49 protein-coding genes are annotated in these 47,501 nt (G+C 60.9%); 33 read left to right on the plus strand and 16 right to left on the minus strand.

All coding sequences use genetic code 11. The annotated features are described in order from the left end of the window. Window positions 1-212: 212 nt before the first annotated feature. Complete coding sequence (locus LIY45_RS27700) at window positions 213-515, minus strand: DUF2288 domain-containing protein (protein WP_017479356.1); 303 nt, start codon at window positions 513-515, stop codon at window positions 213-215. Between the two features lie 341 nt (window positions 516-856). Between LIY45_RS27700 and LIY45_RS27705 the strand changes: the two genes are divergently transcribed. The 10 genes from LIY45_RS27705 (at window position 857) to LIY45_RS27750 (ending at window position 8,575) form a co-directional block, all read left to right on the plus strand. Next, the gene (locus LIY45_RS27705) at window positions 857-1,984 is read left to right on the plus strand and encodes a branched-chain amino acid ABC transporter substrate-binding protein (RefSeq protein ID WP_226478274.1); all 1,128 of its coding nucleotides are present in this window, start codon (window positions 857-859) and stop codon (window positions 1,982-1,984) included. A 45-nt stretch (window positions 1,985-2,029) separates the two neighbouring features. Continuing rightward, window positions 2,030-2,212, plus strand: coding sequence for a hypothetical protein (locus tag LIY45_RS27710; protein ID WP_003211657.1), 183 nt, complete (start codon window positions 2,030-2,032; stop codon window positions 2,210-2,212). Further along, window positions 2,212-3,135, plus strand: a complete 924-nt coding sequence (livH, locus tag LIY45_RS27715) for a high-affinity branched-chain amino acid ABC transporter permease LivH (protein WP_017479358.1) — start codon at window positions 2,212-2,214, stop codon at window positions 3,133-3,135. Before LIY45_RS27710 ends, livH begins: the two co-directional genes overlap by 1 nt. After that, window positions 3,132-4,385 carry a high-affinity branched-chain amino acid ABC transporter permease LivM gene (locus LIY45_RS27720; RefSeq protein ID WP_003211661.1) on the plus strand — a complete coding sequence of 418 codons (1,254 nt, stop codon included), beginning with the start codon at window positions 3,132-3,134 and terminating at the stop codon, window positions 4,383-4,385. Before livH ends, LIY45_RS27720 begins: the two co-directional genes overlap by 4 nt. Further along, on the plus strand, window positions 4,382-5,149 hold the full coding sequence (gene livG, locus LIY45_RS27725; RefSeq protein WP_063032815.1) for a high-affinity branched-chain amino acid ABC transporter ATP-binding protein LivG: 768 nt from the start codon (window positions 4,382-4,384) through the stop codon (window positions 5,147-5,149). The genes LIY45_RS27720 and livG overlap by 4 nt, the downstream gene beginning before the upstream one ends. 1 nt (window position 5,150) lies before the next feature. Continuing rightward, complete coding sequence (locus LIY45_RS27730; RefSeq protein WP_017479361.1) at window positions 5,151-5,852, plus strand: ABC transporter ATP-binding protein; 702 nt, start codon at window positions 5,151-5,153, stop codon at window positions 5,850-5,852. 260 nt (window positions 5,853-6,112) lie between these two features. Next, on the plus strand, window positions 6,113-6,418 hold the full coding sequence (locus tag LIY45_RS27735; RefSeq protein WP_003211666.1) for a DUF2282 domain-containing protein: 306 nt from the start codon (window positions 6,113-6,115) through the stop codon (window positions 6,416-6,418). A 26-nt stretch (window positions 6,419-6,444) separates the two neighbouring features. After that, window positions 6,445-7,320, plus strand: a complete 876-nt coding sequence (locus LIY45_RS27740) for a DUF692 domain-containing protein (protein WP_214499283.1) — start codon at window positions 6,445-6,447, stop codon at window positions 7,318-7,320. Beyond that, a complete protein-coding gene (locus LIY45_RS27745; RefSeq protein WP_087693196.1) occupies window positions 7,317-8,093 on the plus strand; it encodes a DNA-binding domain-containing protein in 777 nt (258 codons plus the stop codon). The genes LIY45_RS27740 and LIY45_RS27745 overlap by 4 nt, the downstream gene beginning before the upstream one ends. After that, window positions 8,090-8,575: a DoxX family protein gene (locus LIY45_RS27750; protein ID WP_003211673.1), complete on the plus strand. Its 486-nt coding sequence runs from the start codon at window positions 8,090-8,092 to the stop codon at window positions 8,573-8,575. The genes LIY45_RS27745 and LIY45_RS27750 overlap by 4 nt, the downstream gene beginning before the upstream one ends. On the opposite strand, the gene LIY45_RS27755 is transcribed toward LIY45_RS27750, so the two are convergent. Beyond that, a complete protein-coding gene (locus LIY45_RS27755; protein ID WP_003211675.1) occupies window positions 8,572-9,480 on the minus strand; it encodes a LysR family transcriptional regulator in 909 nt (302 codons plus the stop codon). The genes LIY45_RS27750 and LIY45_RS27755 overlap by 4 nt on opposite strands. A gap of 104 nt (window positions 9,481-9,584) precedes the next feature. Between LIY45_RS27755 and LIY45_RS27760 the strand changes: the two genes are divergently transcribed. Beyond that, complete coding sequence (locus LIY45_RS27760) at window positions 9,585-10,184, plus strand: short chain dehydrogenase (RefSeq protein WP_226478275.1); 600 nt, start codon at window positions 9,585-9,587, stop codon at window positions 10,182-10,184. 16 nt (window positions 10,185-10,200) lie between these two features. Here the strand turns inward: LIY45_RS27760 and LIY45_RS27765 are convergent, their stop codons facing one another. Continuing rightward, on the minus strand, window positions 10,201-10,596 hold the full coding sequence (locus tag LIY45_RS27765) for a hypothetical protein (protein ID WP_008432073.1): 396 nt from the start codon (window positions 10,594-10,596) through the stop codon (window positions 10,201-10,203). Between the two features lie 136 nt (window positions 10,597-10,732). Between LIY45_RS27765 and LIY45_RS27770 the strand changes: the two genes are divergently transcribed. After that, on the plus strand, window positions 10,733-11,404 hold the full coding sequence (locus LIY45_RS27770; RefSeq protein WP_226478276.1) for a hypothetical protein: 672 nt from the start codon (window positions 10,733-10,735) through the stop codon (window positions 11,402-11,404). 107 nt (window positions 11,405-11,511) lie between these two features. Beyond that, window positions 11,512-13,125, plus strand: a complete 1,614-nt coding sequence (locus LIY45_RS27775) for an NAD(P)/FAD-dependent oxidoreductase (RefSeq protein WP_226478277.1) — start codon at window positions 11,512-11,514, stop codon at window positions 13,123-13,125. Between the two features lie 145 nt (window positions 13,126-13,270). Here the strand turns inward: LIY45_RS27775 and LIY45_RS27780 are convergent, their stop codons facing one another. Further along, window positions 13,271-14,368 carry a PLP-dependent cysteine synthase family protein gene (locus LIY45_RS27780; RefSeq protein ID WP_226478298.1) on the minus strand — a complete coding sequence of 366 codons (1,098 nt, stop codon included), beginning with the start codon at window positions 14,366-14,368 and terminating at the stop codon, window positions 13,271-13,273. Window positions 14,369-14,581: 213 nt separating this feature from the next. Between LIY45_RS27780 and nhaA the strand changes: the two genes are divergently transcribed. From nhaA to LIY45_RS27795, 3 genes are all read left to right on the plus strand, one after another. After that, window positions 14,582-15,769, plus strand: coding sequence for a Na+/H+ antiporter NhaA (nhaA, locus tag LIY45_RS27785; protein ID WP_226478278.1), 1,188 nt, complete (start codon window positions 14,582-14,584; stop codon window positions 15,767-15,769). Between the two features lie 156 nt (window positions 15,770-15,925). Continuing rightward, window positions 15,926-17,155 (plus strand): S-type pyocin domain-containing protein, encoded by a 1,230-nt coding sequence (locus tag LIY45_RS27790; RefSeq protein ID WP_226478279.1) that lies wholly within the window; start codon window positions 15,926-15,928, stop codon window positions 17,153-17,155. Continuing rightward, window positions 17,152-17,487 (plus strand): hypothetical protein, encoded by a 336-nt coding sequence (locus LIY45_RS27795; protein ID WP_226478280.1) that lies wholly within the window; start codon window positions 17,152-17,154, stop codon window positions 17,485-17,487. Before LIY45_RS27790 ends, LIY45_RS27795 begins: the two co-directional genes overlap by 4 nt. A gap of 77 nt (window positions 17,488-17,564) precedes the next feature. On the opposite strand, the gene LIY45_RS27800 is transcribed toward LIY45_RS27795, so the two are convergent. From LIY45_RS27800 to dinG, 6 genes are all read right to left on the minus strand, one after another. Next, window positions 17,565-18,029, minus strand: a complete 465-nt coding sequence (locus LIY45_RS27800) for a glycine zipper 2TM domain-containing protein (RefSeq protein ID WP_010176704.1) — start codon at window positions 18,027-18,029, stop codon at window positions 17,565-17,567. 279 nt (window positions 18,030-18,308) lie between these two features. Further along, window positions 18,309-18,956 carry a pyridoxamine 5'-phosphate oxidase gene (gene pdxH / locus LIY45_RS27805; protein WP_017479372.1) on the minus strand — a complete coding sequence of 216 codons (648 nt, stop codon included), beginning with the start codon at window positions 18,954-18,956 and terminating at the stop codon, window positions 18,309-18,311. 27 nt (window positions 18,957-18,983) lie between these two features. Continuing rightward, window positions 18,984-20,150, minus strand: a complete 1,167-nt coding sequence (locus tag LIY45_RS27810) for an OmpA family protein (RefSeq protein ID WP_226478281.1) — start codon at window positions 20,148-20,150, stop codon at window positions 18,984-18,986. Between the two features lie 142 nt (window positions 20,151-20,292). After that, a complete protein-coding gene (locus LIY45_RS27815) occupies window positions 20,293-21,438 on the minus strand; it encodes a serine hydrolase domain-containing protein (RefSeq protein WP_226478282.1) in 1,146 nt (381 codons plus the stop codon). Between the two features lie 92 nt (window positions 21,439-21,530). Then, window positions 21,531-23,858 carry a beta-galactosidase gene (locus LIY45_RS27820; protein ID WP_226478283.1) on the minus strand — a complete coding sequence of 776 codons (2,328 nt, stop codon included), beginning with the start codon at window positions 23,856-23,858 and terminating at the stop codon, window positions 21,531-21,533. Window positions 23,859-23,953: 95 nt separating this feature from the next. Beyond that, window positions 23,954-26,098, minus strand: coding sequence for an ATP-dependent DNA helicase DinG (gene dinG / locus LIY45_RS27825; protein ID WP_008432096.1), 2,145 nt, complete (start codon window positions 26,096-26,098; stop codon window positions 23,954-23,956). A gap of 99 nt (window positions 26,099-26,197) precedes the next feature. Between dinG and LIY45_RS27830 the strand changes: the two genes are divergently transcribed. Next, a complete protein-coding gene (locus tag LIY45_RS27830; protein ID WP_017479376.1) occupies window positions 26,198-26,662 on the plus strand; it encodes a CopD family protein in 465 nt (154 codons plus the stop codon). Between the two features lie 124 nt (window positions 26,663-26,786). Here the strand turns inward: LIY45_RS27830 and LIY45_RS27835 are convergent, their stop codons facing one another. The 3 genes from LIY45_RS27835 to LIY45_RS27845 form a co-directional block, all read right to left on the minus strand. Then, a complete protein-coding gene (locus LIY45_RS27835; RefSeq protein WP_226478284.1) occupies window positions 26,787-27,545 on the minus strand; it encodes a collagen-like protein in 759 nt (252 codons plus the stop codon). After that, window positions 27,538-27,831, minus strand: a complete 294-nt coding sequence (locus LIY45_RS27840; RefSeq protein WP_226478285.1) for a DUF1145 domain-containing protein — start codon at window positions 27,829-27,831, stop codon at window positions 27,538-27,540. The genes LIY45_RS27835 and LIY45_RS27840 overlap by 8 nt, the downstream gene beginning before the upstream one ends. A 128-nt stretch (window positions 27,832-27,959) precedes the next feature. After that, the gene (locus LIY45_RS27845; RefSeq protein ID WP_026078213.1) at window positions 27,960-28,655 is read right to left on the minus strand and encodes an OmpA family protein; all 696 of its coding nucleotides are present in this window, start codon (window positions 28,653-28,655) and stop codon (window positions 27,960-27,962) included. A gap of 180 nt (window positions 28,656-28,835) precedes the next feature. On the opposite strand from LIY45_RS27845, the gene LIY45_RS27850 reads away from it, so the two are divergent. The 4 genes from LIY45_RS27850 to LIY45_RS27865 all read left to right on the plus strand — a co-directional run bounded on the left by LIY45_RS27850 (window position 28,836) and on the right by LIY45_RS27865 (window position 30,567). Next, on the plus strand, window positions 28,836-29,333 hold the full coding sequence (locus tag LIY45_RS27850; protein WP_226478286.1) for a DUF6231 family protein: 498 nt from the start codon (window positions 28,836-28,838) through the stop codon (window positions 29,331-29,333). Window positions 29,334-29,337: 4 nt separating this feature from the next. Continuing rightward, a complete protein-coding gene (locus tag LIY45_RS27855) occupies window positions 29,338-29,808 on the plus strand; it encodes a YchJ family protein (RefSeq protein ID WP_226478287.1) in 471 nt (156 codons plus the stop codon). Between the two features lie 61 nt (window positions 29,809-29,869). Further along, window positions 29,870-30,370 (plus strand): LEA type 2 family protein, encoded by a 501-nt coding sequence (locus LIY45_RS27860; RefSeq protein ID WP_026078214.1) that lies wholly within the window; start codon window positions 29,870-29,872, stop codon window positions 30,368-30,370. After that, window positions 30,367-30,567 carry an SEC-C metal-binding domain-containing protein gene (locus tag LIY45_RS27865; RefSeq protein WP_003213695.1) on the plus strand — a complete coding sequence of 67 codons (201 nt, stop codon included), beginning with the start codon at window positions 30,367-30,369 and terminating at the stop codon, window positions 30,565-30,567. The genes LIY45_RS27860 and LIY45_RS27865 overlap by 4 nt, the downstream gene beginning before the upstream one ends. 140 nt (window positions 30,568-30,707) lie before the next feature. Here LIY45_RS27865 and LIY45_RS27870 read toward each other — a convergent pair whose 3' ends face one another. Both LIY45_RS27870 and LIY45_RS27875 read right to left on the minus strand, forming a co-directional pair. Continuing rightward, complete coding sequence (locus LIY45_RS27870) at window positions 30,708-32,099, minus strand: ATP-binding protein (RefSeq protein ID WP_226478288.1); 1,392 nt, start codon at window positions 32,097-32,099, stop codon at window positions 30,708-30,710. Continuing rightward, window positions 32,096-32,806, minus strand: coding sequence for a response regulator (locus tag LIY45_RS27875; RefSeq protein ID WP_017479384.1), 711 nt, complete (start codon window positions 32,804-32,806; stop codon window positions 32,096-32,098). Before LIY45_RS27875 ends, LIY45_RS27870 begins: the two co-directional genes overlap by 4 nt. Before the next feature lie 213 nt (window positions 32,807-33,019). Here LIY45_RS27875 and LIY45_RS27880 point away from each other — a divergent pair, with 213 nt between their 5' ends. The 3 genes from LIY45_RS27880 to LIY45_RS27890 all read left to right on the plus strand — a co-directional run bounded on the left by LIY45_RS27880 (window position 33,020) and on the right by LIY45_RS27890 (window position 36,141). Beyond that, window positions 33,020-34,135 (plus strand): ABC transporter substrate-binding protein, encoded by a 1,116-nt coding sequence (locus LIY45_RS27880; RefSeq protein ID WP_226478289.1) that lies wholly within the window; start codon window positions 33,020-33,022, stop codon window positions 34,133-34,135. A gap of 162 nt (window positions 34,136-34,297) precedes the next feature. Continuing rightward, entirely contained in the window at window positions 34,298-35,356 is a 1,059-nt protein-coding gene (locus LIY45_RS27885) for an iron ABC transporter permease (protein ID WP_226478290.1), read from the plus strand. After that, window positions 35,353-36,141, plus strand: coding sequence for an ABC transporter ATP-binding protein (locus tag LIY45_RS27890; protein ID WP_226478291.1), 789 nt, complete (start codon window positions 35,353-35,355; stop codon window positions 36,139-36,141). Before LIY45_RS27885 ends, LIY45_RS27890 begins: the two co-directional genes overlap by 4 nt. Here LIY45_RS27890 and LIY45_RS27895 read toward each other — a convergent pair. Continuing rightward, entirely contained in the window at window positions 36,138-36,689 is a 552-nt protein-coding gene (locus LIY45_RS27895) for a cysteine hydrolase family protein (protein ID WP_226478292.1), read from the minus strand. The two genes, LIY45_RS27890 and LIY45_RS27895, sit on opposite strands and share 4 nt — an antisense overlap. A gap of 96 nt (window positions 36,690-36,785) precedes the next feature. Here LIY45_RS27895 and LIY45_RS27900 point away from each other — a divergent pair, with 96 nt between their 5' ends. The 9 genes from LIY45_RS27900 (at window position 36,786) to LIY45_RS27940 (ending at window position 47,448) form a co-directional block, all read left to right on the plus strand. Next, on the plus strand, window positions 36,786-37,430 hold the full coding sequence (locus LIY45_RS27900; protein ID WP_226478293.1) for a glutathione binding-like protein: 645 nt from the start codon (window positions 36,786-36,788) through the stop codon (window positions 37,428-37,430). Between the two features lie 234 nt (window positions 37,431-37,664). Further along, window positions 37,665-40,106, plus strand: a complete 2,442-nt coding sequence (locus LIY45_RS27905) for a penicillin acylase family protein (RefSeq protein WP_226478294.1) — start codon at window positions 37,665-37,667, stop codon at window positions 40,104-40,106. A gap of 199 nt (window positions 40,107-40,305) precedes the next feature. Continuing rightward, on the plus strand, window positions 40,306-41,310 hold the full coding sequence (locus tag LIY45_RS27910) for a ligase-associated DNA damage response exonuclease (protein WP_226478295.1): 1,005 nt from the start codon (window positions 40,306-40,308) through the stop codon (window positions 41,308-41,310). Next, window positions 41,307-42,941: an ATP-dependent DNA ligase gene (locus LIY45_RS27915; protein ID WP_226478296.1), complete on the plus strand. Its 1,635-nt coding sequence runs from the start codon at window positions 41,307-41,309 to the stop codon at window positions 42,939-42,941. The genes LIY45_RS27910 and LIY45_RS27915 overlap by 4 nt, the downstream gene beginning before the upstream one ends. Window positions 42,942-43,269: 328 nt before the next feature. After that, window positions 43,270-44,049 carry a transporter substrate-binding domain-containing protein gene (locus LIY45_RS27920; protein WP_003213667.1) on the plus strand — a complete coding sequence of 260 codons (780 nt, stop codon included), beginning with the start codon at window positions 43,270-43,272 and terminating at the stop codon, window positions 44,047-44,049. A gap of 57 nt (window positions 44,050-44,106) precedes the next feature. Beyond that, a complete protein-coding gene (locus LIY45_RS27925) occupies window positions 44,107-44,835 on the plus strand; it encodes an ABC transporter permease (RefSeq protein ID WP_017479393.1) in 729 nt (242 codons plus the stop codon). After that, the gene (locus LIY45_RS27930; RefSeq protein ID WP_076016567.1) at window positions 44,832-45,542 is read left to right on the plus strand and encodes an ABC transporter permease; all 711 of its coding nucleotides are present in this window, start codon (window positions 44,832-44,834) and stop codon (window positions 45,540-45,542) included. The genes LIY45_RS27925 and LIY45_RS27930 overlap by 4 nt, the downstream gene beginning before the upstream one ends. 9 nt (window positions 45,543-45,551) lie before the next feature. Continuing rightward, window positions 45,552-46,670: a succinylglutamate desuccinylase/aspartoacylase family protein gene (locus LIY45_RS27935; protein WP_226478297.1), complete on the plus strand. Its 1,119-nt coding sequence runs from the start codon at window positions 45,552-45,554 to the stop codon at window positions 46,668-46,670. Window positions 46,671-46,683: 13 nt separating this feature from the next. After that, entirely contained in the window at window positions 46,684-47,448 is a 765-nt protein-coding gene (locus LIY45_RS27940; protein ID WP_063032874.1) for an ATP-binding cassette domain-containing protein, read from the plus strand. The last annotated feature ends 53 nt before the right edge of the window (window positions 47,449-47,501 follow it).

Below are 47,501 nucleotides of genomic sequence, written 5' to 3' on the forward strand. Positions count from 1 at the left end.
AGCCGTTACCGCAGCAACGGATATGTACACAAAACTCACACCAAGAAACAATTCCCCCAGCATTCCGCCGCTACCAAAACTGTTCCCATGACGCGCACGTAACCCCCGCCTGTGACCTTTCTCTACGGCAACATGCCATCACGGCGAATGCAGTTACCCGCCTACACACTTAAACTCAGAAAAATCACGCACCATTTTCGCGCAGTCATTTCCTACGCCGCCCTTTCCTGGATCAGAATCCACGGCGAAACCACCACCGCCCACAAACTCGGGTCCCGCTCAACCAGGTCCAACGCCCGCGTCGCAGACACCTCGCCAAGACTCCCCGCAGCCAGCCAGGCAGCGACTTTCTCACGGTTGTCCTCAGCCATGCCCTCGGCGGCCTCGATCAAATCCAGCCCGGCATCGACCCACAATAGGGCACCCTTGGCAAAGAACGGTTCAAGCTCCTTCCAGGAAATTTCCGCGGTTTCACCAAGCAGCTTGGCATAGAGGGTGCTAGGTTCTTGCGTCATGGGAGTTCACCTGAAGAAAAAATCGGCGCAATCATACCGTCGAGCTCCAGGCAGAAAAACCCAGTTGCAAATGAGGCACCGAACGAAAGTGTCAGGAAAGCCAAGGATTGCCCGAAACTCTGGCATCACCCCCGCCGCAATTCTGTCTTTTTCTTTCATTTAAGCGACATACCCGGGTTTTGCCCCCAGCAGCCAGCTTTTCAAGCGATCAACCGGCGCTCTACACTGTACCGGTACAGTTGCCAGGCCGCTGCCGGGGGATATCCGAGATATCTGATCCGGTTCTGCAGCTCACAAGGCCGCTAGAACTATAAAAAATACAACAGTAAGAGTGGAGCACTATGAATAAGGCTACTAAGCAGATTTCCAAACTGTTTGCCGCTATGGTCCTGGCCGGGGTTGCCAGCCATTCGTTCGCAGCTGACACCATCAAGATCGGTATTGCCGGCCCTAAAACCGGCCCTGTGACCCAATACGGCGACATGCAGTTCATGGGCGCCAAGCAGGCCATCGCCGACATCAACGCCAAGGGCGGCGTAGATGGCAAAATGCTCGAAGCCAAGGAATACGACGACGCTTGCGATCCAAAACAAGCCGTGGCCGTAGCCAACAAAGTGGTCAACGACGGCGTCAAGTTCGTGGTGGGTCACCTTTGCTCCAGCTCCACTCAGCCAGCATCCGACATCTACGAAGACGAAGGCGTGATCATGATCACCCCGGCTGCCACCAGCCCGGAAATCACGTCCCGTGGCTACAAGCTGGTCTTCCGCACCATCGGCCTGGACAGCGCCCAGGGCCCAGCCGCCGGCAACTACATCGCCGACCACGTGAAGCCGAAAGTCGTAGCCGTTATCCACGACAAGCAGCAGTACGGTGAAGGCATCGCCACCGCCGTCAAGCAGACCCTCGAGAAGAAAGGCGTGAAAGTTGCCCTCTTCGAAGGCATCAACGCTGGCGACAAAGACTTCGGTTCGCTGATTCAGAAGCTCAAGCAAGCCAACGTCGACTTCGTCTACTACGGCGGCTACCACCCTGAGCTGGGCCTGATCCTGCGCCAGGCCAAGGAAAAAGGCTTGAACGCCAAGTTCATGGGCCCTGAAGGCGTCGGCAACGACTCCATCTCGCAAATCGCCCAGGGCGCTTCCGAAGGCCTGCTGGTCACCCTGCCGAAGTCTTTCGACACCGATCCTGCCAACAAGGCAATCGTTGAAGAGTTCACCAAGAACAAGCAGGACCCAACCGGTCCGTTCGTGTTCCCGGCCTACTCGGCAGTTGAAGTGATCGCCGGCGGTATTACTGCCGCGAAGAGCGAAGACACCGCCAAGGTGGCAGCGGCCATCCACGCCGGTACCTTCAAGACCCCGACCGGCGACCTGAGCTTCGACGCCAAGGGCGACCTGAAGGACTTCAAGTTCGTGGTCTACGAATGGCACTTCGGCAAACCAAAAACCGAAGTTTCCCCTCAGTAAGCCAGGCGTTACTGGTCAACAAGCCCACTGTGCAAGCAGTGGGCTTTGTTTTACGAGGTTTATGGGCCTGTCACCCGCGATCCGGGCGCTGGCTCACCTGAAAATCTTAAAACCGTCACCAGCGGTTCGCTGGCAAACGCTTTGTGCAACCTGATCACAGAACAGGGCACCGAGCCGGAAATTGACTCCACCAGTGAAATGCGTATCGGGTTTTTAGGAGCGCTGTAATGCCTGAGATCTATCATTTTTTCCAAACGCTGGTTAACGGCATGACCGTTGGCAGCACCTATGCCTTGATAGCCATTGGCTACACAATGGTTTACGGCATCATTGGAATGATTAACTTCGCCCATGGCGAGGTGTACATGATTGGTTCCTACGTGGCCTTCATCGCCCTTGCCGGGCTGGCCATGCTGGGTATCCATTCCCTGCCGCTGTTGATGACCGCTGCGTTCCTGGCGTCCATCGTCGTAACCAGTGCCTACGGCTACAGTATCGAACGCGTTGCGTACCGCCCCTTGCGTGGCAGCAACCGCTTGATCCCGCTGATCTCTGCGATCGGCATGTCGATTTTCCTGCAGAACACCGTATTGCTGTCCCAGGATTCCAAGGACAAATCCATTCCCAACCTGATCCCGGGGAGCTTCTCCTTCGGCCCAGGTGGCGCACAGGAAGTGCTGATTTCCTACATGCAGGTCCTGGTCTTCGTCGTCACCCTGGTGGCGATGCTCGGCCTGACCCTGTTCATCTCCCGCTCCCGTCTGGGGCGCGCCTGCCGGGCCTGCGCCGAAGACATCAAGATGGCCAACCTGTTGGGCATCAACACCAACAACATCATCGCCCTGACCTTCGTCATCGGTGCCGCACTGGCGGCTGTCGCTGCCGTGTTGCTGAGCATGCAGTATGGCGTGATCAACCCCAACGCCGGTTTCCTGGTGGGCCTCAAGGCCTTCACTGCGGCGGTATTGGGCGGCATCGGCAGCATTCCGGGCGCGATGCTCGGCGGGCTGGTGCTGGGGGTGGCCGAAGCCTTTGGCGCCGATGTGTTCGGCGACCAGTACAAGGACGTGGTGGCATTCGGTCTATTGGTTCTGGTGCTGTTGTTCCGGCCGACCGGCATTCTGGGCCGTCCGGAGGTTGAGAAAGTATGAGCAGATATCTTAAATCGGCGTTTTTCAGCGCCTTGCTGGTATGGGCCGTGGCCTTTCCGGTGCTCGGGCTCAAGCTGAGCATTGTCGGGATCAACCTCGAAGTGCATGGCACCGGTCCCGTGACATTGACCATCATTGCCCTGTGCTCGGTGCTGATGTTCCTGCGGGTGCTGTTTACCCAGCAGGTCGGGGCACTCCTCAAGTCCAACCGTGGCCCGCTGGTATCGCCCAAGGTCAGCCAGTTCCTGACCCTGCCGCGCACGCAGCGCTACATCATCATCGGCCTGATCGTGGCCGCGTTGATCTGGCCGTTCTTCGGTTCCCGGGGTGCGGTGGATATCGCGACGCTGATCCTGATCTACGTGTTGCTGGGCCTGGGCCTGAACATCGTGGTGGGTCTGGCCGGCTTGCTCGACCTGGGTTATGTGGGCTTCTACGCCGTAGGTGCCTACACCTACGCGCTGCTCTCGCATTACCTGGGCTGGGGCTTCTGGATCTGCCTGCCACTGGCCGGCATGGCGGCGGCCACATTTGGCTTCCTGCTGGGCTTCCCGGTACTGCGCTTGCGCGGTGACTACCTGGCGATCGTGACCCTGGGCTTCGGTGAAATCATCCGTCTGTTCCTGCGTAACCTCACCGATATAACCGGCGGCCCCAACGGCATCAGCAGCATTCCCAAGCCGACGTTCTTCGGGCTGACGTTCGACCGCACCGCGGCCGAAGGCATGCAGACGTTCCACGAGTACTTCGGGATCGACTACAACCCGGTGAGCAAAGTGGTGTTCCTGTACCTGGTGGCCCTGCTGCTGGCACTGGCGGCGCTGTTCGTGATCAACCGCCTGCTGCGCATGCCGATCGGCCGTGCGTGGGAAGCGCTGCGCGAAGATGAAATCGCCTGCCGTGCACTAGGCATGAACCCGACCGTCATCAAGCTTTCGGCATTCACCCTCGGGGCGACCTTCGCCGGTTTTGCCGGCAGCTTCTTCGCCGCGCGCCAAGGCCTGGTGACCCCGGAGTCGTTCACCTTCATCGAGTCGGCAATCATCCTCGCCATCGTGGTACTGGGCGGCATGGGCTCGCAGCTCGGCGTGATCCTCGCGGCGATCGTGATGATCCTGCTGCCGGAAATGATGCGTGAATTCAGCGAATACCGCATGTTGATGTTCGGCGCCATGATGGTGCTGATGATGATCTGGCGACCTCAAGGCCTGCTGCCCATGCAACGTCCCCACATGGAGCTGCGCAAATGAGCCGCGAGATCCTGAAAGTCGAAAACTTGAGCATGCGCTTCGGCGGTTTGCTGGCGGTCAACGGCGTGGCCCTGACCGTGCAAGAGAAACAAGTCGTGGCTCTGATCGGACCCAACGGCGCCGGCAAGACCACGGTGTTCAACTGCCTGACCGGCTTCTACAAGCCGGCTGGCGGCACCATCCTGCTGGACGGCCAGCCGATCCAGGGCCTGGCCGGCCACGAGATCGCCCGCAAGGGCGTGGTGCGGACCTTCCAGAACGTGCGGTTGTTCAAGGACATGACGGCGGTCGAGAACCTCTTGATCGCCCAGCACCGTCACCTGAACACCAACTTCTTTGCCGGCCTGTTCAAGACCCCGTCGTTCCGCAAGAGCGAGCGCGAGGCCATGGAATATGCAGCGTACTGGCTGGACAAGGTCAACCTCACCGAGTTTGCCAACCGTCCCGCCGGCACCCTCGCCTACGGTCAGCAACGTCGCCTGGAAATCGCCCGCTGCATGATGACCCGTCCGCGGATCCTCATGCTCGACGAACCGGCCGCCGGCCTGAACCCCAAGGAAACCGAAGACCTCAAGGCGCTGATCAGCGTGCTGCGTGAGGAAAACAACGCCACGGTGCTGTTGATCGAACACGACATGAAACTGGTCATGAGCATCTCCGACCATATCGTGGTGATCAACCAGGGCACGCCACTGGCCGACGGTACGCCGGAGCAGATCCGTGACAACCCGGCCGTGATCAAAGCCTATTTGGGGGAAGCGTAAAATGCTGCAATTCGAAAACGTTTCCACTTTCTACGGCAAGATCCAGGCACTGCACAACGTCAACGTCGAAGTGCGCCAGGGCGAGATCGTCACCCTGATCGGGGCCAACGGTGCCGGTAAATCCACGCTGCTGATGACCTTGTGCGGTTCGCCCCAGGCCCACAGCGGCAGCATCCGCTACATGGGTGAGGAACTGGTGGGCCAGGCTTCCTCGGAGATCATGCGCAAGAGCATTGCCGTGGTTCCGGAAGGCCGCCGGGTATTTGCCCGCCTGACCGTGGAAGAGAACCTCGCCATGGGCGGGTTCTTTACCGACAAGGGCGATTACCAGGAGCAGATGGACAAGGTGCTGCACCTGTTCCCGCGACTCAAGGAACGCTTCAGCCAGCGCGGCGGCACCATGTCCGGCGGCGAACAGCAAATGCTCGCCATCGGCCGCGCGTTGATGAGCAAGCCCAAGTTGTTGCTCCTGGACGAACCGTCCCTGGGCCTGGCACCGATCATCATCCAGCAGATCTTCGACATCATCGAACAACTGCGCAAGGACGGTGTGACGGTGTTCCTGGTGGAGCAGAACGCCAACCAGGCACTGAAGATCGCCGACCGTGCCTATGTGCTGGAAAACGGCCGCGTGGTGATGCAGGGCAGCGGCGAACAACTGCTGACCGATCCGAAAGTGCGTGAGGCTTATTTGGGCGGTTGATGCCCATCTGGCTAATGTATGAGCGGGCTTTTGTGGGAGCGGGCTTGCTCGCGAAGGCGGTGGATCAGCCAACTTATTGGGCGGCTGAACCACTGCCTTCGCGAGCAAGCCCGCTCCCACATTTGTTTGGTGTGAACCACAGACGTTGGCGAAACCTGAAATTATTTTCCCCAGGTTTGTAACGAATCCCTTCCCCCTTTCTCTAGTGGTGTAAGCAGGCGAACATGCTTGCCAACTCAACCCACTGCTGGAGATACACCATGACTACCAAAACCCGCTCGCTGTCCGCCGCCACCCTCGTCCTGGCCCTGGGTTCGGCCCTGAGCCTGTCCGCCCTGACCACCACCGCCCACGCCGCCGATGACATGCAGAAATGCTTCGGTGTAGCCGAAGCCGGCAAGAACGATTGCGCCGCAGGCGCCGGCACTTCCTGCGCGGGCACCTCGAAGGTCAAGGATCAGGCCAACGCCTGGAAACTGGTCCCGGCCGGTACCTGCCTGAAAACCCCAAGCACCACCTCGCCAACCGGCTTCGGCCAGGAAGCTGCCTTCACCGCCAAGTCCTGAAACCCTGCACAGCCTGAGTACTGACGATGACGCTCTCATTCACCCACTCCATCTCCCAGGCTCAGGCGCCCGGCCTCCCCCGTCGGGCCGGGCTGGGGCTCAAGAACGAGCACTTCAGTGAAGTGCTCGAGACGTCCCCCGATATCGGTTTTTTTGAAGTCCACGCCGAAAACTACATGGTGGCTGGCGGGCCTTTCCATCACTACCTGGGCTTGATCCGCGAACAGTACCCGCTGTCGCTGCACGGTGTAGGCCTGTCCATTGGCGGCGAAGGTCCGCTGAACGACGAGCACCTGGCGCGCTTGGCCACGCTGATCGAACGCTATCAACCCCACTCCTTTTCCGAACACCTGGCCTGGTCCAGCCACGGCCCGGTATTTCTCAATGATTTGCTGCCGCTGGCGTATGACGATGAAACCCTGAAGCGGGTGTGCGAACACATCGACCAGGTACAAACCCGCCTGCAGCGGACCATGCTGCTGGAGAACCCGTCGACCTATCTGCAATTCCAGTGCTCCACCCTGGAAGAGACCGACTTCATCAGCGAAGCGATTCGCCGCACCGGCTGCGGGCTGCTGCTGGACGTGAACAATGTGTATGTGTCATGCATCAACCATCAGCAAGACCCGCTGAAGTACATCGAGGCCTTGCCGCTGCACGCCGTGGGCGAGATTCACCTGGCAGGGTTTGCCGAAGACACCGACAGCCTCGGCGACCGTTTGCTGATTGACGATCACGGCGCCCCCATCGACAACGCGGTATGGCAGCTCTACCAGCACGTGCTCACCCGCACCGGCCCGGTCGCCACGCTGATCGAGCGCGACAACCAGGTGCCGGCGTTCAGCGTTCTGCACGCTGAAGCACGCGAGGCCGACCGGTTTCTGCTGGAGGTGCGTGCATGAGCCGCCAGGACGTCTTTAGCCGCGCCCTGCTGTCCCCCGAGGAAAACTGCCCGCAAGGCTTGTTCAGCTGCAACGGCGCCGATCCGGCCAGTCGTTTTGCGGTGTACCGCAACAATGTCCATAGCTCGCTGATCAACGCGCTGGCCGCCGGCTACCCGGTCACCCTGCAACTGGTGGGCGATGAGTTTTTTCGGGCGATGGCCGGTGTGTATGTCCAGGGTTTCCCGCCGACAAGCCCTCTGATCAATGAATACGGCAGCGACCTGGCGGACTTTATCCAGGGCTTCGCCCCTGCCGCCAGCGTGCCTTACCTGGCTGACGTGGCGCGCCTGGAGCGATTGCGGGTGAGGGCCTACCACGCGGCAGACGCACAGCCGCTGGATCAACAAGAGGTCATCGCCACCCTGCAACAACAGTCGGACCTGGGCGAACTGCGCCTGCAACTGCATCCATCCCTGGCCACCCTGAACTCGGCCTACGCCGTGGTGGCTTTATGGGCGGCGCATCAGACCGGCGAATCCCTCGCCACCCTCGACCCCTTCCATGCCCAAAGCGCGCTGGTGCTACGCAATGGCCTGCACGTGCAGGTATTTCACATCGACAGCGGCTCAGCGACGTTTATCAACAGCCTGAACAACGGTTGGCCATTGGAAATGGCCGTGGCCTACGCCCTCGATGCGGCCGCCGAATTTGACCTGCACCAATGCCTGGCCCTGCTGATCGGTCACGGCGCCATCACCCACTTGCACACAGAACCCAAGGTATCGCCATGAACACCACCGCTCCCGGGCTGATCCAACGGATCATCCAGTGCTTCGAGAAAATCCCCTACAGCCTGATCGCCTTTGTCGCACGCTTCTCTATCGCGGCGGTGTTCTGGAAATCCGGCCAGACCAAAGTGGAAGGCCTCGCCGTGGACCTGATCGGCGGGACCTTCCAGCTGGGCTGGCCGCACTTGGCGCCGTCCACCCTGCCGCTGTTTCGCAGCGAATACCACGTGCCGCTGCTGTCTGCGGAAGTGGCGGCGCACATGGCTGCGTTCGCCGAGCATTTCTTCCCGGTGCTGATCCTCGTGGGGTTTGCCACGCGATTCTCGGCGCTGGCGCTGCTGGGCATGACCCTGACCATCCAGCTTTTCGTCTACCCGGACGCCTACCCGACCCACGGCACCTGGATCGCATTGCTGCTGCTGTTGATGGCCAAGGGGCCGGGCAGCTTCTCGATTGATCATCTGATCGCCCGGCGCTACCGCTAAAGGCGATCGAGGGCTTCGCCGCTGCGCTTGAACCAGCCCACCAGATAATCTGCGAGTACCTGGGTGCGGCGCGGCAGGCCGCCCTGATACGGATGGACCAGGTACATCGGCATGCTGCGGGTCTGATAATCCCGCAGGAGCCAGCGCAGGCGACCGTCAGCCAATTCCGCGTGCAGCACGTAGGACGGCAAGCGCGCGATGCCCGCCCCCACCAGTGCAGCCTTCTTCAACAAGTTGTAATGGTTGGAGGCAAAGGTCCCGGATACCCGAACCCGCAGCAGCTCATGCTGCTGGTGATACAGCCACTCTTCACGACCACTGTAGTGGCTGTTCAGCAAGCAGTTGTGGCCCACCAGTTCCGCCGGCGTCAGCGGCTCGCCGTGCTGTTCCAGGTAAGCCGGGCTGGCGCAGGTCATCTCGTGCCAGGCGAGCAACGGCTTGGCGACCAGACGCTCGTCGTTGGCGACCTCCGAACGTACCGCCAGGTCGAAGCCATCCCGCGCCAGGTCCCGGTACTGGTTGTTGAGTTCCAACTCGATCTGCACCTGTGGGTACTCCCGGGAAAACTCCAGCAACAGACCGTCGAAGAAGGTTTCGCCCAGGGACACCGGAACCGTCATACGCACCGGGCCGACGAGATCATCCTTGAGCCTGGCCAATGCCTGACGTGCCCGCTCCACCTGGACCACCAACGCCTGGGCTTGCGGCAACAGTGCCGCCCCCGCTGCCGTCAGGCTCAAACGGCGGGTGGTCCGATGCAACAACACCACCGAAAACTGCGCCTCCAGCTGGCTGATGCGCTTGGACAGTTGCCCCTTGCTGCAGCCCAACTGCTGGGCCGCCAGGGTAAAGCTGCCGGCTTCGATCAACACCGCAAACGCCGCCAGGTCATCCATTTCGCTCATGGATTGTTTCCATTTGAAAACCAAAGGTTGCCTATTAGTGCACTTATCCGCGCAAAAAATCACTCTAGACTGAAACCTCACCTACGCATCTGGAGGAAGGCACGATGAAAATCCTGTTGATTGGCGCAAGCGGCACCGTCGGTTCGGCGGTCAAGGCAGAACTGTCCCAACGGCATGAAGTGATCAGCATCGGTCGCAAGAGTGGCGAGTTCCAGGTCGACATCAGCGACAGCGCCTCGATCCGCAAACTGTTCGAACAAACCGGCAAGTTCGACGCACTGATCTGCGCCGCCGGCAGCGTCAACTTCGTGCCCCTGGGGGACATGAGCGCCAGCGATTTTGACCTGGGCCTGCAAGACAAGCTGATGGGCCAGGTGAACCTGCTGCTGATTGGCCGCGAGTTCGCCAATGACGGCGCGTCTTTCACCTTCACCAGCGGCATTCTCAACCGCGATCCGATTCGCACCGGTGCTTCGGCTGCCCTGGTCAACGGCGCGCTGGATGCATTCGTGAAAGCCGCTGCGATCGAACTGCCCCGCGGCCTGCGCATCAACTCGGTCAGCCCTACCGTCCTGCTGGAAGCCATGGGCAGCTACGCGCCTTACTTCCGTGGGTACAAACCGGCTCCGGGTGCAGAAGTGGCGTTGGCCTACGCGAAAAGCGTGGAAGGCTTGCAGACCGGGCAGACGTTTATCGTAGGCTGACCAGCCTGAAAAGCCGTCACCGTTGAACCCAGGGCATCCATTTACGGAGCATGTCCTGGGGGACGGAAAACTGTATTTCTCGTGTGTTCAGCACACCCATGACAGTGGCGCCATCACTCACGTTGTAGCCGTCTACGTATGTCGAAACCTGCTTGTTGTAAGCCAGTAAAGTAATTGCAGCCGTGCGGGCCCTGGCCTCCGGGCTCAGCGTGACATTGACCGAAATAAAGTCCGGGCTACTGTCAGGCGTCCTCTTCACGGTGATCGAGATCTCGGTAAAGTCAGTGGCAGAGGAGTACTCCAGCCGCGCCGGTTCACTGCCCAGTGCAGAACCCGTCACCAGTAACAGCCCCCACAGATTCCATCGAATAGTCATCGCGGCTTTCCGAATAAAAGAGAAAGACGTTCCCATGACCGTTCAGATCCCTCTATAGGAAAAGTCCCAGCAGGGATGATCGCCCCCGGCACACCTTATTCAACCTGTGTCCCGGGCTTGTGATGCACCGCCAGCCTGCGTAACGTGGCGGCACTTATCAGGAGACCCGATAATGCGTGCCGCCCGTACCCTAGCCTTGTTTGCCCTGTTGCCCCTGTTCGCCGCCTGCCAGATGTTCGATAACGAGCCGGCCAAGCCCTCTCTCGCCGGGATGACCCGCATGCAGGGCGAGTTGACGGCGCAGGGTGACAAACTGCTGTTCCAGCCCTGCAACGACAAACGCAACTACGTGGTCAACGACACCGGTGGCACCAGCATCCTGCAGGAGGCCGCCTCCCTGGCCGGCCAGCAAGGCGCACTGTTTGCCGACCTGCGTGGCAAATTCTCCGGCGTCGCCAGCGGTACCCAGGGCACGGTGGACCTGCAACAGGTGTATCGCGTCGAGCGCTCGACCTCGGCCTGCGATGACCCGGACTTCAAGCGCATGATCCTGCGGGCCAACGGCCACAAGCCGGCCTGGGCGATGAACGTCACCGCCAAGGGCATGGTGCTGGAACGCGAAGGCCAGCCACCATTGGCCGTGCCGTATGTGGAAGAGCAATCGGGCGACGGACGGTTCAACCTGATGACCGAAGCCAATAACCAGCACATCGAACTCTGGGTGGCCCCGCAACGCTGTGTCGACAGCGTCAGCGGCAGCCTGCAGCACATGTCCGCCGAGCTTCGGGTCAACGGCCAGGTGCAGCGCGGTTGCGCGTCGTTCGGCGGCTCGCGGGACGACTGATTGTCCGCTGCGCTGTTTTAACATGACGGGAAACCGCTGTTGGGGCTTATAATCGCCGGTTTGCAAAACAGCCGGCCTCTTTGCCCGCCGCCTACCGGATTCCTGTCATGTTACGAATCACCGAACTCAAGCTGCCCATCGACCATCCCGAAGAAGACCTGCGGCCTGCCATTGTGCGGCGCCTGGGCATCGCCAGTGATGATCTGCTCGATTTCACCCTGTTCAAACGCAGCTACGACGCCCGCAAGAAATCGTCGGAGCTGTGCTTCATCTACACCATCGACCTGGAAGTCAAAGGCGAGGCGGCCCTGCTGCTCAAGTTCGCCGACGACCGCAACGTCAACCCGGCACCGGACATCAGCTACAAGGTCGTCGGCCATGCGCCGGAAGGCCTGACCGAGCGGCCGATCGTCGTCGGTTTTGGCCCGTGCGGGATCTTCGCCGGGCTGCTGCTGGCGCAGATGGGCTTCAAGCCGATCATCCTCGAGCGTGGCCGCGAAGTGCGCCAGCGCACCAAGGACACCTGGGGCCTGTGGCGCAAAAACGTGCTGAACCCCGAATCCAACGTGCAGTTTGGTGAAGGCGGTGCCGGGACCTTCTCCGACGGCAAGCTCTACAGCCAGATCAAGGACCCGAAATTCCACGGCCGCAAGGTGCTGCACGAGTTCGTCAAGGCCGGCGCGCCGGACGAAATCCTCTACGTCAGCAAGCCGCACATCGGTACCTTCCGCCTGACCGGCGTGGTGGAAAACATGCGCCAGCAGATCATCGCCCTGGGTGGTGAAGTGCGCTTTGAGCAGCGGGTCACCGACGTGCTGATCGAAGACGGCCAGTTGAATGGCGTGGTGGTGGATGGCGGCGAGCAGATCCTGTCGAAACACGTGATCCTGGCCCTCGGCCACAGCGCCCGTGACACCTTCCGCATGCTGCATGGCCGTGGCGTGTACATGGAAGCCAAGCCGTTCTCGGTGGGTTTCCGGATCGAACACCCGCAGTCACTGATCGACGCCGCGCGCCTGGGCAAATACGCCGGGCACCCGAAACTCGGCGCTGCTGATTACAAGCTGGTGCACCATGCCAAGAACGGCCGTTCGGTGTACAGCTTCTGCATGTGCCCGGGCGGCACCGTGGTCGCGGCGACCTCAGAGCCGAACCGCGTAGTCACCAATGGCATGAGCCAATACTCGCGCAACGAGCGCAACGCCAACTCCGGGATCGTGGTGGGCATCACCCCGGAAGTGGATTACCCGGGCGGCCCGCTGGCCGGGATCGAGTTGCAGGAACGCCTGGAATCCCACGCGTTCATCCTCGGCGGCAGCAACTACGAAGCACCGGCGCAACTGGTGGGTGATTTCATTGCGGGCAAGCCGTCCACCGCCATCGGCACCGTGGAACCATCCTACAAACCCGGCGTGGCCTGGGGTGACCTGGCCCTGGCGTTGCCGGACTTTGCCATCGAAGCCATCCGCGAAGCACTGCCGGCGTTCGAGAAGCAGATCAAGGGTTATTCGCTGCACGACGCGGTGCTGACCGGGATCGAGACCCGCACTTCATCGCCGCTGCGCATTACCCGTAACGAGTCGATGCAGAGCCTGAACGTGAAAGGCCTGTTCCCGGCGGGCGAAGGTGCCGGCTATGCCGGTGGGATTTTGTCGGCGGGTGTCGACGGGATTCGGATTGCCGAGGCGTTGGCGCGAGATATGTTGGGCCTGGAGGCTTAACACCTCTTCCGCAAACGACGCGGATCAACTGTGGGAGCCGGGCTTGCCCGCGATGGCGGTGTGTCATTCAACAGTGATGTTGCCTGATGTAACGCCATCGCGGGCAAGCCCGGCTCCCACATTGTCTTGTGTGGTATGGAAGATTTTAGATATTGGCGCGCAGGATGCTTTCCGGCAACGGTTGCCCCCGCTCGACACTCGCCGCAACGGCCGCAATCAACCCCTCCAACTCATACCCCTGCCCTGCCAGCCAGGCCTGATCGTAATAGGTCGTGGCATAGCGCTCACCACCGTCACACAAGATCGCCACAATCGAGCCCGACTCCCCCGCCGCTTTCATCTGCTGCGCCGCGATCAACGCGCCGATCAGGTTGGTGCCGCTGGAGCCCCCCACTCGCCGTCCCAAGCGCTGCGCCAGGTAATGCATGGCCGCCAAGGACAGTGCATCCGGCACCTTGACCATCGCATCAATCACTTTCGGCAGGAACGACGCCTCAACCCGCGGCCGGCCAATACCTTCAATGCGTGAACCACAGTCCAGGCGCAGGCTGGCATCGCCGCTCAGGTAGTAATCGAAAAACACCGAACGCTCCGCGTCCGCGCACAACACCCGGGTGCAGTGCTGGCGATAACGCACATAACGCCCCAACGTCGCCGTTGTGCCACCTGTGCCGGGGCTGGAAATCAGCCAACTCGGCTCCGGATAACGCTCGAAGCGCAGTTGCTGGAAGATCGATTCGGCAATGTTGTTGTTCGCCCGCCAGTCGGTAGCGCGTTCGGCGTAGGTGAACTGGTCCATGAAGTGACCGCCGCTTTCCTGGGCCAGTCGCTCGGACTCAGCGTAGATCTGCGTCGGATCCTGTACCAGATGGCTCTTGCCACCATAGAACGCGATCTGCGCAATCTTTTCCTGAGAGGTGGTAGCCGGCATTACCGCAATGAACGGCAAGCCCAGCAGCCGGGCGAAGTACGCTTCGGAAATCGCCGTGGAACCGCTGGAGGCTTCGATCACCGGTGCACCGGGCTTGAGCCAGCCGTTACACAGCGCATAGAGGAACAACGAGCGCGCCAACCGATGCTTCAGGCTGCCGGTGGGATGGCTGGACTCATCCTTGAAATACAACTCGATACCCGGCAAACCCGGCAACGGCAAGGGGATCAGGTGGGTGTCGGCACTGCGCTGGAAGTCCGCTTCAATAATACGAATGGCTTCGCGGGCCCATTGGCGGTTGTCGCTCATGATCGGTTTCTCTAAGGATTTCAGACTAGATCTTAGGATGTTTCCTACACTCCACACAGATACAGTCATGACTCAATTGGACACACAATTTCAGGTGTTTGGAACCCAAGTGATGAGACCGTTCTCTTATAACAAATAAGAATATAACTTTTGTTTTAACAACTAACGGTACGGGTTAGGGTACCCACCTATTGAACTTTGATTGGAGAGCATCCCTTGCCTCTGCGTAGCACTTTCACCCGTTTCTTCCAGCTGGAAGCCGCCAGCGGTCTGCTCCTGATCGCTGCCGCCGCCCTGGCATTAATCATCAACAACTCACCGCTGTCTCACCTTTACGCGAGTTTTCTCGACGTCCCGGTGGTCGCACAAATCGGCGCGCTGAAAATCGCCAAGCCGGCGCTGCTGTGGATCAACGATGGCCTGATGGCCCTGTTCTTCCTGCTGATCGGCCTTGAAGTAAAACGCGAGTTGCTCGACGGCCAACTCTCCAAGCCTTCGCAAGTGGTGCTGCCCGGCGCAGCAGCCATCGGCGGCATGGTCGTGCCGGCGCTGATCTACTGGGCGCTGAACAAGGACAACCCGGCAGCCCTCGGCGGCTGGGCGATTCCCATGGCCACCGACATTGCCTTCGCCCTCGGCGTATTGGCCTTGCTGGGCAAGCGCGTGCCGGTGTCGCTGAAGTTGTTCCTGATGACCCTGGCCATCATCGACGACCTTGGCGCAATCATCGTCATCGCCATCTTCTACTCCACCGACCTGTCCGGGGCCTCATTGGCCGGCGCAGCAGCGTGCCTGATCGCGTTGATTGCGATGAACCGGCTCGGTGTCGTCAAGCTGGGGCCCTACATGATTGTCGGGCTGATCCTGTGGGTCTGCGTGCTCAAGAGTGGCGTGCACGCGACCCTGGCCGGCGTGACATTGGCGTTCTGTATCCCGTTGCGCACCAAAAACGCCGAACCTTCACCACTGCTGACCCTGGAACATGCACTGCATCCCTGGGTGGCCTATGCGATCCTGCCGCTGTTTGCCTTTGCCAACGCAGGGGTTTCACTGACCGGTGTCAACCTGGAAAGCTTCACCCACCACGTGCCGATGGGCATCGCGGCCGGCCTGCTGCTGGGCAAGACCGTTGGGGTACTGGGTTTCACCTGGGTCATGGTGAAAACCGGCCTCGCCGCACTGCCCGCCGGCGCCAATTGGGGCCAGGTGTTGGGCGTGGCGATCCTGTGCGGCATCGGCTTCACCATGAGCCTGTTCGTCGGCTCCCTGGCGTTTGTGCCGGGCAGCAGTGAATACGCAGGGATGGACCGGATGGGCATCCTGACCGGATCGATATTGGCGGCGCTGATCGGGTATGCAGTGACGGCGATGGCCAGTCGCAAGCAGGTACTCGTTCAGGCGTAACCGCTTTTGGAGCCGGCTTGCCGGCTCCAATCTCCTCCAGGCCCATTCGGTGCCATCTCACAGAACCGTCCTACATCCACCCTCCGCTGCTTGCCATAACGTCGTGCTCCCGGCTCCACCGTCGGAGGTCGCTATGCAACACGCCAGGAGGGCAAGATGGCAAACAACAAGGACATACCCCAGGTCTGGCGATGCTACGGGACCGGCACGGGGGGCTACCGAAAGCTCGAGAACATGAACGAGCGCGAGTTGGCTGATCGAGAGGCCAGGCAGCGAGCCTACGAAGCCATGCTTGCCCGACAGGAGGCCTACGAGGCCAGACGCAAAGTGGAGTCGCCGCCAACGCCACAGCCCAGGGTTGGATGCGTGTTCGCCAAGTCCTGCAACCTGCCCGACGCCCTCATCGACTACAACAATCCGTCCGGTTACATACCGCTTGATCGCATAGGGGACTATGGCGAGCACGTGCTGCTCGGTGGCCGTGAAACGGACAGTGAGGGGCTGCTGCCGCTCAAGAAGATCAGCGGCAGCGCACTCCCGGCAGGGCTCGGCACATTGGCATTGGGCGGTTCCGCGATAGGCGGGGCATCAAGCGTCGCAGCCGGTGCTGGAACAGTCGCCGCTGGCCTGATGCTTGGGGTTGCAGCACTTATCTGGCCCTCCAGCTTGGGCGACAGCGCGCTCTACAGCGACCGTCAACTGCGCTCAATACCACGAGCGCGTACACGGGTTCGCCTGCACGTCGAGCAATTAGCTAACGGCACCCTCAAGGGATACGCCTTCTACACCGGGAAAAATCGCGACTGGGAAATGATCGATGTCGTGAAGTTTGGGCTGCGAGGCACACATCAGGTCGCGGACTTGGGCGACGGGATTGAGCTGATCTGGACGCCTGCCATCGATCCCGCTGGCACCCTCGGTATTCCTGCGCTGGAAGCTGCGCCGCAGGCACCGCAAATATGGGTGTACCCACCGACCGAGAAGGCCGCTAGCATCATCGTTGACCCGATTTACCCGCCGGAATACAGGGATTTCATTCTGGTGTTTCCGGTGGATTCGGGCATTCGGCCTCTGTATATCGTTGTAAGCCTGAAGTATGAGGACGCCCCCTATCACGGAAAAAAAGATAGCTCTGTCAAAAGCAAAAAGCCGACTAACGGCTTAGATGCTCTTAACAACTCAGTGGAGCTGAATCCGCCCAATTCACGTAGACGAATAGGTATTGACCCACACACAAACGAGTTTGTGGTGATTGATCGCACCTCAGAAGGTCTTTACCACGGTCATGTGAGGCGGTGGAGTGAGTTAAGACAAGAGATGAAAAACGCTTTAATAAAAGCGAATAAAACAGATCGAAAAGGAAAAATTCTAGGAGCCGAAAAATGAGTATGCGTTATCACGACCCGTCTTTGAGCCACGATGAAGCTATAAGCCTTCTAGCTACCAACGACCTAAACAAGATCACAGAAGCCCTGATATCCATTGGCCTCAACGAGACAGACGCTACGTGGGCACAAGAAACCTGCCTCCGGTATGTGAGCAATGATGACGAGAACATCGCGTCAGCTGCCATCATTGCGATAGGCCACATCGCGCGGCGCTTCGGTGAGCTTGACATGGCGAAAATTTCGCCAGCACTGCAACAAGCAAAAATACAATCACCGTTTCTGAGTGGTGCCGTCCAAGACACGCTTGACGATATCCAGATGTTCACCTGATCCGGCAAGACATACGCCCAACAAAAAACCCCAACCGGTCACCCGGCTGGGGTTTTTCTTTGCCTGCAACCTTACCCTTAACGAGTAACGCGGCTGGTCCCGTTCACGGTCATGATGCGAACGCGGTCGCCGATGCGGAAGACTTCGTTCGGGTCAACGGCCTGGACGTAGGCGCGCATGCTGCCGTCGTCTTCACGAACAGTGACTTCGACGCCTTGAGTACGGGTCAGGCCTTCTTCAGCGGCCGAACCGAGCAAGCCACCGGCAACGGCACCGATAACGCCTGTAACGATACTGCCACGACCACCGCCGATAGCGCTGCCGCCAACGCCGCCAACCACTGCGCCAGCAACGCCGCCGATTGGGGTCTTGGTGCCTTCGATTTTCACCGGACGCAGGGATTCAATGGTGCCCATGCGAACAGTCTGTACACGACGAGCTTCGTCACGGGAGTACGAGTCGCCGGTCAGACTCGAGGCGCAGCCACCCAGCAGCAGCGACAGGGTGGTAAAGCAGGCAACTAGTAAAACGGACTTACGCATAGCATCAACTCCAAAGGACAGGTATCCATTAAACCGCTGTGGCTTGCTGCCTGTCACGGCATGCCCGGCAGAAAATTGTTTTCATTCAGCCTTAGTACAGAGAGCCTGTACCGAAGAACTCGACGAACGGTAGCAATCCCACCTCCTCAGGATCTTCATGGACGCTTTCACATTGTAGCCAACGGTTGCATGACGCGGCGCAGCGCTACCCATCCGAGGGCTCTGACTAGAGACTTCGGCGTGCAGCGCTGCATTCAGGCGAGGTGACGAAAGGTGGGCTCAGGGCGCCAGCCGCTCACGGGCCCAGTCGGCACCCTGCAAGCGGTAGTTCAGGCGGTCGTGCAAACGACTCGCGCGGCCTTGCCAGAACTCGATGCGCTCCGGCAGCAGGCGATAACCGCCCCAGTGTTCTGGGCAGTCTGGCTGGGTATCACTGAAGCGTTGTTCGGTGGCCTTGAGCAGGTCCTGCAACTCTTCGCGATCCCTGATTACCCGGCTTTGCGGTGAAGCCCAGGCACCCAGGCGGCTGCCCAGGGGCCGGACCTGGAAGTAAGCGTCCGACTCCTCGGGCGTGACCTTGACCACCCGACCTTCGATGCGCACCTGGCGCTCGAGGGTCGGCCAGAAGAAGGTCATGGCCGCAAACGGCCGCGCCGCGAGCTGTTCACCCTTGGCGCTCTGATAATTGGTGAAGAAGGTAAAACCCTGGCTGTCCAGGCCCTTGAGCAGCAGGATCCGGCAATGTGGGCGACCCTCCTGGTCGACCGTTGCCAGGGTCATGGCATTGGCCTCCACCGGGGGCTGCTCGGTTTTCACCGCATCCGCAAACCACTGGTGGAACAAGGCAAACGGTTCGTCCGGGGCCTGGGCCTCGCTCAAACCGTCCCGTGTGTAGTCACGGCGCATATCGGCCAGTGCCTGGGTCATGCGGCTTTATCCTTCTTGCTCAAATAATCAGTTTTTTGCCTGGTCGTTGGTAGCGGCTGGCGCGGCGGCCTTGGCCGGTGCTGGCTTTTTAGCAGCTGGCTTGGCCGGGGCCTTTTTGGCCGCTGGCTTGGCAGCCGCTTTCTTGGCGACGGTTTTTTTCGCCGGAGCGGCAGCTTTTTTGACCGGAGCAGCGGCTGGAGCAGGAACGTCCTGCACAGCAACCATTTCAGCCTTCGGCGGGTTGGCCGAGTTGTACTTGCTCAGCAAGGCCAGCATGGTGGTGCGCTGGGTGAACAGGATTTCCATGCGACGGTTCAAGGCACGGCCCTGTGTGCTGTCGTTGGCGGCACGCGGCATCAGGTCGCCCATGCCACGCAGCATCAGGCGGTCCTGCTTCAGGCCGCTGAGGCTGAAGATCGAAGCGATGGACTGCGCGCGCTCTTTGGTCAGGGCCTGGCTTACTGGCTCGGCACCCGAGGCATCGACGTGGCCCAGAACCAGTACGGCGGTCTTCGGATCGCCTTCAACAGCCTTGGCAACACGGGTGAATGGACCCAGGGTCACCGGCAGCAACATCGCCGGGCGTTTCGGGTTGTAGGAGCCGTCAACCGGGGCAATCACGACCAATACGTTGTCGCGACGTTCCAGTTGCAGGTTGCTGTCCTTGATCGCGAGGCGCAGGCGCGGCTCGTAGTCGTCCAGCCAGGCCTGGGTGATTTTTGGATCAGGCATTGGAATGTTGGCAACGTCGACCTTGGCCAATGGCTTTGGCTTGCTTTCGAACGGCCACCACCATTTGGTATCGGTATCTGTCTTGGCAACGGCAGGTGCGGCAGCCGGTGCAGCGGCGGGGGCGCCGGATGCAGGCGTTGCAGCCTTGAGGTCAGCTTTCAGGTCGGCCTTGGCGTCGTCGGCTTTCGACGAGAACGGCCACCAGCTGGAGCCGGTATCTGCCTTGGCAACCGGTGCCTGGGCAGGTGCCGCCGCGGCGGGCGCTACCGGCGCAGGCGCCTTGGCAGCGACGGCCGGCTTGGCATCCGGTTTGGTGTCGGCTTGGCTCACTGCATCCTTGGTAGCCGCCTTGTCAGAGCCAAATGACCACCAATGCCCACCTTCGGCATCATTTTGTGGGGTTTGTGCACAGCCAGTAATAGTGAGGCATAGCGCCAGTGCCAAGGACTTGTTCGATAACATGAGATATCCACAAAATGAGAAAAAACCAAGGGCCTGAATGACCCGTTAAACAGACGCTTTTGGAACATTAAAGTTACAACATTTTGCCTAGCGTCTTTTTGTATGTGCCTTTGTAACAAAAAAACGCAAGACAGCAAGCTATTTACAGACAACCGGCCAATATTCTTGCCAACTTTTGCGCCCGCGGGTCCATAAGTACATAAGGCCCCAATGTATTGGTCACAAAACCAAAGGCTACATCATGTTCCGGATCGGCAAACCCCACCGAGCCCCCTGCCCCCGGATGCCCAAAGGCCCGTGGGCCAAGGCCGAACGTGGCATTTGGTACTTGCGGTTGATCCAACATGCAACCCAACCCGAACCGGGTTTGTGTCAATAAGGTTTTATCCGGGCCGATACTGTGTTCACGGGTCAACTCTTCAAGCATGTCGCCTTCCAGCAAACTACCGTCGAGCAGCCCACTATAAAAACCCGCCAGACTTCGTGCATTACCGTGACCATTTGCCGCTGGCTGCTGCATGCGCCGCCATTCGGGTTTATTAGTGCTGGTCAGAATAGACGGCGGATTGGTAAATGCACGGGTAGTCATCGCCATCGGCTCGCGCATCGTTACTTGAAGTAAACGCTGTGCCGCCTCATCGCCTAAATTGCCCTTGCCTCGAGCTATATGGGCAACTCGATGGAATTCTTCGTCTGCCAGGCCTACATGAAAGTCCAGGCCCAATGGCCGCGCAACCCGGGCCACGATGGACTCACCCGGCCCACGACCGTCGGCGCGACGCAGCAGCTCGCCCACCAGCCAGCCGTAGGTAATCGCCGCATAGCCATGGCCTTCTCCGAGCTTCCACCACGGTGCTTCGGCGGCGAGGGCGTCGACCATCATTTGCCAGTCGTACAGCGCTTCGGCAGGCAGCGTTTCACGCAAGGCCGGTAGCCCGGCCTGGTGGCAGAGCAGATGGCGCAGGGTGATGGCTTCTTTGCCGGCTGCCGCGAATTCCGGCCAGTACTTGGCGACCGGCGCATCAAGCTGCAGCTTGCCTTCGGCCACCAGTTGCAGCGCCGTGACGGCCGTAAAGGTCTTGGTGCAGGAGAACAGGTTGGCGATGGTGTCGCTGTGCCAGGCCTCGGCACCGTCCTTGTCGGCGGTACCGGCCCACAGGTCGACAACGGTTTCGCCGCCAATCTGAATGCACAACGCGGCGCCACGCTCCTGAGGGTCGTCGAACAGCGCGGCGAAGGCTTCACGCACCGCTTCGAATTGAAGCTCGTAATGACCCTGAATCTGCACCTAAGCCCCCTCTGAAAAGTACTAAAAAAAGTGGCCGACATTGTTCCAGCCATTGAGTGATTTGTGAACCCGCACTCGTCGATCCGGCACCATCAATGACCCTTGCCGGAATGCCCACCGGAATGCCCTGCGCCCGGCCCGGCAGCGTTGCCGTCACGCCCCGGTTTACCGCCTTCGCCGGTGTGGACCGCAGCGGCCGCCTTGGCCTTTTCGGCCTCCTTGCCCAACTGGTCGACCGCTGCCAGGTTACTTTTACGCACGCTGTCGACAAAGCCCTGGAACGGCACATCGGTGATGCCCACCAGGCCGAAGTGGCCGTTTTCGCCGTCCAGCAGACGACCGGTGACCGGTTGGTCCAGATACTGGAACCAGTGCACGCCAACAATCGACGGCTCGGCCATGGCCTGCTTGAGGAAGTTGGCGTAGGCAGTCCCGCGATCCTCCTCCCGGGCCAACTGCGTCACGCCGCCCCAGAACGGGCCACGGTCCGCCGAACCGAAGTTGAACTCGGTGATCAGCACCGGCTTGTCCAAAGCCCGCAGGGCCGCGAAGTCGTAACCATCCTGTGGCTTGAGGGTGTACATGTTGAAACTCAGCACGTCGCAATACTGGGCGCAGGACGCCACCGATTCCGGGGTGCTGACGGCGTAACGGCCACCCAGCAACAGCTGGTTGGGCGCGTGCCATTTCAGCGCATCGGAGATGGTTTTAAAGTAGGCATCGGCAAAGGTTTTCTGGAAGTACTTGAAGTCCGCTTCGATTTCCGGGTGCTCGGGGTTCGGCATAGGCGGCACGAAGCCCGGGTCTTCCATCAACTCCCAAGCGGGCAGTTCGATGCCCCAGGCCTTGGACAGGCCGTCCTGGTTGCGGTACTTGTCACGCAATTGCTTGAGAAACGCGCGCTTGGCCGGCACGTCGGTGGTCATGCGCAAGGTGCCGTAGGCCAAGGCGTAGCGGGATTTAGCATCATCACCGGGACCGGCCCAGGCCAGTTCGTTGTCGGCAAAGAAGCCGATCAGCCACGGGTCGTCACGGTGGTCACGGGCGGCAATCGCCACCGCACGCTCGGTGGCCATGGCGAACCGCGGGTCGAACGGGTCGGGCATGCCGCCCCACCAATCGGTACCGGTGCTGATGCTCGCGTAATCGCCGACGATCGACAGTGGCAAGGTGTAAGGCACACGGTCGGCGGTCGCCAGCTGCGGCGCACTCCAGTTGCCAACGGTGTTGAAACCCCAGGCTTGCAGGCGGTCGAGGGTGTGGCTGACCCAGCGTTTCTGGTCGAAACCTTCAGGAGCACAAGGTGCCGGCGGCACGCACGGCTGGCCATAGGTACGTTGCAGGTTGGCGCCATAGAAGTCGTACCAGCGGCCAACATTGAAGCTGCGCCCCTGATCCGCACCATTGCCGCTGCGGCTGTCGCCGCTTCCATAGTATTTGTCGAAAGGCTCGCCGGCCTGGGGCAGCGCGGCAAACATCCATTCGCGGCCTGCGACGTAGGTCTGGCTGTTGTCCGGGGCGACGGTGTTGACGCCCAGGGAGTAGAACGGATGGCCTTCCGGTGTCACCAGGTACCAGCGCCCGTCGCGCTTCTCGGTGCGGAAGAAGCCACTGGCGTCAAAGGCCGGGCCCTTGTTCCAGCCGCCGTACTTGTCCAGGGACGCCTTGTCGCGCTCGGCCAGCCAGCCCTTGAGCTGTTGCTGCTCCTTGACCGCTGCGGCCCGCAACTGGTCGTCATTGCTGACTTTTTCCGGCCACCTGGCGCGGGTGGACTGCCCATAGGCATCCACCAGGTCGCTGTAGGTGGCCTTGAGTACCGGCTCGATATCCTGCACGCCAAAGCGCTCCAGCAGGATGCTTTGGGCGACATTGGGCTTGATCATCGACAGGGTCACCGACACGATCTGGCTACGGTCGATCTCCCCTTCGCTGCTGGCCAGCAACACGCGCTGGCCATCGACGGTGATCGGCATCGGCGGGCCAGCCTTCATGCCCTGGCTCAGCGGCGAATTGGCTTGCAACGGAATCAACAGCGTCTGCGCCGGGCCGGCTGGCAGGTCGATACGGCTGAACAGGGTCCGGCCGTCATTGCTCTGCACCTTGACGTACAGGGTCAGCGCCCAGTCCATCGCGCTTTGGATACGCAGGCTCATCGCACCGGATTGCGACCAGTCCCAGGCACCGGTCTGCGGGCTGAGCACCAGGCTTGGCTCCGCCGCCGGGTTGAAGGTAATACGGCGCAGCACTTCGCCTTCAGGGGTTTGTTCGGCGTTGTATTGCGGCAGGCTGGCGTCCTGAGTCGCCACCTTGACCACATCGGCGGGCCGTACAAAGTTGAACAGGGTTTGTTGCCCGGCAGGCGCAGCCAGCAATGGCGCGGCAAACAACAAGGCAAAAACAGCGGGCAGCGTGCGAATCATGTGAACGAGGTTCTCCCAAACGGCCGGTGACTGGCCTGATGACGTGAAGCGATGGTGAGATAGACCACGAAGTGGGCGAATTCGCCCACGGGGTCTTAAGAAATTTCCCGCCGAAACGGCGGCAAAGCATTCAGGATAGCTTTCCCGTAGCGCTGGGTAACCAGACGCCGGTCAAGCAAGGTGATGGTGCCACGGTCTTCTTCGGTACGCAGCAGACGCCCGCAGGCCTGGACCAGCTTCAAGGAGGCGTCCGGCACCGAGATTTCCATGAACGGATTTCCGCCCCGGGCCTCGATCCATTCGGCCAACGCGGCTTCCACCGGATCATCCGGCACCGAGAACGGGATCTTCGCGATTACCACGTGCTCGCAGTAGGCGCCGGGCAAATCCACACCCTCAGCGAAACTCGCCAGGCCGAACAGGACGCTGGAATCACCGCCATCTACCCGCGCCTTATGCTTGTTCAGGGTTTCCTGTTTCGACAGGTTGCCCTGGATAAACACCTGCTTGCGCCAGTCACGGTCGAGGCCGTCGAACACGTCCTGCATCTGTTTGCGGGACGAGAACAACACCAGCGTGCCCCGGGAACCCTCTACCAACGACGGCAGGTCACGAATGATCGCCGCCGTGTGGGCCGGAGCATCCCGTGGGTCGGCCTTGAGGTCCGGCACCCGCAGCACACCGGCATCGGCGTGATGGAACGGGCTTGGCACCACGGCGGTAACCGCCTTTTTCGGCAGCCCGGCGCGCATGCGGAAGCGGTCGAAGGTACCCAGGGCCGTCAGCGTGGCCGAGGTGACCAAGGCACCGTAGGCCACGTTCCACAGGTTGCGTCGGAGCATTTCCGCCGCCAGGATCGGGCTGGCGTTGACCTCGATATCAAACAACGCACCGCTTTCCGACAAGGTCAGCCAACGGGCCATGGGCGGGTTGTCTTCCGGGTCTTCAACGGTAAAGGCGGTCCACAACTCCCAGTTGCCCTGGGAGCGGGACAGCAGGCTGCCAAACAGCGGGTACCATTCTTCGGCCTGGTTGCTGGCGATGCCGATGTTGACCTCGCCGTCCATGCCTTCCTTGAGCAAATCGGTGAGGCGGGTGAACAAGTCGGTCAGGCGTGAAAAGCCCTTCTTCAGCTCGACGCCCATTTCCCGCATGTGCTCGGGGATCAGCCCGCCAACGAAACGATGGCGCGGCCGTTCGCGGCCTTCCACGTCTTCGCCGGGCTTGAAGTCTGCCACCTGTTCACAGGCGCTGAACATGAATTGCTGCTGGGTCTTGATCTCCCGTGCCAGCTCCGGAACCTGCTCGATCAACTTGCCCAGGTCGCCGGGCAGCGGGTGCTGGGCGAGCAACTTGGTGAGGTTCTTGGCGGTGGTTTCCAGCCAGTCGGCGGTGGAGCGCAGGCGCGTGTAGTGGGCGAAGTGGCCGATGGCCTTGTCGGGCAGGTGATGGCCTTCGTCGAACACGTAGAGCGTGTCACGCGGGTCGGGCAACACGGCACCGCCGCCCAGGGCCAGGTCGGCGAGGACCATGTCATGGTTGGTGACAATAACGTCGACCTTGCCCATGCCTTCCCGGGCCTTGTAGAAGGCGCACTGGCCGAAGTTGGGGCAATGACGGTTGGTGCACTGGCTGTGATCGGTGGTCAGGCGCGCCCAGTCGGCGTCTTCCAGGGCATTGGGCCAGCTGTCGCGGTCGCCGTCCCATTTATTGCCGGCGAGTTTCTCGATCATGCTGGTAAACAGCTTCTGACTGACCTCATCGACTTCGATCTTGAAGCCTTCTTCTTCGAACAGCGAGGCTGTAGCGGTTTGCGCGTGGCCTTCCTGCAACAGTACGTCGAGCTTGGACAGGCACATATAGCGCCCACGGCCCTTGGCCAGGGCGAAGGTAAAGTTCAGGCCGCTGTTACGCATCAGGTCGGGCAGGTCTTTGTAGACAATCTGCTCCTGCAGGGCGACGGTAGCGGTAGCAATCACCAGACGCTTGCCGGCGGCCTTGGCGGTGGGGATCGCCGCCAGGCTGTAGGCCACGGTTTTACCGGTACCGGTGCCGGCCTCGACGGCCACCACGGCGGGGTCGCCACTGCGCCGACCTTCGTCGTCGGTGTCGATATCCCCGAGGACCTTGGCGACTTCGGCGATCATCAGGCGCTGGCCGTACCGCGGTTTCAAGCTCTTGGCTTCGAGAAAACGCGAGTAGGCGCCCTGGATCGTGGTTTTGAGTTCAGTGCTGATCATGGATAGTCGGGCGCAAAAAACGCTGGATAAATTTTCAGTGGTTCGGATCGGCCGCTATCATACCCCGCTAATTAATCCCGCGCAGAACGGAGTACCCCAATGACCGTCTTTAGCTTCGCTTACACCCTGCATGTACTGGCCGCCCTGATCTGGGTCGGCGGTATGTTTTTCGCCTGGATGATCCTGCGCCCCGCCGCCATGGCCGCGCTGGACGGGCCTGCACGACTGAAACTCTGGATGAATGTGTTTCAACGTTTTTTTGTGTGGGTCTGGGTCGCGGTGCTGGTCTTGCCGATCAGCGGTGTCGGCCTGCTGCAACTGCGCTTCAACGGGTTTGAGACCGCGCCGCGTTATGTGCAGGTCATGATGGGGTTGTATGTGGTGATGACCGCGCTGTTTATCCGGATTCAGGCGCTGAAGTTACCGGAGCTGCGCACGGCGGTGGCGGCTGAGGATTGGCCGGCCGGGGCTGCGGCGTTGGGGCAGATTCGTAAACTGGTGGGGATTAACTTGATTGTGGGGTTAGTGCTGGTGGCGATTGCTTCGGCACGGCCGATGTTCTGAGGCGCCCCATATCCTGTGGGGAGGGGCTGCTGTGGCTAGGGAGCTTGCTGTGGCGAGGGAGCATGCTCCCTCGCCACAGCAAGCTCCCTAGCCACAGCAAGCTCCCTCGCCACAAGGTAAAGCGTTAAAGCCTCTGAATGGTCACAGCCCCCGCAGGCCCCGCTGGCCCCGGCTGCCCTTCCAACCCGGCCCGGCCTTTCTCGCCGCCATCCGCGCGGTACACCAGGCAACCCTTGGACTGCCCGCCTTTACCTGGCTTGCCCGCCGTGCCCGCCAAACCACCGGCACCGCCGTCCACCCAGACCTTGATCTTCTCGCCCGGGAAGTCCTGCGGCAATTCCACACGAACCTGCGCGCCCGCCGCGCCCGGCAGCCCGTCGCCGCCGTTATCGCCATTGGCACCGCGCCCGGCCGAACCCCAGGTGCAGCCCGGGTCTTCGCCGTTGGCACCGTCCAGCCCGGCATAACCCTGGGCACCCGCACCGCCGCGGGCATCCACCGACAGCTCATCGGCCGTCAGCGAGTTAATCCGCAAGGTCAAGTCACGCCCAGCCTTGGCCGGACGTTCATGGGTACCGGGAGCACCCCGCGAGGTGATCTGGCTGCCATGTTCCAGCTGCGCCTGGCGCACCTGCAGTTGCAGGGGGGTGCTGCCGGGCACGATGGCGATGCGTGCGTCGCGGCCCAGGTGCAGTTCATCCACCGTCACCTGGGTGATATTGGCGGGGATCAGCAAGGTGCCGTAATCCGCCACGTCCAGTCGCTCCAGTTGCAACACGCCACTGCTGTTGGGCAGGCGCATCAGCGAGTTGGTCTCGACGCTGACACTCTGGGCCAGGGCAATGGGGCTGACCAGCAGGGCCAACAGAAAAACCTTACGCATGATTGGCCTCCTTGTTTACATCATTAGTCGGTGTCGGCGTCGAAAAGCTCTGCACATGGAACATCCCCACCAGCAGGATCTGCAAGCGGTCACGCCAGGGATGGGCACGGGTTTTCACACTGCCGTTGAACAACAGCAGCTCCAGAATATGGGTCAGCAACAACAGGCTGCCGGCCAGGTTGACCAACAGGTGGAACGGGTTGATCAGCGGTGTGAACAGATTGACCACCACCACGCCCCAGAACAGCAACGTCAAACACTTGCCCAGCCCCCAAAACACCTTCATCCCGCACGCTCCCCTTGCACATTATTCTTTGGGCGCACAGTAACGACTTCTACAGGCGTTGTGCCAGTGAAGGATTAAAAAATTGATGAAGGGGCCCCTGGGGATTCCACAGGGGCCTTGAGGCGGGGTCAACGGTTGATCTGGATTTCCACACGGCGGTTTAGCGCGCGGCCGTCAGCGGTTTTGTTATCTGCCACCGGATGGCTTTCGCCGGCGCCGGTCACGGAGACGAAACTGCTGCGCGGGACGCCGGAACTGACCAGGTAGTCGGTTACCGAATGAGCACGTCGTTCCGAGAGTTTCTGGTTGTAGGCGTCTTTACCGACGCTGTCGGTATGCCCACTGACGCGCAGTTGCGCACTCGGGGCCTCTTTTTTCAGGCGGGTGGCAATGACGTCGAGTTTGGTTTTGTCGGCCGCCGTCAGCTTCGCGGAGTCGAACTCGAAGTGCACATCACGAATCACGATGGTTTCTTCCTTGACCACCACCACTTCCTCTTGAACCACCGCTACCGGCACGGGTGGGCAGCCATTGGCGTCGACCTGCACGCCTTTTGGCGTGCCAGGGCACTTGTCGCGGCTGTCCGGTACGCCGTCGCCGTCTTCATCACCATCGCCATGCACCCAGCAATAGGCGCCTGCCATGCCGCCGATCAGCAACGCGCCGTAGCCTGCATAGGAAGAGCTTTGGGTTGCGCCAATGGCCGCGCCGGTCACGCCGCCGACCGCGGCGCAGGTGGGCCAGTCGGTTTTTTGCAAGCCTGCGCAACCTGTCAATACTCCGGTTAGCAGAACCAAGGGTAGAGCTGTCCGCATGATGCTCATCTGACTTTCTCCTGAGGGGATCGGCGGGGGCCGACGGGTGGAGTAAAGACCGCTCTTTTCATCTGCGCCAGCGTGTCACACCCCAGTATTCATTGGGCCAGGCGGTTTATTCTCCCCGCCCGCTCTAGGCCCGCACGCTCAGGCAGGCTAGTCTCTACGGTCCTGATGTGAGGATCTTCGATGACTGCCGGTATTTCTTCCCGTACACCCCAGCAAGCGCTCGCCGCACTGCTGGATCTTCACGCGCCAAAACGCCTGCTGTTATTGGGCGCCAGCCAGTTCCCGGCGCTGGATGCCTTTAAGGAAGCGCACCCGGATACCGTGGTGTCCTTCGCCGAGCCCGGGGCCTTGCCCGCCGACCTCGCGGCCCAGCGTTTTGACCTGGCGCTGGTGGTTGATTGCCTGGAACACCTGTCAAAACCTGCGGGCCTGACCTTGCTGGGGGGCATTCGCAACCTCAATGCCAGCCGCATTGCAGTGCTGGTGGACCTGGCCGCCTGCCACTGGAAAGACACCGACTTCTTCTCCCTGGCCCTGCAAGCCAGCGAACGCTTTCAGCGCGACGATCAGGTTTTGACGCTGTTTACCTATGATCTGCTTGACTATAAACAGGTGCCGGATTGGCTGAACGCCCGCTTCTGGGCCAACCCGCAAAACTTTGGAAAGTATTGGTGGTAACCCGATGAGTACATCCATTTGCCCCTGCGGCAGTGGCAACCTGCTGGATGCCTGCTGCGGCCATTATCACGCCGGCCACCCGGCACCCTGCGCCGAAGCGTTGATGCGTTCGCGCTACAGCGCCTATGTACTGGGCCTGGTGGACTACCTGGTGGCGACCACCCTGCCCGCGCAACAAGCCGGGTTGGACACAGATGCCATCGGCGCCTGGAGCGCCCAAAGCACCTGGCTGGGCCTTTCAGTGGAAAGCTCCGAGGTGTTCGGCGGCCAGCCGGAACACGCCTTCGTGACCTTTACCGCACGCTGGCACGACAGCACTGGCGAACACAGCCACCGGGAGCGCTCATCTTTCGTACAGAATAATGAGCACTGGTACTTTATCGACCCGACAGTGGACGTGAAGGCTGGGCGCAATGACGCCTGCGTATGTGGCAGCGGGCAGAAATTCAAGAAGTGCTGTGCCGGCTACCTCTGACATTCATTGATACCCGGCAGGCTCGCGCTTGCTATGCTGACTCTTCAAAGGGGGTAATGGCATGGTTTCTAAGGCGCGGGTATTCAGGACTTACAGCCTTCTACTGGCATTGACGCTAGGGCTCTCTGGCTGTGCATCGTGGTTCGCCGACGACGCGCCCGCCCCCGAGGTGCGGCTGGTCAAGGTCGATCCCGTGCGGGTCAAGTTGCTGGAGCAGAAGTTCAAGCTGTATTTCCGTGTGGATAACCGCGACGACAACGATCTGACCGTGCGCGGCCTGGTGTACAAGGTCAGCCTGGGTCCCCTGCTGCTGACTGAGGGTGAGTCCAACGAATGGCTGACCGTACCGCCCCACAGCCACGCTTTCTTCCGGGTATCGGTGCGCACCAACCTGTGGCCACAAATCCGCGATGTGGTCGACATGCTGAAAAATCCGCGCGAGCCCGTGCCCTATCGTCTTGAAGGCGAGTTGAAAACCGGTTTATTTATCGGGAACGACGTGCAGGTGATGCGCAATGGCGAGATAATCCCCGGCGATTCTATTCCGGAGCGACATCGATGACTCAGCAACCCCATGTCCATGGTCCTGACTGCAACCACGATCACGATCACCATGATCACGACCACGGCCATGTCCACGGCCCGAACTGCGGCCACGCTCACCAGGAGCCGGTGCGCAACACCTTGAAGGACGTGGGTCGTAACGATCCTTGCCCGTGCGGCAGCGAGAAGAAATTCAAGAAGTGCCACGGGGCTTGAGTTAAGAAACCCGATTCTCGAAACACTGCACATCCAACTGTGGGAGCGGGCTTGCTCGCGAAAGCGCATTGTCAGTCAACCTCTCTGTTACTGATACACCGCTTTCGCGAGCAAGCCCGCTCCCACATTTAGCCTGCATTTCAAGGCCAGGATTTGCGTTGAAACTGCAACACCACCTCCAATCCCCCACCTTCCCGATTGCTCAAGCTCAAACGCCCGTCATGGGCACTGGCGATCGTATGCGCGATGCTCAGCCCCAGCCCATACCCGCCGGTTTCCACGTTGCGTGAGCCTTCCACCCGGTAAAACGGTTCCATCACCTGTTCCAGTTGTTCCTGGGGAATCCCCGGCCCACGGTCGCTGATGACGATCTTCAAACTGTCGGCCTTGTCCTCAACCCGCACCACCACCTCGCGGCCATAACGCACCGCATTCTCCAGCAGGTTTTGCACGCAACGCTTAAGGCTTCGGGCATATCCGGGCAGCGGCTGTTTGGCCCGCCCTTCTATCGCGACCGTCTCACCCACATCCTGAAGATCGGCCTGCAAGCTTTGCAGCAAGGCGTTGATGTCGATGTTCTGGCGCTTCTCGTTGATTTCGCCGCTGCTGACAAAATCCAGGGTGCTGGAAACCATGTGCTCCATTTCTTCGAGGTCGCTGCGAAAACGCTCCTTGGTGCGGTTGTCGTCGAGCATTTCCGTACGCAACCGAAGGCGTGTGATGGGTGAACGCAGGTCGTGGGAAATCGCCGCAAGGAAGCGCGTACGTTCGGCGATGTTAGCGATCAGCCGCTGTTGCATGGCGTTGAACGCCTGGGCGGCGCGGCGTACTTCAGTGGGCCCATCGACCGCCAGCGGTGGCCGCTGGATGTCCCGGCCCAACGCTTCGGCAGCCTTGGCCAGGGCGTTCAGCGGGCGAATAGCCAAACGAACGGCCACCAGGGCAATGATCACCAGCACCAATACCCGCAGCAGGTAAATGCGCATCACGTAGTCAAACAACAGGTCCATGGGCGAGGTGCTGGTCCAGCCCTGCTCCTCGGTGGCCTGTACCTGCAGCCAACGCCCGTCCGGCAAACGCAGGTCAATCAGGAATTGCCCCACCACAGGCTTGGAGCTGAGCAGAGTCGACAGCCCGGCATGCTGGCCCTCGGCATCCAGCAACTTGAGACTCAACAGATGCAGGTTTTGGGTGTAGCCGGTTTTCTCCGAGAGCACTTTATTCAGCAAGCGCTCGGTGGCCTGGTCGCTGTCGCTGATGCGGCTTGTCACCTCACTGGCCTGGTCACTCAGGGTCAGGTGAAAGCCCGGCGTATCGAGCAGTTTGATCAGTCCATCAGCCTGCGCCGGATTGCTGTGCACCAGCCGCACCACGTCCGCCAGCCGCGTGGCGATCAGCCGGCTGGGGATTTCCAGCACCTGGCCGTGGCGCATGTCGTACCAGATGCTGCTGGTCAGGGCCTGGGCCGCGAGCATGCCACTGACCAGGATCAACACCAGCCGGCCAAACAACGAACGCGGCAGCAGTTTCACGATTGCAGCGCCACGTCGTCGGCGGTGAGCATGTAGCCCTCGTTGCGCACGGTCTTGATCAACCCGGCCGGCAGTTGCGAGCGCAGGCGGCTGACGCACACGTCGATCGAGCGGTCGAACGGCGTGCTGTCCTTGTCGAATACATGGTTGAGCAAAAAGTCGCGGCTCAACGGCCGGTTGGGATGCTGCAGCAATAGGCGCAGCACCCGGTAATCGGAGTTGCCGAGGCTGACCACCACCCCCTCCGGCGAAAGCAATTGCCGCGCCCGAGTGTCCAATTGCCAGCCGGCGAAGCTGATGCTCGGCGCTTCATCCAGCCGTGCCCGGTCCGGAAAGCTCTGCACCCGGCGCAGCACCACCTTGATCCGCACCAGCAACTCCCGTGGGTCGAACGGCTTGGGCAGGTAATCGTCGGCGCCGATTTCCAGGCCGACGATCCGGTCGATCAACGTGCCCTTGGCGGTGAGCATGATCACCGGCGTGTTGGAGCTGACCCGCAATTCGCGGCACAGGCTCAGGCCGTCTTCGCCCGGCAGCATCACGTCGAGCACGATCAGGTCGATGACATTCAGCGCCAGGCGGCGGCGCATTTCCTTGCCGTCGCCGGCGGTGGACACCTGGAAACCGGCGTCACTCAGGTAGTCGCACAGCAACTGGCGGATTTGCGGGTCGTCATCAACGATCAACAGGTGGTCTTGCTTGGCCATGGCGCAACTCGTCCGAAACTCAAAAGGCAGGAGATAGCCGAAACGTCAGCCAGGCGTACGCGCAAATGTAATGGAATGTTGTGGGAAGCGGTAATCGCGCATCCCCATTACAAAGCCACGGCGTGGCGGCCGGTATCGGTCTTTAGACTACCGAATCTAAATGAGATTAATTGTAATTTAACTCAAGAACAGCTTTCACCTGGAGTTCTCCCCATGCTGAAACCCCGCCACTTCCTCAAGCTGGGCGCGCTGTTTGTCGTGCTGATCCTTGGCCACGCCGAAACCGCCGCCGCCCATGAAGTCACCGACGTGCTGGGCCGCAAGGTCGAGGTGCCAGACCACGTGCAGCGCGTAGTGCTCGGCGAAGGCCGGCTGATTTCGGCGTTTGCCTTACTGGACAAGGACGCGCCGTTCCAGCGGATTGTCGGCTGGCAGAATGATTTGAAGCTGCTGGACGCTCACACCTACAACGCCTACGTGGCGAAATTTCCGATGGTAAAAGACATCCCGCTGATTGGTCAGGCGTCGGAGCAAAGCGTCAGCGCCGAGGAAATCCTCTCGCTGAAACCGGACCTCGCGGTATTCAGTATTTCCGGCCACGGCCCGACCGAACACAGCCCGGTGGCGGATGTGTTGGCCAAGGCGGGCATCGCGGTGTTGTTCGTCGACTTCCGTATCAACCCGGTGCAAGGCACCCACGCCAGCATGACCGCCCTGGGCCAGGCCCTTGGCCGGGAAACCCAGGCCAAGGCGTTCCTCGACTTTTATGACCAGCACATCAAGGTGATCACCGACGCCGTCGCCACCTTGCCGGCCGGCCCACGCCCCAGCGTGTTCCTGGAATTGCTGGCCGGCGCCTGGCAGGCACCGGGGCACACCACCGGCAAGAGCGGCATGGGTGAAGTGATCAAGCTGGTGGGCGGCCGTAACATCGCCGCCGACGTGGTACCGGGGGCGCTGGGTGACATCAGTGTCGAGTACGCGCTTAAGGCTGATCCGGATGTGTACGTGGCCACCGGCAATCACACGCCGGGGTTGATTCTGGGTGCCGGCGTGAGCAACGAAGATGCGCGTGCCGCGTTTAACGCGGTGCTGGCCCGCCCGGAGTTTGTGAACCTTCGGGCAATTCGTGAGGGTAATTCCCACGGCTTGTGGCATGACTTCTACAACTCACCGTACAACCTGCTGGCGATTGAGGCGTTGGCCAAGTGGGTGCATCCGGCGTTGTTCGCCAAGCTGGACCCGAAGGCGACCATGGAAGCGATGAACCAGCAGTTCCTTGGCATGCCACTGCAGGGTGCCTACTGGATTGATGGCAAGGCCAAGTAACTAAGGCTCACAACCCATTCCCTGCCTGGACACGGTTCCTGTGGGAGCTGGCTTGCCTGCGATAGCGGTGTTGGATTCACCATCGCCATCGCAGGCAAGCCAGCTCCCACACTGACCGAGTACCGGCAGGGATTTTCGTCGTTTTCAAGGCTGTGTAATCCAATGACCACTCAAACCCTCGACCTCGCCACCGCCAGCCACGGCTATCGTCGCCTGCTGGCCCGTCGCTGCTGGCTGCTGGGCCTGCTGGGTGGCGCGCTGATGTGCGCGATCCTCGTGGACCTGGCCAGCGGCCCGTCGGGCATGGGCCTTGGCGCCCTGCTCGATGGCTTGTTGCACCCGGCCCACCTGAGCGCCACCGACCAGGTGATTATCTGGAACGTGCGCCTGCCCTACGCCTTGATGGCGGTGTTGGTTGGTTGCGCGCTGTCGCTGGCGGGCGCCGAGATGCAGGCGATCCTCAACAATCCGCTGGCCAGTCCGTTCACCCTGGGCGTTTCGTCGGCGGCGGCGTTGGGCGCGTCCCTGGTGATTGTGTTTCCAGTGACAACGCTGTGGGTGTCGGCCAATACGGCGATTTCCATTTCGGCATTTGTGTTTGCCGCCGCCTCGGTCTTTTTGCTGCAAGCCATGTCACGCCTGCGGGGTGCCGGGGTGGAAAGCCTGGTGCTGTTCGGGATTGCCTTGGTGTTCAGTTGCAACGCGGTGGTCGCCCTGTTGCAACTGGTGGCCACCGAGGACGTGCTGCAACAACTGGTGTTCTGGACCCTGGGCAGCGTGACCCGGGCCAACTGGGACAAGCTCGGCATCCTCGCGTTGGTGGTCGCGGTGGTCATGCCCTTCTCCTTCGCTGCTGCCCCGCGCCTGACCTTGCTGCGCATGGGCGAAGACCGCGCGCAAAGCTTCGGTGTCGACGTGAAACGCCTGCGGTTTTTCTCGTTGTTGCGCATCAGCCTGCTGTCGGCCACCGCCGTGGCCTTTGTGGGAACCATCGGATTTATCGGCCTGGTGGGTCCGCATATCGCGCGGATTCTGGTGGGTGAAGACCAGCGCTTCCTGCTGCCGGCCAGCGCGCTTGTCGGCGCTTTGCTGTTGTCGCTGTCCTCCATCGCCAGCAAGTTGATCATGCCCGGGGTGATCGTGCCGGTGGGCATCGTCACTGCACTGGTGGGTGTGCCGATTTTCGTGTTGCTGGTGTTCAAGCGCGGGAGGCCGTTATGAGTACGGGATTGTCGATTCAGAACACCCACGTCAGTTATGGACGACGCCAGATTGTGCATGACCTGAGCTTGCCGACCCTGGCCCACGGCAGTTTGACCGCGTTGATCGGACCGAACGGTGCGGGCAAGTCAACGTTACTGCGGGCGGTGGCCGGGCTGGAAAAGATGCAGGGCGTTGTCAGACTGGGTGACCTGGACCTGACGAAGATGTCCGTCGGTGAACGTGCCCGACGCGTGACCTACATGCCGCAGAACCTGCCACCGGGGTTGAGCCTGAGCGTGATGGAAAGCGTGATCGCGGCGTTGCGGGTGGCGAACGTCGAGGGCATTCCGCTTTCAACTGACGCGTGCATGCGCCAGGCCTTTGATGCGTTGCAAAGGATTGGCATCGCTCACCTGGCGGATCAGCTATTGAGCACGTTATCCGGCGGCCAGCGGCAACTGGTCAGCCTGGCGCAACTGATTGCGCGCCGGCCACAGGTGATGCTGCTGGATGAGCCCACCAGTGCGCTGGATTTGAACTACCAGTTGAAAGTCATGGACTGCGTGCGCGGCCTGGTGCGGGAGCACAACCTGATCGCCGTGGTGGTGCTGCACGACATCAACCTCGCGGCACGTTATGCCGACCATATCGCTGTGCTGCGACAAGGTCGGTTGCATGCCTGTGGCACGGCGGATGAAGTGCTGGATACGGCGTTGTTTGCCGAAGTCTATGGCGTGCAGGTCCGTATCGAACGGTGCTCGCAGCAAACGTTGCAGGTGTTGGTGGATGGAGCGGTGGCTTAAGCCAGCAGCTGTCTTGAGAAAATCACCGTGGCGTATTCGCCGTGGAGGTTGCCCAACGACATGGCATGCACCTGCTCTGCCGAGTGCATCTGCCCAAAGAAGTCCGCCTTGTCGAAGGTGTAGCAGGCATCTTCGATAACCCAGGTCTCAAACCCCAGGTTGCCGGCACTGCGGGCCGTGGCCTCCACCGAGTTATGGGTGGCCACGCCCACCAGCACCACTTGCCCGATCCCGGCGTCACGCAAACTCGCTTCCAGCCCCGTCCCACAAAACGCGTCCGGCACGCGCTTCTGGATGAGTTGCTCACCCGCCTGGGGCACAAACGCCTCCTGAAACTCCACCCCCGACTGCTCCGGCCAGAACACCGACTCCGGCGAGTGGGACAAATGCTGCACGTGAATCACCGGCCAGCCTTCGCGCCGCCAATGCCCCAGCAATGCCAGCATGCGCGCCTCGGCGTGCGGATTATTGCGCCGCCCCAGCTTGGGATGATGAATGCCTTTTTGCTGGTCAATTAGAATCAACGCTGCGCCCGCACGGATTTCCATATCGATAGACCCAAATGTTTCATTGAATTTTCGTCACCCTAACATTACCTATACCTACAGGCATTCGCTCAAGCGTCACCACCCCTGGAGAGCTTCATGATCGACCTGTATTACTGGACCACCCCCAACGGTCACAAAGTGTCGTTGTTCCTGGAAGAAGCCGGTCTGCCTTACGAGGTGCACCCGATCAACATCGGCCAGGGCGAGCAGTTCAAGCCCGACTTCCTGAAAATCGCCCCCAATAATCGCATCCCGGCCATCGTCGATCACAACCCGACCGACGGTGGCGCGCCGATTTCCCTGTTCGAATCCGGCGCAATCCTGCTGTACCTCGCGGAAAAAACCGGCCAGTTCATTCCCCAGGACCTGCGCGGTCGTCAGGAAGCATTGCAGTGGCTGTTCTGGCAAATGGGCGGACTGGGACCGATGGCCGGTCAGAACCACCACTTCAGCCAATTCGCCCCGGAAAAAATCCCCTACGCGATCAAACGTTATGTGGATGAGACCGCCCGCCTGTATGGCGTGCTGGACCGGCGCCTGGCCGACCGCACCTTCGTGGCCGGCGAGGCGTACAGCATTGCCGACATGGCGATCTACCCGTGGATCGTTTCCCACAAGTGGCAGAGCCAGAAGCTGGAAGACTTCCCACATGTAGAACGCTGGTTCAACCACCTCAAGCAACGCCCGGCGACGGTGCGTGCCTATGAGCTGGTACAGAAGGTCAATCCGCCAAAATCCTGAAGGTAAGCCGAATCAAAAATGTGGGAGCGGGCTTGCTCGCGAATGCGGTGTATCAGCTAAAAGAGTTGTGGCTGATCCACCGCATTCGCGAGCAAGCCCGCTCCCACACTGATTTGTGCCCGACTAGAAACCTTACGCAAATCCTGAAATAAGCATCGCCTCCCGCTTGCGTCGTTTCGCCGCGCTCACTAACGTAGCGCCTTTACTGACGCTACCCCCCGCAGGAGCTTTGCCATGGCCTCGCCAGCCCTCTCACATTTTCTTCCCCGGTTCGGCGTTGCCGCGGCCATTGCCAGTGCCTTGGGCCTGGCCGGTTGCCAGTTACAAAGCACCCAGGACACCCTGCCTCCGGTTTCCGGCGTGCAGCCCATCAAGGGCCTGGCGCAGAACGTTTCCGTGCGCCGCAACAGCCAGGGCATCCCGCTGATTGAAAGCAGCACCTTCCACGATGCGCTGTTCACCCTGGGCTACGTGCACGCCAGCGACCGCATCACCCAGATGGTCACCCTGCGCCTGCTGGCCCAGGGCCGCCTGGCGGAAATGTCCGGGCCGGATGTGCTGGATGTCGACCGTTTCATGCGGGCGGTCAACCTGCGCAAAAGCGCCGGCGAGCTGTATAACGCCTCGTCGCCGCGCCTCAAGCGCTTCTTTGAAGTGTATGCGCGCGGGGTCAACGCCTACCTGTTCCGCTACCGCGACAAGCTGCCGCCAGACCTGGCCCAGAGCGGCTACAAGCCTGAATACTGGAAGCCGGAAGATTCGGCGCTGCTGTTCTGTCTGCTGAATTTCAGCGAGTCGACCAACCTGCAGGAAGAGTTGTCCTCATTGGTGCTGGCGCAAAAAGTCGGCGCCGACAAACTCGCCTGGCTGACCCCAAGCTACCCGGATGAACCGTTGCCGGTGGCCGAATCCGACAAGCTCAAGGGCATCAACCTGAGCCAGATCCCGGGCCTCGCCGCGTTGACCAGCCTCAGCGAGCACCTCGGCACCGTGAACACCCTGGGCACTTCCAGTTCCAGCAACTGGGCGATCGGCCCGCAGCGCAGCCGCAGCAACAAGAGCCTGCTGGCCAATGACCTGTCGACCTCGATGCAGGCCCCGTCGCTGTGGAACTACGTGCAGATCCGTTCGCCGAAATACCAGGCCGCCGGCGTTTCGATTGCTGGCCTGCCAACCCTGCTTTCCGGCTTCAACGGCAAGGTGGCGTGGAGCATGAGCCAGGTCTCGGGCGACACCCAGGATGTGTTCCTGGAGAAGGTCAAGCGCCAGGGCAACGCGCTGTACTACGAGAACAACGGCAAATGGCTGCCCGCTATCGTGCGCAACGAAACCTACTTCGCCAAGGGCCAGCGGCCGATTCGCGAAGCGGTGTACGAAACCCGCCACGGGCCATTGCTCAACAGTGCCCAGTCGCTGAACAGCGGCTACGGCCTGGCCTTGCAGACCGCCGATTTCAAGGACGACAAGAGCCTGGACGCGTTCTTCGACCTGTCTCGTGCGCAAACCGCCGGTAAAGCCTCTGATGCCACCCGGGAAATTCGCGCGATTGCCTTGAACATGGTCTTCGCCGATGCCAGCAGCATCGGTTGGCAAGTGACCGGGCGCTTCCCGAACCGCCGTGAAGGCGAAGGCCTGGTGCCATCGCCGGGCTGGGACGGGCGTTTCGACTGGGATGGCTACGCCGACGCGATGCTGCACCCTTACGATCAGGACCCGACCCAAGGCTGGATCGGCACCGCCAACCAGCGCACCATTCCCCGTGGCTACGGCATGCAGTTGTCCAACTCGTGGGCCGCGCCGGAGCGCGCCGAACGTATCGCGCAACTGGCCGGCAGCGGCAAGCATGACAGCCGCAGCATGATCGCCATGCAGTACGACCAGACCACCACGTTCGCCGCCAAGCTCAAGAGCATGTTCCAGGCGCCGGGCATGGCCCAGCCGCTGAAACAGGCGATCAATGCATTGCCGGTGGCCGAACAGGCCAAGGCGCGGGAAGCCCTGGGTCGCCTGATGGCCTTCGATGGCAGGCTGGCCTCCACCTCCGCCGACGCAGCGATTTATGAACTGTTCCTGCAGGAAAGCGCCAAGCAGATTTTCCTCGACGAACTCGGCCCGGAAAACAGCGCCACCTGGAAAGCCTTCATCGGCAACGCCAACCTGTCGTACTCGGCGGTGGCCGACCACCTGCTGGGGCGCGAAGACAGCCCGTTCTGGAATGACGCCCGCACCGGGCAGAAAACCGACAAGCCGGCGATCCTCGCTCGCAGCCTGGCCGCCGCGATCACCGCCGGCGACAGCGCCTTGGGCGCCGATCACAAGGCCTGGCAGTGGGGCAAATTGCACAGCTACACCTGGAAGAACAGCAGCGGCAAGCCCCTTCGCGGGCCACTGGCGGCGGGCGGCGATCACAACACCCTGAACAGCGCACCGTATAGCTGGGGGCAGAGTTTCGACACGACCCAAGTGCCGGCGCTGCGGATGATTGTCGACTTCGGCCAGGCGGAACCGATGATGGGCCAGAGCGGCATCGGCCAATCCGGCAACCCGGCCAGCCCGAACTATGCCAATGGCATCGACCCATGGTTGAAAGCGCAATACCTGAGCTTCCCGATGCAACCGCAGAACTTTGACGGGGTGTATGGGAAGACCCGGTTGACGTTGGTGCCGGGTAAATAACCCGGTTTCCCTGACGCAACCGGATCAAAATGTGGGAGCGGGCTTGCTCGCGAAAGCGGCGGATCAGTCACCAGATCTTTTGACTGACACACCGCATTCGCGAGCAAGCCCGCTCCCACATTTGATTGCATGCATTCCGATAGAACTTCTCCACCCGCCCCCGCCTCATAATTAACAAGCCCACTTCCACGGCACGCCCATGGACCTTGTTATCGCCCGGCCCGAAGGCCTCTACTGCCCCGCCGGGGATTTCTACATCGACCCCTGGCGCCCGGTAGAACGTTCCGTCATTACCCATGCCCACGGCGATCACGCCCGCACCGGCAACCAACACTACCTGGCCGCCGCTCCCGGCGAAGGCATCCTGCGCTCACGCCTGGGCCAGGACATCAACCTGCAAACCCTGGCCTACGGCGAAACCCTGCGTCACCACGGCGTCAACGTGAGTTTCCATCCCGCCGGCCATGTCCTCGGTTCAGCCCAGGTACGCCTGGAATACCGGGGTGAAGTCTGGGTCGCCTCCGGTGACTATAAAGTCGAGCCCGACGGCACCTGCGCACCGTTCGAACCCGTGCGTTGCCATACCTTTATTACCGAATCGACCTTCGGCCTGCCAATCTACCGCTGGCAGCCCCAGGCGCAGATTTTTGCCGGGATCAACGACTGGTGGCAGGCGAATATCGCGGCCGGCAAGGCCAGCGTGTTGTTCTGTTATTCCTTCGGCAAAGCCCAACGAATTCTCCATGGCATTGACGCCAGCATCGGCCCGATCCTCAGCCATGGCGCGGTCGAACCCCTGAACCGGGTGTACCGCGAAGCCGGCATCTATATCCCCGAAACCCTCTACGCCGGCGACTTCAAAAAGACCGACCCTTTGCTGCGCCAAGCCCTGATCATCGCCCCGCCCTCGGCCGGCGGCAGCACCTGGATGCGTCGTTTCGGCGACTACAGCGACGCCTTCGCCAGCGGTTGGATGCGCCTGCGGGGCACTCGGCGGCGGCGCGGAGTGGATCGCGGCTTTGTGCTCTCGGACCACGCCGATTGGCCCGGGCTGCTATGGGCCATCGAGCAAACCGGCGCCGAGCGGGTGATGGTCACCCACGGTTCTGTGGGCGTATTGGTCCGGCACCTGCGGGAAAAGGGCCTCGACGCGCAAGGGTTCACCACCGAATACGGCGATGACGAAGAGGAAGCCGCGTCATGAAAGCCTTCGCCGAGCTGTACGCCAACCTCGACGCAACCACTTCCAGCAATGCCAAGCTCGCCGCCTTGCAGGCCTATTTCCTACAGGCGCCTGCGGGAGATGCTGCATGGGCGGTGTACTTTCTATCCGGCGGGCGGCCCCGACAACTGGTGCCCACCCGGTTGCTGCGGGACATGGCCACCGAAGCCGCGAGCATTGAGCCGTGGTTGTTCGAAGAGAGTTATCAGTCGGTAGGCGACCTGGCAGAAACCATTTCCCTGCTGTTACCGGAATCGCCCCACACTTCGGACGACGGCTTGGCGGTGTGGCTGGAAGAAAAACTCCTGCCCCTGCGTGGCCTGCCGCCAGAAGAATTGGCCGAGCGCCTGCCCGCCCTGTGGGCACAACTCGATCAACCGAGCCTGATGCTGTGCATCAAGCTGATCACCGGCAGTTTCCGGGTGGGCGTATCGAAGTTGCTCGTCACCCGCGCCCTTGCGGCCATGGCCGGGCTCGACAGCAAACGCGTGGCCCAGCGCCTGGTGGGCTACACCGACCTGTCCAACCGTCCGACCGCCGAAGGCTATTTGAAACTGATCGCTGCCGAATCGTACGACGAGCATGCGCAACGTGGCGGGCAGCCTTATCCGTTTTTTCTCGCCCATGGCCTGGCCCAACCCGTGGAGCAATTCGACGCCCTGCTCGGCTCTCCCGCGGACTGGCAAGTGGAATGGAAGTGGGACGGTATTCGTGCGCAGTTGGTCAAGCGCGAAGGCCGCTTGTGGATCTGGTCCCGGGGTGAAGAGCTGGTCACCGACCGTTTTCCGGAACTTCATGACCTGGAAAACAGCCTGCCGGATGGCACAGTGATCGACGGCGAAATCGTGGTGTGGAAGGGCTCGGTGCAACCCTTCGCCCTGCTGCAACAGCGCATAGGCCGTAAAACCCTGAGCAAGAAAATCCTCGAAGACGCGCCGGTCGCCGTGCTGGCCTACGACCTGCTGGAACACCACGGCAACGATTGGCGCAACCACACCCAGGCCGAGCGTCGGGCACAACTGGAGCAGGTGATCAGCGACTGCGACCAGCCCACGTTGCGGGCATCGCCGTTGCTGACCGGCGACAGCTGGCAGGCCTTGGCGGAGCAACGTGAAGCTTCCCGCAGCCTGGGTGTGGAAGGCATGATGCTCAAGGCCCGGGATGGTCTCTACGGCGTGGGCCGCACCAAGGACATGGGCGTGTGGTGGAAGTGGAAAGTCGACCCGTTCAGTGTCGATGCCGTGCTGATCTATGCCCAGCGCGGCCACGGCCGGCGCGCCAGCCTGTACAGCGACTACACCTTCGCCGTATGGGACGGACCGCCCGGCAGCGAACGCACGCTGGTGCCGTTCGCCAAGGCGTATTCGGGGCTGACCGATGAAGAAATGCGCAAGGTCGACGCCATCGTGCGCAAGACCACCGTGGAGAAGTTCGGCCCGGTCAGCAGCGTCACGCCGAGCATGGTGTTTGAACTGGGTTTTGAAGGGATTGCCCTGTCCAAGCGGCACAAGAGCGGAATTGCCGTGCGTTTTCCGAGGATGTTGCGCTGGCGCCAGGACAAGGCCGTCGATGACGCCGACAGCCTGGCGACCCTGCAGGATTTACTGGCCTGACACGCCTTCCACGAACACCACCGATCAATGTGGGAGCGGGCTTGCTCGCGAAGGCGGTGGATCAGTGACCAGATGTATTGACTGACACACCGCCTTCGCGAGCAAGCCCGCTCCCACATTTGAAAACTTACACGCCCCAAAATAATGCATAGATTTATCAGTGCCCATTTTCGGGCATTTCCTACTGGCACAACTCCTTAATCTCACCTTTTAAAACGACCATTCGGAACTATGGTGCAGAAATTGCTACTTGAGTCCGGTCTGATACCGTTCAGTAACAGTCCTAACCGCGCCACAAGCGCTTATCTTGGTTTCCAGGGATTACATAATGAAAAAAGCATTGCTGACCCTTTCTGCACTGGCTCTGTGCATGGCCGCCGGTTCCGCGCTGGCCAAGGAATACAAGGAATTGCGTTTTGGTGTCGATCCGTCCTACGCGCCGTTTGAGTCAAAAGCCGCCGATGGCAGCCTGGTGGGCTTCGATATCGACCTGGGCAATGCCATCTGTGCCGAGCTGAAGGTCAAGTGCAAGTGGGTCGAAAGTGATTTCGACGGCATGATTCCAGGCCTCAACGCCAACAAGTTTGATGGCGTGATTTCCTCGATGACCGTGACCGAAGCCCGTGAAAAGGCGATCGACTTCTCCAACGAGCTGTTCTCCGGCCCGACTTCCCTGGTGTTCAAAAAGGGCGCGAACTACTCCACGCCTGAGTCCCTCAAGGGCAAAAGTGTTGGCTACGAGCAAGGCACCATCCAGGAAGCCTACGCCAAGGCCGTACTGGACAAGGCCGGTGTGACCACCAAGGCCTACGCCAACCAGGACCAGGTGTACGCCGACCTGACATCCGGTCGTCTGGACGCTTCCGTACAAGACATGCTGCAAGCCGAACTGGGCTTTTTGAAGTCGCCAGCCGGTGCTGACTACGAAGTCAGCAAGGCCATCGACGATCCACTGCTGCCGTCCAAAACTGCGGTCGGTATCAAAAAAGGTAACAAAGACCTCAAGGCCTTGTTGGATAAAGGTATCAAAGCGTTACACGATGATGGCACCTACGCCACCATCCAGAAGAAACACTTTGGCGATCTGAACCTGTACAGCGGCAAATAATGCCTGGGGCGCCCTTCCTCTGGAGGGGCGCTTTTTTATCGCCATAGGTCCTGATTTATGTTCGAAGATCTTTTGCAAACCCTGGGGCTCAGTGCCTTTAGCTTGAAGGGTTTCGGCCCGCTGTTGCTGCAAGGCACCTGGATGACCGTCAAGTTGTCAGTGTTTTCCCTGGCCGTCAGCGTGCTGCTGGGCTTGCTCGGCGCCACTGCCAAACTGTCCAGCCTGCCGTTCCTGCGGATTCCCGCACAGATCTACACCACCTTGATTCGCGGCGTGCCCGACCTGGTGCTGATGCTGCTGATTTTCTACAGCCTGCAAATCTGGCTGACCGGCTTTACCGACTTTATGGAATGGGACTACATCGAGATCGACCCATTCAGCGCCGGGGTTATCACCCTGGGCTTTATCTACGGTGCGTATTTCACCGAGACCTTTCGCGGCGCGATCCTCGCCGTGCCCCGTGGCCAATTGGAGGCTGCCACGGCTTACGGGCTCACGCGTGGCCAGCGGTTTCGCTTCGTGACCTTCCCGCAGATGATGCGCTTCGCCCTGCCGGGCATCGGCAATAACTGGATGGTGATGCTCAAGGCCACGGCACTGGTGTCGATCATCGGCCTGGCCGACCTGGTCAAGGCCGCTCAGGATGCGGGCAAGAGTACTTATCAGCTGTTCTATTTCCTGGTGATCGCCGCGTTTATCTACCTGTTGATCACCAGCGCGTCCAACTTCGTCCTGCGCCGCCTCGAACGGCGCTACTCCGCAGGCTCCCGGGAGGCAGTGCGATGATCGAACTGATCCAGCAATACTGGCGCCCCTTCCTTTATAGCGACGGCCAGCACATCACCGGCCTGGCCATGACCATGTGGCTGCTCAGCGCCTCGATCTTCATCGGCTTCCTGGTCTCAATCCCGCTGTCCATTGCGCGGGTGTCGCGCAACCGCTGGGTACGCTGGCCGGTGCAGTTCTACACCTACCTGTTTCGCGGCACGCCGCTGTATATCCAGCTGCTGATTTGCTACACCGGGATCTACAGCATCGCGGCGGTTCGCGCGCAGCCGGTACTGGATGCGTTCTTTCGCGATGCGATGAACTGCACCCTCCTCGCCTTCGCCCTCAACACCTGCGCCTACACCACGGAGATTTTTGCCGGGGCAATCCGCAGCATGGCCCACGGCGAAGTCGAAGCGGCGAAAGCCTATGGCCTCAGCGGCTGGAAGCTGTACGCCTACGTGATCATGCCGTCGGCCCTACGCCGCTCGCTGCCGTACTACAGTAATGAAGTGATCCTGATGCTGCACTCGACGACGGTGGCCTTCACCGCGACGATCCCGGATATCCTGAAAGTCGCCCGGGACGCCAACTCGGCCACCTATATGACCTTTCAATCATTCGGTATCGCTGCGCTGATCTACCTGACCGTGACCTTTGCCCTGGTCGGTCTGTTTCGTCTGGCGGAGCGTCGCTGGCTGGCCTTTCTCGGCCCCAGCCACTAAGGAGCCTTCATGCGTCATCAGATTCATCCACTCGTGGCGCCGGTGCCAGGCACGGCGCGGCAGATCCACAGCTTCCACTTCGGACCCGAACACGCGCAAGGCAAGATCTACATCCAGTCGTCGCTGCACGCTGACGAGTTGCCGGGCATGTTGGTGGCCTGGCATCTCAAGGCGCGTCTGGCACAACTGAACGCGGCTGGCCGCCTGCGCAGCGAGATCGTACTGGTGCCCATCGCCAACCCCACCGGCCTGGAACAGGTGTTGATGGACATCCCCCTGGGCCGCTATGAGCTGGAAAGCGGGCAGAATTTCAATCGCCTGTTTGTCGACCTGAGCGACGAAGTCGGCAATCAGGTCGAAGAACTGCTGGGAGATGATCCACAGCACAACGTCGAACTGATTCGCGACGCACTCACCATGGCGCTTGCGGCGCAGACACCGGCCACGCAGCTGGAATCCCAGCGCCTGGTGCTGCAACGCCTGGCGTGCGATGCCGACATGGTGCTGGATCTGCACTGCGACTTCGAAGCCGTGGCGCACCTGTACACCACCCCCGAAGCGTGGCCCCGGGTAGAGCCGTTGGCGCGCTATATCGGTTCGGAGGCCAGCCTGTTGGCTACCGATTCCGGAGGGCAGTCGTTCGATGAATGCTTCACCCTGGTCTGGTGGCAATTGCAGCAACGGTTTGGCGAGCGCTTCCCGATCCCGATGGGCAGCTTTTCCGTGACCGTCGAACTGCGCGGCCAGGGCGACGTCAACCACGGCCTGGCCAGCCTCGACTGCCAGGCGATCATCGATTACCTGATTCACTTCGGCGCGATCAGCGGCGACCCTGCACCGTTGCCGGACTTGCCCTACCCCGCCACACCGCTGGCGGGCGTCGAGCCAGTGGCCACGCCGGTGGGTGGCTTGCTGGTATTCAGTGTGCTGCCCGGCGAATACCTGGAAGCCGGGCAACTGATCGCCGAAATCATCGACCCCATTTCTGACCGCGTAACGCCGGTGCATTGCCGCAATGCCGGGCTGCTTTACGCTCGTTCGCTGCGACGCATGGCCACTGCCGGGATGGTCATTGCCCATGTCGCCGGCACTGAAGCCTATCGCAGCGGCTATCTACTTTCGCCTTGAGGATGCACGCCCCATGTACAAATTGACCGTTGAAGGCCTGCATAAAAGCTATGGCGACAATGAGGTGCTCAAAGGTGTCTCGCTCAAGGCCAAGACCGGTGATGTGATCAGTTTGATCGGCGCCAGTGGCTCGGGTAAAAGCACCTTTTTGCGCTGCATCAACTTTCTTGAACAGCCGAATGACGGCGCCATGACCCTGGATGGGCAGCAGATTCGGATGGTCAGCGACCGCCATGGGATGCGCGTGGCGGATGATGCTGAGTTGCAGCGCCTGCGTACGCGGTTGGCGATGGTGTTTCAGCATTTCAACCTGTGGAGCCATATGAGTGTGCTGGAGAACATCACCATGGCGCCGCGCCGGGTGCTGGGTTGCAGCAAGAAAGACGCCGAGGACCGGGCTCGCCGGTATCTGGACAAGGTTGGGCTGCCGGCGCGGGTGGCGGATCAATATCCGGCGTTTTTGTCGGGTGGCCAGCAACAGCGGGTGGCGATTGCCCGGGCGTTGGCGATGGAGCCGGAGGTGATGCTGTTTGACGAGCCGACTTCGGCGTTGGATCCGGAGTTGGTGGGTGAGGTGTTGAAGGTGATTCAGGGTTTGGCTGAGGAAGGCCGCACGATGATCATGGTGACCCATGAGATGAGCTTTGCCCGCAAGGTGTCGAGCCAGGTGCTGTTTTTGCACAAGGGGTTGGTAGAGGAACAGGGGGCGCCGGAGGATGTGCTGGGTAATCCGAAGAGCGAGCGGTTGCAGCAGTTTTTGAGTGGGAATTTGAAGTAGCCGGTCGGGGTGGGGTGGGGTGTATATCCGTTATTTAGGTAACGGCCGCTTAG

It is taken from the genome of Pseudomonas sp. MWU16-30323 (assembly GCF_020515595.1).
GTDB classification, from domain to species: Bacteria; Pseudomonadota; Gammaproteobacteria; order Pseudomonadales; family Pseudomonadaceae; genus Aquipseudomonas; species Aquipseudomonas yamanorum.

What these genes read in the sequence shown, in the direction of transcription:
- LIY45_RS27855 (WP_226478287.1), top strand. Translation starts at nt 29,338, where the DNA reads ATGAGTACATCCATTTGCCCCTGCGGCAGTGGCAACCTGCTGGATGCC.
- LIY45_RS27700 (WP_017479356.1), bottom strand. Translation starts at nt 515, where the DNA reads ATGACGCAAGAACCTAGCACCCTCTATGCCAAGCTGCTTGGTGAAACC.
- LIY45_RS27775 (WP_226478277.1), top strand. Translation starts at nt 11,512, where the DNA reads ATGTTACGAATCACCGAACTCAAGCTGCCCATCGACCATCCCGAAGAA.
- LIY45_RS27925 (WP_017479393.1), top strand. Translation starts at nt 44,107, where the DNA reads ATGTTCGAAGATCTTTTGCAAACCCTGGGGCTCAGTGCCTTTAGCTTG.
- LIY45_RS27895 (WP_226478292.1), bottom strand. Translation starts at nt 36,689, where the DNA reads ATGGAAATCCGTGCGGGCGCAGCGTTGATTCTAATTGACCAGCAAAAA.
- LIY45_RS27835 (WP_226478284.1), bottom strand. Translation starts at nt 27,545, where the DNA reads ATGCGTAAGGTTTTTCTGTTGGCCCTGCTGGTCAGCCCCATTGCCCTG.
- LIY45_RS27900 (WP_226478293.1), top strand. Translation starts at nt 36,786, where the DNA reads ATGATCGACCTGTATTACTGGACCACCCCCAACGGTCACAAAGTGTCG.
- LIY45_RS27810 (WP_226478281.1), bottom strand. Translation starts at nt 20,150, where the DNA reads ATGTTATCGAACAAGTCCTTGGCACTGGCGCTATGCCTCACTATTACT.
- LIY45_RS27850 (WP_226478286.1), top strand. Translation starts at nt 28,836, where the DNA reads ATGACTGCCGGTATTTCTTCCCGTACACCCCAGCAAGCGCTCGCCGCA.
- LIY45_RS27740 (WP_214499283.1), top strand. Translation starts at nt 6,445, where the DNA reads ATGACGCTCTCATTCACCCACTCCATCTCCCAGGCTCAGGCGCCCGGC.
- LIY45_RS27795 (WP_226478280.1), top strand. Translation starts at nt 17,152, where the DNA reads ATGAGTATGCGTTATCACGACCCGTCTTTGAGCCACGATGAAGCTATA.
- LIY45_RS27820 (WP_226478283.1), bottom strand. Translation starts at nt 23,858, where the DNA reads ATGATTCGCACGCTGCCCGCTGTTTTTGCCTTGTTGTTTGCCGCGCCA.
- LIY45_RS27845 (WP_026078213.1), bottom strand. Translation starts at nt 28,655, where the DNA reads ATGAGCATCATGCGGACAGCTCTACCCTTGGTTCTGCTAACCGGAGTA.
- livG (WP_063032815.1), top strand. Translation starts at nt 4,382, where the DNA reads ATGAGCCGCGAGATCCTGAAAGTCGAAAACTTGAGCATGCGCTTCGGC.
- LIY45_RS27930 (WP_076016567.1), top strand. Translation starts at nt 44,832, where the DNA reads ATGATCGAACTGATCCAGCAATACTGGCGCCCCTTCCTTTATAGCGAC.
- LIY45_RS27890 (WP_226478291.1), top strand. Translation starts at nt 35,353, where the DNA reads ATGAGTACGGGATTGTCGATTCAGAACACCCACGTCAGTTATGGACGA.
- LIY45_RS27865 (WP_003213695.1), top strand. Translation starts at nt 30,367, where the DNA reads ATGACTCAGCAACCCCATGTCCATGGTCCTGACTGCAACCACGATCAC.
- LIY45_RS27875 (WP_017479384.1), bottom strand. Translation starts at nt 32,806, where the DNA reads ATGGCCAAGCAAGACCACCTGTTGATCGTTGATGACGACCCGCAAATC.
- LIY45_RS27755 (WP_003211675.1), bottom strand. Translation starts at nt 9,480, where the DNA reads ATGAGCGAAATGGATGACCTGGCGGCGTTTGCGGTGTTGATCGAAGCC.
- livH (WP_017479358.1), top strand. Translation starts at nt 2,212, where the DNA reads ATGCCTGAGATCTATCATTTTTTCCAAACGCTGGTTAACGGCATGACC.
- LIY45_RS27830 (WP_017479376.1), top strand. Translation starts at nt 26,198, where the DNA reads ATGACCGTCTTTAGCTTCGCTTACACCCTGCATGTACTGGCCGCCCTG.
- pdxH (WP_017479372.1), bottom strand. Translation starts at nt 18,956, where the DNA reads ATGACCCAGGCACTGGCCGATATGCGCCGTGACTACACACGGGACGGT.
- LIY45_RS27840 (WP_226478285.1), bottom strand. Translation starts at nt 27,831, where the DNA reads ATGAAGGTGTTTTGGGGGCTGGGCAAGTGTTTGACGTTGCTGTTCTGG.
- LIY45_RS27765 (WP_008432073.1), bottom strand. Translation starts at nt 10,596, where the DNA reads ATGGGAACGTCTTTCTCTTTTATTCGGAAAGCCGCGATGACTATTCGA.
- LIY45_RS27800 (WP_010176704.1), bottom strand. Translation starts at nt 18,029, where the DNA reads ATGCGTAAGTCCGTTTTACTAGTTGCCTGCTTTACCACCCTGTCGCTG.
- LIY45_RS27860 (WP_026078214.1), top strand. Translation starts at nt 29,870, where the DNA reads ATGGTTTCTAAGGCGCGGGTATTCAGGACTTACAGCCTTCTACTGGCA.
- LIY45_RS27745 (WP_087693196.1), top strand. Translation starts at nt 7,317, where the DNA reads ATGAGCCGCCAGGACGTCTTTAGCCGCGCCCTGCTGTCCCCCGAGGAA.
- LIY45_RS27705 (WP_226478274.1), top strand. Translation starts at nt 857, where the DNA reads ATGAATAAGGCTACTAAGCAGATTTCCAAACTGTTTGCCGCTATGGTC.
- LIY45_RS27735 (WP_003211666.1), top strand. Translation starts at nt 6,113, where the DNA reads ATGACTACCAAAACCCGCTCGCTGTCCGCCGCCACCCTCGTCCTGGCC.
- dinG (WP_008432096.1), bottom strand. Translation starts at nt 26,098, where the DNA reads ATGATCAGCACTGAACTCAAAACCACGATCCAGGGCGCCTACTCGCGT.
- LIY45_RS27790 (WP_226478279.1), top strand. Translation starts at nt 15,926, where the DNA reads ATGGCAAACAACAAGGACATACCCCAGGTCTGGCGATGCTACGGGACC.
- LIY45_RS27730 (WP_017479361.1), top strand. Translation starts at nt 5,151, where the DNA reads ATGCTGCAATTCGAAAACGTTTCCACTTTCTACGGCAAGATCCAGGCA.
- LIY45_RS27880 (WP_226478289.1), top strand. Translation starts at nt 33,020, where the DNA reads ATGCTGAAACCCCGCCACTTCCTCAAGCTGGGCGCGCTGTTTGTCGTG.
- LIY45_RS27885 (WP_226478290.1), top strand. Translation starts at nt 34,298, where the DNA reads ATGACCACTCAAACCCTCGACCTCGCCACCGCCAGCCACGGCTATCGT.
- LIY45_RS27750 (WP_003211673.1), top strand. Translation starts at nt 8,090, where the DNA reads ATGAACACCACCGCTCCCGGGCTGATCCAACGGATCATCCAGTGCTTC.
- LIY45_RS27940 (WP_063032874.1), top strand. Translation starts at nt 46,684, where the DNA reads ATGTACAAATTGACCGTTGAAGGCCTGCATAAAAGCTATGGCGACAAT.
- LIY45_RS27915 (WP_226478296.1), top strand. Translation starts at nt 41,307, where the DNA reads ATGAAAGCCTTCGCCGAGCTGTACGCCAACCTCGACGCAACCACTTCC.
- LIY45_RS27720 (WP_003211661.1), top strand. Translation starts at nt 3,132, where the DNA reads ATGAGCAGATATCTTAAATCGGCGTTTTTCAGCGCCTTGCTGGTATGG.
- LIY45_RS27760 (WP_226478275.1), top strand. Translation starts at nt 9,585, where the DNA reads ATGAAAATCCTGTTGATTGGCGCAAGCGGCACCGTCGGTTCGGCGGTC.
- LIY45_RS27905 (WP_226478294.1), top strand. Translation starts at nt 37,665, where the DNA reads ATGGCCTCGCCAGCCCTCTCACATTTTCTTCCCCGGTTCGGCGTTGCC.
- LIY45_RS27935 (WP_226478297.1), top strand. Translation starts at nt 45,552, where the DNA reads ATGCGTCATCAGATTCATCCACTCGTGGCGCCGGTGCCAGGCACGGCG.
- LIY45_RS27770 (WP_226478276.1), top strand. Translation starts at nt 10,733, where the DNA reads ATGCGTGCCGCCCGTACCCTAGCCTTGTTTGCCCTGTTGCCCCTGTTC.
- LIY45_RS27910 (WP_226478295.1), top strand. Translation starts at nt 40,306, where the DNA reads ATGGACCTTGTTATCGCCCGGCCCGAAGGCCTCTACTGCCCCGCCGGG.
- LIY45_RS27920 (WP_003213667.1), top strand. Translation starts at nt 43,270, where the DNA reads ATGAAAAAAGCATTGCTGACCCTTTCTGCACTGGCTCTGTGCATGGCC.